The organism is Chryseobacterium endophyticum (assembly GCF_056333165.1).
The window spans coordinates 115,343-173,013 of the sequence record NZ_JBWGXE010000005.1 but is presented as its reverse complement, the minus strand read 5'-3'; the positions used below and the strand labels follow the sequence as shown (position 1 = coordinate 173,013).

The 57,671-nt window shown below is 39.0% G+C and carries 58 protein-coding genes and 1 tRNA gene (2 of these 59 running past the window's edge); 37 read left to right on the top strand and 22 right to left on the bottom strand.

All coding sequences use genetic code 11. The features are described from left to right. Positions 1–282, top strand: the 3' portion of a protein-coding gene (locus AC0N32_RS13110; RefSeq protein WP_476394307.1) for an XRE family transcriptional regulator. 123 nt of this gene lie to the left of the window's left edge; the window shows 282 of its 405 coding nt (coding positions 124–405); its start codon lies beyond the left edge, outside the window; it ends in the stop codon at positions 280–282. Positions 283–391: 109 nt separating this feature from the next. Here AC0N32_RS13110 and AC0N32_RS13105 read toward each other — a convergent pair. Further along, positions 392–465: transfer RNA gene (locus tag AC0N32_RS13105), tRNA-Ile, on the bottom strand. Between the two features lie 61 nt (positions 466–526). Further along, the gene (gene mce, locus AC0N32_RS13100) at positions 527–925 is read right to left on the bottom strand and encodes a methylmalonyl-CoA epimerase (RefSeq protein ID WP_476394306.1); all 399 of its coding nucleotides are present in this window, start codon (positions 923–925) and stop codon (positions 527–529) included. Between the two features lie 89 nt (positions 926–1,014). On the opposite strand from mce, the gene AC0N32_RS13095 reads away from it, so the two are divergent. The 8 genes from AC0N32_RS13095 (at position 1,015) to AC0N32_RS13060 (ending at position 9,240) form a co-directional block, all read left to right on the top strand. Beyond that, positions 1,015–1,374 carry a ribosome-binding factor A gene (locus AC0N32_RS13095; RefSeq protein ID WP_476394305.1) on the top strand — a complete coding sequence of 120 codons (360 nt, stop codon included), beginning with the start codon at positions 1,015–1,017 and terminating at the stop codon, positions 1,372–1,374. Positions 1,375–1,377: 3 nt separating this feature from the next. Further along, the gene (locus AC0N32_RS13090) at positions 1,378–2,583 is read left to right on the top strand and encodes an ABC transporter permease (protein ID WP_476394304.1); all 1,206 of its coding nucleotides are present in this window, start codon (positions 1,378–1,380) and stop codon (positions 2,581–2,583) included. Positions 2,584–2,633: 50 nt separating this feature from the next. After that, positions 2,634–4,427, top strand: a complete 1,794-nt coding sequence (locus AC0N32_RS13085) for an endonuclease (RefSeq protein ID WP_476394303.1) — start codon at positions 2,634–2,636, stop codon at positions 4,425–4,427. A 60-nt stretch (positions 4,428–4,487) separates the two neighbouring features. Beyond that, positions 4,488–5,225 (top strand): shikimate dehydrogenase family protein, encoded by a 738-nt coding sequence (locus AC0N32_RS13080; RefSeq protein ID WP_476394302.1) that lies wholly within the window; start codon positions 4,488–4,490, stop codon positions 5,223–5,225. 75 nt (positions 5,226–5,300) lie between these two features. Continuing rightward, the gene (locus tag AC0N32_RS13075) at positions 5,301–7,106 is read left to right on the top strand and encodes a DUF349 domain-containing protein (RefSeq protein WP_476394301.1); all 1,806 of its coding nucleotides are present in this window, start codon (positions 5,301–5,303) and stop codon (positions 7,104–7,106) included. A gap of 59 nt (positions 7,107–7,165) precedes the next feature. Next, positions 7,166–8,218 (top strand): bifunctional diaminohydroxyphosphoribosylaminopyrimidine deaminase/5-amino-6-(5-phosphoribosylamino)uracil reductase RibD, encoded by a 1,053-nt coding sequence (gene ribD / locus AC0N32_RS13070; RefSeq protein ID WP_476394300.1) that lies wholly within the window; start codon positions 7,166–7,168, stop codon positions 8,216–8,218. A gap of 79 nt (positions 8,219–8,297) precedes the next feature. Beyond that, the gene (locus tag AC0N32_RS13065; RefSeq protein ID WP_476394299.1) at positions 8,298–8,483 is read left to right on the top strand and encodes a bacteriocin-like protein; all 186 of its coding nucleotides are present in this window, start codon (positions 8,298–8,300) and stop codon (positions 8,481–8,483) included. 151 nt (positions 8,484–8,634) lie between these two features. Further along, on the top strand, positions 8,635–9,240 hold the full coding sequence (locus tag AC0N32_RS13060; RefSeq protein ID WP_476394298.1) for an IMPACT family protein: 606 nt from the start codon (positions 8,635–8,637) through the stop codon (positions 9,238–9,240). Here the strand turns inward: AC0N32_RS13060 and AC0N32_RS13055 are convergent. Next, the gene (locus AC0N32_RS13055; protein ID WP_476394297.1) at positions 9,237–9,947 is read right to left on the bottom strand and encodes a zinc metallopeptidase; all 711 of its coding nucleotides are present in this window, start codon (positions 9,945–9,947) and stop codon (positions 9,237–9,239) included. The genes AC0N32_RS13060 and AC0N32_RS13055 overlap by 4 nt on opposite strands. A gap of 104 nt (positions 9,948–10,051) precedes the next feature. Between AC0N32_RS13055 and AC0N32_RS13050 the strand changes: the two genes are divergently transcribed. From AC0N32_RS13050 to AC0N32_RS12965, 18 genes are all read left to right on the top strand, one after another. Then, positions 10,052–11,179, top strand: coding sequence for a GNAT family N-acetyltransferase (locus AC0N32_RS13050; protein WP_476394296.1), 1,128 nt, complete (start codon positions 10,052–10,054; stop codon positions 11,177–11,179). Between the two features lie 40 nt (positions 11,180–11,219). Next, positions 11,220–11,396, top strand: coding sequence for a hypothetical protein (locus tag AC0N32_RS13045; protein WP_476394295.1), 177 nt, complete (start codon positions 11,220–11,222; stop codon positions 11,394–11,396). A gap of 120 nt (positions 11,397–11,516) precedes the next feature. Then, positions 11,517–11,888: an NADH-quinone oxidoreductase subunit A gene (locus AC0N32_RS13040; protein WP_027380112.1), complete on the top strand. Its 372-nt coding sequence runs from the start codon at positions 11,517–11,519 to the stop codon at positions 11,886–11,888. Positions 11,889–11,994: 106 nt separating this feature from the next. Further along, positions 11,995–12,555 carry an NADH-quinone oxidoreductase subunit B gene (locus AC0N32_RS13035; protein WP_047397471.1) on the top strand — a complete coding sequence of 187 codons (561 nt, stop codon included), beginning with the start codon at positions 11,995–11,997 and terminating at the stop codon, positions 12,553–12,555. Positions 12,556–12,560: 5 nt separating this feature from the next. Continuing rightward, positions 12,561–13,055 (top strand): NADH-quinone oxidoreductase subunit C, encoded by a 495-nt coding sequence (locus AC0N32_RS13030; RefSeq protein ID WP_476394294.1) that lies wholly within the window; start codon positions 12,561–12,563, stop codon positions 13,053–13,055. Positions 13,056–13,130: 75 nt separating this feature from the next. Beyond that, on the top strand, positions 13,131–14,354 hold the full coding sequence (gene nuoD, locus AC0N32_RS13025) for an NADH dehydrogenase (quinone) subunit D (protein WP_476394293.1): 1,224 nt from the start codon (positions 13,131–13,133) through the stop codon (positions 14,352–14,354). Positions 14,355–14,457: 103 nt separating this feature from the next. Next, on the top strand, positions 14,458–14,967 hold the full coding sequence (locus AC0N32_RS13020; RefSeq protein ID WP_263601488.1) for an NADH-quinone oxidoreductase subunit NuoE family protein: 510 nt from the start codon (positions 14,458–14,460) through the stop codon (positions 14,965–14,967). A gap of 91 nt (positions 14,968–15,058) precedes the next feature. Continuing rightward, positions 15,059–16,417, top strand: coding sequence for an NADH-quinone oxidoreductase subunit NuoF (gene nuoF, locus AC0N32_RS13015; RefSeq protein WP_476394292.1), 1,359 nt, complete (start codon positions 15,059–15,061; stop codon positions 16,415–16,417). Between the two features lies 1 nt (position 16,418). After that, a complete protein-coding gene (locus tag AC0N32_RS13010; RefSeq protein WP_476394291.1) occupies positions 16,419–17,300 on the top strand; it encodes a hypothetical protein in 882 nt (293 codons plus the stop codon). A gap of 44 nt (positions 17,301–17,344) precedes the next feature. After that, positions 17,345–18,343: an NADH-quinone oxidoreductase subunit G gene (locus AC0N32_RS13005; RefSeq protein WP_476394290.1), complete on the top strand. Its 999-nt coding sequence runs from the start codon at positions 17,345–17,347 to the stop codon at positions 18,341–18,343. Positions 18,344–18,460: 117 nt separating this feature from the next. Next, entirely contained in the window at positions 18,461–19,525 is a 1,065-nt protein-coding gene (nuoH, locus tag AC0N32_RS13000) for an NADH-quinone oxidoreductase subunit NuoH (RefSeq protein WP_476394289.1), read from the top strand. Between the two features lie 135 nt (positions 19,526–19,660). Next, positions 19,661–20,218 carry a NuoI/complex I 23 kDa subunit family protein gene (locus tag AC0N32_RS12995; protein WP_029298761.1) on the top strand — a complete coding sequence of 186 codons (558 nt, stop codon included), beginning with the start codon at positions 19,661–19,663 and terminating at the stop codon, positions 20,216–20,218. Further along, a complete protein-coding gene (locus AC0N32_RS12990; RefSeq protein WP_476394288.1) occupies positions 20,218–20,715 on the top strand; it encodes an NADH-quinone oxidoreductase subunit J family protein in 498 nt (165 codons plus the stop codon). Before AC0N32_RS12995 ends, AC0N32_RS12990 begins: the two co-directional genes overlap by 1 nt. A 4-nt stretch (positions 20,716–20,719) precedes the next feature. Continuing rightward, positions 20,720–21,049, top strand: a complete 330-nt coding sequence (gene nuoK / locus AC0N32_RS12985) for an NADH-quinone oxidoreductase subunit NuoK (protein WP_027380123.1) — start codon at positions 20,720–20,722, stop codon at positions 21,047–21,049. A gap of 2 nt (positions 21,050–21,051) precedes the next feature. Next, complete coding sequence (nuoL, locus tag AC0N32_RS12980; RefSeq protein WP_476394287.1) at positions 21,052–22,965, top strand: NADH-quinone oxidoreductase subunit L; 1,914 nt, start codon at positions 21,052–21,054, stop codon at positions 22,963–22,965. Continuing rightward, positions 22,965–24,458 carry a complex I subunit 4 family protein gene (locus AC0N32_RS12975; protein WP_476394286.1) on the top strand — a complete coding sequence of 498 codons (1,494 nt, stop codon included), beginning with the start codon at positions 22,965–22,967 and terminating at the stop codon, positions 24,456–24,458. Before nuoL ends, AC0N32_RS12975 begins: the two co-directional genes overlap by 1 nt. Before the next feature lie 108 nt (positions 24,459–24,566). Continuing rightward, entirely contained in the window at positions 24,567–25,952 is a 1,386-nt protein-coding gene (locus tag AC0N32_RS12970) for an NADH-quinone oxidoreductase subunit N (RefSeq protein ID WP_476394285.1), read from the top strand. Between the two features lie 139 nt (positions 25,953–26,091). Then, positions 26,092–28,329 (top strand): GAF domain-containing protein, encoded by a 2,238-nt coding sequence (locus AC0N32_RS12965; RefSeq protein WP_476394284.1) that lies wholly within the window; start codon positions 26,092–26,094, stop codon positions 28,327–28,329. Between the two features lie 51 nt (positions 28,330–28,380). Here AC0N32_RS12965 and AC0N32_RS12960 read toward each other — a convergent pair whose 3' ends face one another. Then, entirely contained in the window at positions 28,381–29,553 is a 1,173-nt protein-coding gene (locus tag AC0N32_RS12960; RefSeq protein WP_476394283.1) for a Pycsar system effector family protein, read from the bottom strand. A 37-nt stretch (positions 29,554–29,590) separates the two neighbouring features. On the opposite strand from AC0N32_RS12960, the gene AC0N32_RS12955 reads away from it, so the two are divergent. Further along, positions 29,591–33,295 (top strand): metallophosphoesterase, encoded by a 3,705-nt coding sequence (locus tag AC0N32_RS12955; protein WP_476394282.1) that lies wholly within the window; start codon positions 29,591–29,593, stop codon positions 33,293–33,295. Positions 33,296–33,571: 276 nt separating this feature from the next. On the opposite strand, the gene AC0N32_RS12950 is transcribed toward AC0N32_RS12955, so the two are convergent. The 4 genes from AC0N32_RS12950 to AC0N32_RS12935 form a co-directional block, all read right to left on the bottom strand. Then, entirely contained in the window at positions 33,572–34,444 is an 873-nt protein-coding gene (locus AC0N32_RS12950; protein ID WP_476394281.1) for a hypothetical protein, read from the bottom strand. Positions 34,445–34,447: 3 nt separating this feature from the next. After that, positions 34,448–35,527 carry an FUSC family protein gene (locus tag AC0N32_RS12945; protein ID WP_476394280.1) on the bottom strand — a complete coding sequence of 360 codons (1,080 nt, stop codon included), beginning with the start codon at positions 35,525–35,527 and terminating at the stop codon, positions 34,448–34,450. A gap of 2 nt (positions 35,528–35,529) precedes the next feature. Then, positions 35,530–36,297: a nucleoside triphosphate pyrophosphohydrolase gene (gene mazG / locus AC0N32_RS12940; RefSeq protein WP_476394279.1), complete on the bottom strand. Its 768-nt coding sequence runs from the start codon at positions 36,295–36,297 to the stop codon at positions 35,530–35,532. A gap of 1,163 nt (positions 36,298–37,460) precedes the next feature. Continuing rightward, a complete protein-coding gene (locus AC0N32_RS12935) occupies positions 37,461–37,865 on the bottom strand; it encodes a hypothetical protein (RefSeq protein ID WP_476394278.1) in 405 nt (134 codons plus the stop codon). Between AC0N32_RS12935 and AC0N32_RS12930 the strand changes: the two genes are divergently transcribed. Continuing rightward, positions 37,842–38,183 carry a hypothetical protein gene (locus AC0N32_RS12930; RefSeq protein ID WP_476394277.1) on the top strand — a complete coding sequence of 114 codons (342 nt, stop codon included), beginning with the start codon at positions 37,842–37,844 and terminating at the stop codon, positions 38,181–38,183. The two genes, AC0N32_RS12935 and AC0N32_RS12930, sit on opposite strands and share 24 nt — an antisense overlap. Before the next feature lie 471 nt (positions 38,184–38,654). Further along, complete coding sequence (locus AC0N32_RS12925; protein ID WP_476394276.1) at positions 38,655–39,002, top strand: helix-turn-helix domain-containing protein; 348 nt, start codon at positions 38,655–38,657, stop codon at positions 39,000–39,002. Positions 39,003–39,071: 69 nt separating this feature from the next. Here the strand turns inward: AC0N32_RS12925 and AC0N32_RS12920 are convergent, their stop codons facing one another. From AC0N32_RS12920 to ruvX, 7 genes are all read right to left on the bottom strand, one after another. Beyond that, positions 39,072–41,387, bottom strand: coding sequence for an AAA family ATPase (locus AC0N32_RS12920; protein ID WP_476394275.1), 2,316 nt, complete (start codon positions 41,385–41,387; stop codon positions 39,072–39,074). After that, the gene (locus AC0N32_RS12915; RefSeq protein ID WP_476394274.1) at positions 41,374–42,093 is read right to left on the bottom strand and encodes a hypothetical protein; all 720 of its coding nucleotides are present in this window, start codon (positions 42,091–42,093) and stop codon (positions 41,374–41,376) included. Before AC0N32_RS12915 ends, AC0N32_RS12920 begins: the two co-directional genes overlap by 14 nt. After that, entirely contained in the window at positions 42,090–43,382 is a 1,293-nt protein-coding gene (locus AC0N32_RS12910) for an ABC-three component system protein (protein WP_476394273.1), read from the bottom strand. Before AC0N32_RS12910 ends, AC0N32_RS12915 begins: the two co-directional genes overlap by 4 nt. A 78-nt stretch (positions 43,383–43,460) precedes the next feature. Then, positions 43,461–43,718, bottom strand: coding sequence for a hypothetical protein (locus AC0N32_RS12905; protein ID WP_476394272.1), 258 nt, complete (start codon positions 43,716–43,718; stop codon positions 43,461–43,463). Positions 43,719–43,923: 205 nt separating this feature from the next. Then, on the bottom strand, positions 43,924–44,487 hold the full coding sequence (locus AC0N32_RS12900) for a DUF5606 family protein (RefSeq protein WP_374461225.1): 564 nt from the start codon (positions 44,485–44,487) through the stop codon (positions 43,924–43,926). Positions 44,488–44,582: 95 nt separating this feature from the next. Continuing rightward, complete coding sequence (def, locus tag AC0N32_RS12895; RefSeq protein ID WP_374461226.1) at positions 44,583–45,155, bottom strand: peptide deformylase; 573 nt, start codon at positions 45,153–45,155, stop codon at positions 44,583–44,585. Continuing rightward, positions 45,152–45,568, bottom strand: coding sequence for a Holliday junction resolvase RuvX (gene ruvX / locus AC0N32_RS12890; protein WP_476394271.1), 417 nt, complete (start codon positions 45,566–45,568; stop codon positions 45,152–45,154). Before ruvX ends, def begins: the two co-directional genes overlap by 4 nt. A 229-nt stretch (positions 45,569–45,797) precedes the next feature. On the opposite strand from ruvX, the gene AC0N32_RS12885 reads away from it, so the two are divergent. Further along, a complete protein-coding gene (locus AC0N32_RS12885; protein WP_476394270.1) occupies positions 45,798–46,277 on the top strand; it encodes a SixA phosphatase family protein in 480 nt (159 codons plus the stop codon). A gap of 289 nt (positions 46,278–46,566) precedes the next feature. Here the strand turns inward: AC0N32_RS12885 and AC0N32_RS12880 are convergent, their stop codons facing one another. Then, positions 46,567–48,111, bottom strand: a complete 1,545-nt coding sequence (locus AC0N32_RS12880) for a serine hydrolase (protein WP_476394269.1) — start codon at positions 48,109–48,111, stop codon at positions 46,567–46,569. Positions 48,112–48,199: 88 nt separating this feature from the next. On the opposite strand from AC0N32_RS12880, the gene AC0N32_RS12875 reads away from it, so the two are divergent. The 4 genes from AC0N32_RS12875 (at position 48,200) to AC0N32_RS12860 (ending at position 50,671) form a co-directional block, all read left to right on the top strand. After that, positions 48,200–48,697 carry a metallophosphoesterase family protein gene (locus tag AC0N32_RS12875; protein ID WP_476394268.1) on the top strand — a complete coding sequence of 166 codons (498 nt, stop codon included), beginning with the start codon at positions 48,200–48,202 and terminating at the stop codon, positions 48,695–48,697. A 92-nt stretch (positions 48,698–48,789) separates the two neighbouring features. Further along, positions 48,790–49,284, top strand: a complete 495-nt coding sequence (locus AC0N32_RS12870) for a Smr/MutS family protein (RefSeq protein ID WP_476394267.1) — start codon at positions 48,790–48,792, stop codon at positions 49,282–49,284. An 18-nt stretch (positions 49,285–49,302) separates the two neighbouring features. Continuing rightward, a complete protein-coding gene (locus AC0N32_RS12865) occupies positions 49,303–50,019 on the top strand; it encodes a DUF3822 family protein (RefSeq protein ID WP_476394266.1) in 717 nt (238 codons plus the stop codon). Positions 50,020–50,083: 64 nt separating this feature from the next. Beyond that, entirely contained in the window at positions 50,084–50,671 is a 588-nt protein-coding gene (locus AC0N32_RS12860; protein WP_476394265.1) for an RsmD family RNA methyltransferase, read from the top strand. On the opposite strand, the gene AC0N32_RS12855 is transcribed toward AC0N32_RS12860, so the two are convergent. Further along, positions 50,672–51,025, bottom strand: coding sequence for a winged helix-turn-helix transcriptional regulator (locus AC0N32_RS12855; RefSeq protein WP_476394264.1), 354 nt, complete (start codon positions 51,023–51,025; stop codon positions 50,672–50,674). It lies immediately after the preceding gene. A gap of 86 nt (positions 51,026–51,111) precedes the next feature. On the opposite strand from AC0N32_RS12855, the gene AC0N32_RS12850 reads away from it, so the two are divergent. Further along, positions 51,112–51,714 (top strand): nitroreductase family protein, encoded by a 603-nt coding sequence (locus AC0N32_RS12850; RefSeq protein ID WP_476394263.1) that lies wholly within the window; start codon positions 51,112–51,114, stop codon positions 51,712–51,714. 55 nt (positions 51,715–51,769) lie between these two features. Here AC0N32_RS12850 and murI read toward each other — a convergent pair whose 3' ends face one another. The 5 genes from murI to AC0N32_RS12825 all read right to left on the bottom strand — a co-directional run bounded on the left by murI (position 51,770) and on the right by AC0N32_RS12825 (position 57,087). After that, positions 51,770–52,600 (bottom strand): glutamate racemase, encoded by an 831-nt coding sequence (gene murI / locus AC0N32_RS12845; RefSeq protein WP_476394262.1) that lies wholly within the window; start codon positions 52,598–52,600, stop codon positions 51,770–51,772. Between the two features lie 65 nt (positions 52,601–52,665). Further along, positions 52,666–53,775 (bottom strand): radical SAM family heme chaperone HemW, encoded by a 1,110-nt coding sequence (hemW, locus tag AC0N32_RS12840; RefSeq protein ID WP_476394479.1) that lies wholly within the window; start codon positions 53,773–53,775, stop codon positions 52,666–52,668. A 65-nt stretch (positions 53,776–53,840) separates the two neighbouring features. After that, positions 53,841–54,791: a PorP/SprF family type IX secretion system membrane protein gene (locus tag AC0N32_RS12835; RefSeq protein WP_476394261.1), complete on the bottom strand. Its 951-nt coding sequence runs from the start codon at positions 54,789–54,791 to the stop codon at positions 53,841–53,843. A gap of 51 nt (positions 54,792–54,842) precedes the next feature. Further along, positions 54,843–55,916, bottom strand: a complete 1,074-nt coding sequence (locus tag AC0N32_RS12830) for an RluA family pseudouridine synthase (protein WP_476394260.1) — start codon at positions 55,914–55,916, stop codon at positions 54,843–54,845. Between the two features lie 70 nt (positions 55,917–55,986). After that, entirely contained in the window at positions 55,987–57,087 is a 1,101-nt protein-coding gene (locus AC0N32_RS12825; protein ID WP_476394259.1) for a PASTA domain-containing protein, read from the bottom strand. Positions 57,088–57,239: 152 nt separating this feature from the next. On the opposite strand from AC0N32_RS12825, the gene AC0N32_RS12820 reads away from it, so the two are divergent. Further along, positions 57,240–57,671, top strand: partial view of a D-alanine--D-alanine ligase gene (locus tag AC0N32_RS12820; RefSeq protein ID WP_476394258.1) — the 5' portion only. It continues 558 nt past the right edge of the window; the window shows 432 of its 990 coding nt (coding positions 1–432); the start codon lies at positions 57,240–57,242; the stop codon falls past the right edge of the window.

Below are 57,671 nucleotides of genomic sequence, written 5' to 3'. Positions count from 1 at the left end.
CAACAAAAAGAGGTTATCGAAGATCATCTTCTAAAAGCCATCTCAGACGTCCTGAAAATTCCCGTAGAAGCCTTCCAGAATTTTGATGAGGAACAGGCGATTAATATTATTTCGAATACCTTTAATGATGAAGCTTTCATTGGTAATTCCGGTGGCACCTACAACATCAATCCAATGATAGAAATCATCAAACTTCACGAGGAAAAGATTGCTTTGTATGAAAGGATGTTGAAGGAAAAGGAGGAGATGATGGATCGGTTGGAGAAGCTTGTGGGAAGGTGAATTTAGTAATTGCTTTATGATATGGCTCAACCTTAAGGGTTGAGTTTTTTTGTTTATATCAGTTATAAATATAAAAAAGCACCTACAAATCTGTAAGTGCTTTCTAACGTGGTCCCACCTGGGCTCGAACCAGGGACCACCTGATTATGAGTCAGGTGCTCTAACCAACTGAGCTATAGGACCGCAAAATTGGTTGAATTTTGTGACTGCAAAAATAGCAAAATTTCTGGCATTACAAAATTTTTTATGCCTTTTCTTGACAAAGTTCTACCAGTACCCCATTGGTAGATCTGGGATGAAGAAAGACAATCAATTTATTATCAGCACCTTCTTTGGGGTCTTCAGAAATAAATTCAAATCCTTCTTTTTTCAGTCTTTCGATTTCTTTTAAAATATTTTCCACGCCGAAAGCCAGATGGTGAATACCTTCCCCTTTTTTATCGATAAACTTTGAGATCGGGCTTTCTTCCGTGCTGGCTTCAAGAAGTTCGATTTTACTTTCGCCGGCAGCGTAAAAAGAAGTGGTAACCCCTTCCCTTTCTACAGATTCGTTTTTATAGGACTCCTGCCCCAAAAGCTTTGTGAAAATTTCGTCTGAAATGCCTAAGGATTTTACGGCAATACCGATATGTTCTAATTTCATAAATATTTTAAATAATTAAATTGTAAATTTGATAATGCTTCAATTTTCAAAGGACCAATTCAAACAAAAGTAGTAAATTTGCACAACTTATGGAGAGTAACAGACAACGAAAAGTAGCACAGATTATACAGGAAGATTTTGCAGAACTTTTCCGCAAACAGGCCGCAGAAAGCAAACAAAGCATTCTGGTATCGGTTTCGGATGTAAAAGTAACTGCAGATCTTGGGATCGCAAAAATCTATTTAAGCATATTTCCGCAGGAATTCCGTTCTGCCGTTATGAAGGAGATTGAGGAAAACAAAGCCCAGTACAGAAACTTTATCGGCCAGAAAATGGCGAAACAGGTCCGCGTGATCCCAAATCTCAACTTCTATCTGGACACCACTCTTGACGATGTTGAAAAACTAGACCGCGAACTCAGAGGCGAAGGCGACAATCCTATTCTGTAAGATTTGAAAAACATTGCATTTTATATAGCTTCGAGGTACCTTTTAGCAAAAAAAGGGAGTACTGCCGTTACGTTTATTACGTGGCTGGCAGTTGGAGCCATGACGGTAGCCGTCACTGCAATGTTTGTGATCATTTCCGTCTTCTCAGGACTGGAAGATCTTAATAAGGAACTGATTTCCAACCTTCATGCCGATCTTACGATTAAAAGTGATTCCGGGAAAACCCTCAAAGATTTTGACAGAGTCAATTCGATCCTGAAAAGTAATAAGGAAATCAGCCATTTTTCCAGAGTGATTGAAGAAAAAGTGTACATCAGCTACAACGGAAAAGGCGACATTGCCTATTTACGCGGCGTTGATTCTGCTTACATTAAAGTGAATCCGATTAATAAAGATATTTTCTACGGCTCCTATCCGGGTTTCAAATATTCCAATGAGGTTTTAATGGAAAACTCTTTAGACAACAGATTGTCTATCCCCGTCTCTTCAGATTCCGGATATGCCACGATTTTCATGCCCAAACCGGGAACCGGAATCATCAATAAGGAAGAAGATATTTATAACAAAAAAGACATTCTGGTCACCGGAATTTTCCCCGGCAAAGATCAACTGGACAATTATATTATTGCCCCGATAGAGCTTACGGAGGAATTATTAAACCTTCCAAAACATTCAGCTTATCAGATTGTCATCAAGCTGAAAAACCCGGATAATTCTAATACCGTAAAGCAGCAGCTTCTTTCTGTACTCGGAAAGAACATTGAGGTTAAAACCAAAGAAGAAGAAAATGCGGCATTCTGGAAAATGATCAATACAGAAAAATTATTTATTTATCTGATTTTTGCGCTGGTCATCTTCATTACCACTTTTAACCTGGCGGGCGCCATCATCATTCTGCAGCTTGATAAAAAGCAACAGGCAAAATCCTTAGTTTCTTTAGGACTTCCACTGAGCCACCTAAGACAAATTTATTTTTACACCGGAATTCTCATTGTCGTCTTGGGAATCATTTCAGGATTGATCCTTGGGACTGTGCTTTGCTATTTCCAGCTATACACAGAGTTCTTTAAAGCAAACGACATTTTACCTTTCCCTATAAAGATTGTCGGTAAAAATTACCTGATTGTCTCTCTTACCGCTGCTGTTTTTGGCTTCGGTATTTCATGGGCATTTTCTAAAATAGGAAAGGAGTACATTACCAAAACTTAATATTCTTACGTATATATTTTTTTTACTTTTACCGACCAAATTTAAAAAAAATGAAACGTATTTTATTCACTTTACTGATGAGCTTTGTCTTTACAAGTACATTCGCTCAAATTCCTACGGGGTATTACGACGGCACCACCGGTCTCTCCGGAGCAGCCCTGAAAACGAAACTTAAAGACATCATTTCAGCCGGACACGTAGATCATGGCTATGGCGGATTATGGATCGGCTACCAGACTACGGACCGCGATAATATCGCAGGAATTCCGGGGTATGAAAATGACGGAACCATTATGGATATGTATTCTGAAAACCCTACCGGGACAGATCCTTACAACTACATCTATGACACGAATCAATGCGGAACGTACGGGGTCGAAGGAGACTGCTACAACAGGGAACACATTGTTCCGCAAAGTCTTTTTAACAGTACGGCACCTATGGTTTCAGACATCCATTTCATCAGACCCACTGACGGAAAGGTAAACGGAATGAGATCAAACTACCCGTTCGGAATTGTAGGAAACTCTACGTTTACATCGCAGAACGGTTCAAAAGTAGGAAATTCCGTATCACCGGGATATTCAGGGATCGTTTTTGAACCTATCGATGCATTCAAAGGTGATATTGCAAGAATGATTTTTTACTTCATCACGAGATATGAATCGCAACTTTCATCATTTTCTACAGGTGATATCCTGGGAGGTTCTGCTTTTCCAGGGCTTCAAACCTGGGAGCTTAACCAATTGTTAGCGTGGAACGCGGCAGATCCTGTATCTGCAACTGAAATTGCCAGAAACAATGCTTCTTATACCTATCAGGGGAACAGGAATCCATACATCGATCACCCTGAATATGTGAATGAAATCTGGGGAACTCCGGTTTTGGATACCGAGGCTCCGACCGCACCTACCAACCTTGCAGCGAGCAATCCGACAGCCAATGCCATTTCATTGAGTTGGACCGCTTCCACCGACAACCTTGGCGTTGCCGCGTATGATGTATATAAAAATGGTGTTTTGAACACAACAGTGACAGGAACTACAGCGACCGTTTACGGATTAATGCCTTCCACAACCTATACATTTTATGTGATCGCTAAGGATACAAGCGGAAATTCTTCGACACAAAGCAACACGGTTACGGAAACCACCCTTTCCGGAGGCCAGACGGGAACCGTATGCGGAACAGAAGATTTCACCAACATTCCTGCGAGCGCAAACAACTATACGACCAGAACATGGACAAGCAACAGCATCACATGGAATGCAACCGATGCCAGAACAGATCAGACTATTAATGGGAAAGCCATTACCATCAGAGACGGATATTTATTAAGTTCAGCCATTTCCAGCGGAGTGCAGAGTCTTACGGTAACCACGCAGTTAAAATTCACCGGATCCAGCAATGCATTGATCGTTCAAGTAAATGGAACCCAGGTGGGGACAATCCCTTACAGCACAACAGTAGGAACATTCACCATTAATAACATCAATGTAACAGGAGATGCCGTCATTAAGATCATTAACCCTGTTTCTACCAACAGAGTAGCGATTGATGATTTGAGCTGGACGTGTGGCGGAGTGCTTGGAACCATTGAAAATTCAAAAAATAAATCCACGTTCTCTATTTACCCTAATCCGGTAAAAAACAATGAGCTGTTTGTAAAGGGGGAAAATCTTGGTAAAATTTCAAAAGCGCAGGTTTATGACTTTTCCGGGAAACTGATTCAAACGATTGAAAACCCTTTTAAAAATTCAAATAAAATCTCTCTGAAAGGATTGGCAAAAGGCACTTACTTCCTTGCAACAGATTCTTTCTCCGAAAAATTCATCGTAGATTAAATACTGAAAATATTTTTGATAAAGACCGGTTTTTTCCGGTCTTTTTTTTACTTTTATCGTATGGATTCCAATAAAAAATTAGGCCTGATCGGAAGAAATATATCGTATTCTTTCTCTAAAAAATTCTTTGAAGATAAATTTCAGAAACTCATGCTGAAAGGATATTCTTACACTATTTTTGATTTAAAAGAAATCAATGAAGTTGACGATCTGTTTTCTGTTCCTGATCTTTTAGGATTTAATGTAACGATTCCCTACAAAGAAAAAATAATCGATTATCTGGATGAGCTGAGCGATGAAGCCAGGATGATTGGTGCTGTAAACTGTGTCTTAATTGAAAACGGGAAAAAGACAGGTTATAATACCGATGCTTTCGGCTTTGAAAAAACCTTGCTTCTCCATAAAAAGCCTCATCAGAGTTCAGCAATTATTTTAGGAAATGGCGGGGCAGCCAAGGCTGTTAAGTATATTTTAGATAAAAACAATATTCCTAATATTACCGTTTCAAGAGCCACGGAAGTTAATTATGGCAACCTGAAGACGGAAGATGTTGAAGCTCATAAAATCATTATCCAGTGTACACCAGTCGGTACATTCCCGAATGTAGACGACTGCCTTGAATTTCCTTTTGAAGGCATCACCAAAGATCACCTGATTATTGATTTAATTTATAACCCGAACTACACCAGATTCATCATCAAAGCATCTGAAAAAGGCGCTAAAACAGTGAATGGATATTACATGCTCGAGCAGCAGGCAGAAAAAGCCTGGGAAATTTGGAATTATCAAAAAAAATAACATAAATTAGTACTATATTAGCTTTTTGCTATATATTTAGGGGATATTAATGCCACTCACAATAAACGATTTGCTATGATTACAGAAAACAATCTTTCTGAAAACGAGGAAAACAAAAACGTTAATCCTATACCTGTGGAGGAAACTGCAGAACATGCAGCACCTCAGGCTGAAAACGTTCAAAATGAAGAACATGAACATGAAGAAGAGCACGAAGAGGTAGACCTCTCTCTGGCGGATGCTTTGAAGGAAATGGAAAAAATCATCAACGCACCCAATGCCGGTGAAGATTTCAAAAGATTCAACCAGCTTAAGGAGAAAGCAAGTCATTACATCCATGATGAAGTGGAAGATAAAAAGCATGAATACACCGATGCCGGAAATGCCCCTGAAACCTTCAGCTACGAGCATCCTTCCCAGGCGAGATTTTCGGCTTTAGTCAACATCTTCAGAGAAAAGCATGACACTTATCAAAAAGGTCAGGAAGAAGAGCAGAAAAAGAATCTTGAGCATCGTCAGAATATTATTGAAAGGCTTAAAAATCTATATACGAATTCCGAACCGGGGACCAATCTTTTCAAATCGATAAGAGAAATTAAGGAAGACTGGTCTAACGCGGGACAGGTTGCAAAATCTGAATTTAAAATCCTGAATAACAATTATTTCCACCATCTGAACCAATTTTACCAGATGCTGGATCTCAATAAAGAATTTCTTGAGCAGGAATACAGCCACAACCTGGAAAAGAGACAGCACATCATCGAACGGGCCAAGCAGCTCGAGCATGAACCTGTCATCCAGAAAGCACTTAATGAACTTCAGTATCTTCATAAACTATGGAAAGAGGAGGCTGAACCCGTAGCAGAAGAATTCCGTGAAAAAACATGGGAAGAATTTAAAGAAATTTCCAATAAAATCCATGAAAGAAAATCTGAGCTTTCCGCAGCCATCGAAACAGAGCAAAACGAAAATCTAGAAAAGAAAAATCAGATTATCGCTGAAATAAAAAAACTTTCGGAACCGTCTGAAAATCCAAACCACAATTATTGGCAGAACGCCATTAAAAGAGTTGAAGAGCTCAGATCTGAATTCCTGAAAACCGGAAGCGTTCCGAGAAAGCTGTCTAATCAGAACTGGAATGATTTTAAAACGACCTTAAGAACATTCAACACGACCAAGAATTCTTATTATAAATCTTTAAAGGGTTCTCAACAGGCCAATCTGGAGGAAAAATTAAAGCTTATCCAGACCGCGAAAGACAACCAGGACAATGAAGAATGGGATATCGCGGTACCTCTGTTCAAAAAGCTGCAGGAAGACTGGAAGAAAATCGGGCATGTTCCGAAGAGCATGACGAATAAAATCTGGGATGAATTCCGTGATGCATGTAACGCATTTTTCAACAATTACAGAGAAAAAAGCAACGCTTCTACCGATAACTGGAAAGAAAATTACAAGAATAAAAAAGCCCTTCTCGATGATCTGAAGACCGTTACCAACGAAGAAGGAAGCATTGAAAAAATTGAATCCATAAAAACAGCATGGAATAATATCGGGAAAGTCCCAAGGGATAAAATTTCCATCAACACTGAATTCAACAAAACCTTAAGGGAAAAACTTAAATTAAACAAAATCAACGAGTTTGAACTTAAAGAAGAAGGTTTATCGGAAAATCAGCTGACTGACAAGGCCAGAAAAATGAAGAGCCAGATTTCCGATCTTGAAGCAGAAATCGTTAAATTGGAAAACAACCTTGCTTTCTTTAAAAATCCATCCAGAGAAAACCCTATGCTTAGGGAAACCTTTGATTCCATTGATGAGAAAAAAGCTCATTTAGAAAATTTAAAACAAAATCTCCACAACATTATTTCCGGAGAATAGTATAAATTAAAAATTAATAAAGCGGAGCAAAGGAATTTGACTTCGCTTTTTTATTTGTTATGAAAGACGAATTTTACATCAGAAGATGCATCGAGCTTGCCGGTAAAGCAATCGGGAAAACATATCCGAATCCGCTTGTGGGAAGCGTGATTGTATATCAGGATAAAATTATCGGTGAAGGATACCATCATAAAGCCGGTGAAAACCATGCGGAGATCAATGCTATCAATTCTGTTAAAGACAAATCCCTGATTTCGGAATCCACAATTTATGTCTCATTGGAACCTTGTGCGCATTATGGAAAAACACCTCCCTGCGCGCTGAAAATAAAAGAGTTGGGATTCCGGAAAGTAGTGATCGGTGCGATGGATTCTCATGATAAAGTAAACGGAAAGGGTAAAAAAATCATCCAGGATGCCGGAATCGAAGTGGTTTCAGGCATTTTAGAGCAGGAATGTTTAGATTTAAATAAGAGATTTTTTACGTTTCACCAGAAAAAAAGGCCTTACATCTTTCTGAAATGGGCACAGTCCGGTGATGGTTTTTTAGACCGGGATTTCAAGCCCTATTCCATTTCAAATACTCTGGTTAATCAGTTTGTACATCAACTGAGAGCTGATGAACACGCTATTCTCGTCGGAACACAAACCGCTTTAAATGACAATCCCGGGCTTACCGTGAGAAATGTAGAGGGCGAAAATCCCATAAGAGTTCTCATTGATTTTGAGCTTAAAGTTCCCGAAACGTTTAATATTTATAATCCGGAAGCAAAAACAATCGTTATAAATACCATTAAAGAAGAAGAAAACGAAAATATAAAATTCATTAGAATCAGCAAAGAAAATTTCCTTGCAGAGCTGATGAATGCCTTATACAGAGAACAGATTCAGTCGGTTATTATCGAAGGCGGAAGGTTTACCTTACAACAGTTTATTGATGCAGGACTTTGGGACGAAGCCATCGTGATCAAAAACGAAAATCTAAAACTTATCAGCGGTACGAAAGCTCCTGACTTTACAGATCAGAAGCCTTTAAAAACAGAAGAATTCAGAGATAATATGATTGAATTTTACAAAAACCAAAGAGATAATATTTTAACTATCAATACTTAACATCAAAATTTTCACAAAAATATCACCCTACTTTGAAATTAATTCCGTAACTTCATGATCAACTTAAAACCTAAACATCATGAAAAATTTAAGAAAACTTTCAACAAGAGAATTGAAATCAGTAAAGGGAGGTATTCCAGGCTGTTACTACGATGTTGTCCTCAATCAGATGGTTTGTCCATGCAATCCGCATCTTTATTACAACTGCAACGGTAAGTGCGTTCCACTGGATCAAGCATGTCCAACTCCAGGAATTGAATTATAATACTGAGGATTAACAATCTCTCATACAAAAAAGAAGAGGACTTTAATGGTTCTCTTTTTTTATGGCTCCTTTTTTAATTCTTTCCCTCAAAAAATTTTTACCTTTGATAAAATAATTCTAAAATTACAGACGAGATCATTTTTCCTTACACATGTTCAATTTTAAAACCATAGAATCTTCAGTCGAAAATACGTTATTAAAAGAAAAAGGAAGCAAGTTCATAGGCTTTGCCTTTCCGGTGAATAACGAAAATGAACTTAAAAATGCGCTGGAAAAAATACGCGGAGAACACCCGAAAGCAACACACCATTGCTACGCCTTCAGAATGGGTCTTAATGGAGAAAACTACCGCGCCAACGACGACGGAGAGCCTTCAGGAAGTGCCGGGCTGCCTATTTACAACCAATTACTGGCCCATGAAATCACCAATGTTCTCGTAATTTCTGTAAGATACTATGGCGGAACAAAGCTTGGCGTTTCAGGATTGGTGAAGGCTTATAAAGAATCGGCCAAAATCACACTCGAAGAAGCCAGTATTGTCACGAAAGAACTTGAAACACAGATTGAGATTCAGTTTAACTTCAATCAGCAGAATCTTATTTTCACACTGCTTTCAAAATACGATGCAAAAGTCATCAATTTTGATGCGGATGAGCAGTGCGTCGTCACCGCATCTTTAAAGCTGTCTCAAAAAGAAAACATCTCAGACAAATTATCTGAGATGCAACATATTAAATTTAATTTTAAAGATCATTAATTTCTTCTTCCTCCCATCAATAGCGAAAGCCAGTACAGGAGTTGGGCAAGCGAACCTAAAGCAGCCACCACGTAAGTCCGGGCGGCCCATTTCAGGCTATCTTTGACACCTACGTATTCTTCCGTTGTTACAGTACCGGTGTCTCTGAGCCATTTCATCGCTCTATTGCTGGCATCATACTCTACAGGAAGCGTGATAAAGGCAAATAAAGTGGTGAATGCAAACATCACAACCCCTATCGCCAGTACTAGTCTGTTGCCTGTAGGATTTTCAATAGATCGCGTGGCTACCATAATCATGACTCCTGCAATCACTACAAACTGCATCAGGTTTGAGCTTATCTGCACCACCGGTACCAATTTCGATCTTAGCTGCAGCATGGAATATCCTACTTTATGCTGTACGGCGTGTCCACATTCATGTGCTGCGACGGCCGCCGCAGCTGCATTTCTCTGCATATAAACAGATTCAGAAAGATTCACTGTTTTATTTTCAGGATTATAATGATCCGTGAGTTGTCCAGGAACCGAAATCACTTGTACATCATTAATACTGTTGTCTCTAAGCATTTTTTCCGCAATTTCTTTTCCGGAAAGCCCGTTTCGGAGGTGCACTTTGGAATAATATTCAAACTTCGATTTCAATTTCCATGAGACATACCAGCTCACAGCCATTGAAACAATAATAATCAGATAATACCCACTCATCTTAATAACTTTACAATATATTTTCACACAACAAGATGTAAAAACTGTGCCAAAGTATATCATTTAATTGGCTATATTTGCTTATTAATTCGCCTTTAAAAACTATGTCTAAAGTTTCAGTAATTGAAGTAAAAACCACGGATCAGCTTAAGCAATTCGTGAGATTTCCGATGGATTTGTACAAAGACAATCCGTATTACGTTCCGTCATTTATCAATGATGAAATGAATATCTGGAATCCGGCCGAAAATCCGGCCATGCAATACTCTGAAGCGAAACAGTTTTTAGCCTACAAAAACGATAAAATCGTGGGTCGAATTGCAGTCATGATCAACCACAAGGAAGAACGTGAACTGGGAATCAGGAAAGTACGTTTCGGATGGATTGATTTTATTGATGATCCTGAAGTCTCCAAAGCTTTAATCGATACCGTTATAAACCACGCCAGAGAAAAAGACATCAGCAAAATAGAAGGCCCGATGGGCTTTACCAATCTCGACAAAGCGGGAATGCTGACCATGGGATTCGACAAGCTCGCCACGATGATCGGTATTTACAATCACGAATACTACCCGAAACACCTTGAACAGTTAGGCTTAACAAAAGAAAAGGAATGGGTTGAATTTGAACTTCAATTCCCGGAAATACTACCTGATAAAATCCACAAATTCAACGAATTAATCTCTCAAAAATACAAACTTAAGGTTTTAAACTTCAAATCAAAAGAAGAGATCCTTGAATACGTGGATCCGATGTTCGACCTCCTTGATGAAACCTATAAGCATTTATCGACCTACACTCCTATTTCCGATGAACAGCGCAAAACATACAAAGAAAAATACTTTAAATTAATCGATAAAGATTATATCGTATGTGTCGCCGATGATGCAGACCAACTGGTAGCGTTTGCTATTACCATGCCTTCTTATTCTAAAGCTTTACAAAAATCAGGCGGAAAGCTTTTACCTTTTGGTTGGTGGCATTTCCTGAAAGCCGGAAAGAAAAATGACCGGGCCAATTTTTATTTAATAGGTATCCACCCTGATTATCAGCGGAGAGGTGTTACTTCAATTATTTTTAAGGAGATATGGAAGCTTTTCAGAAAAAAAGGCGTAAAATACCTGGAGACCAATCCTGAACTGGAAGAGAATAAAAGCGTTCAGCTTTTGTGGCAGGACTACAATCCGGTGAATCATAAAAGAAGACGCACCTATTCGCTCGACATCAAATAATTTCTTATCCCTAAAAAGTAGACTTATCACTTTTCAGCTTATGAAAATCCATCTTTTTGTTTTCGGAATTTTAATCGCAGGATTTATTATTTTTAATATTTTCCTGCAGTCAGGAGATGACAGAACCGATACCGCCATTAATATCATTTATGCCAGTGTATTATTCGGCTATATTTCATTTATGGCTTTTTCTCTTTTAAAAAAGATGAGAAAATAAACTAATTTTTATTCATTCTAAATTATAAGTTTTCTTCATTTTGAAGCGACTTTTAACCCGATAAATTTCATGCTTTCTTGTTTATTCGCTAAATTTGCAAATTGAGATAATAATGCAAAAATGAATTTACCTGAAAGTTATATTCCAATCCTTATACAGGCAGGTGTTGCGATAGGTTTCGTAGCCATTTCTTTGCTTGGAGCGCATTTTTTAGGTCCTAAACAGAAAAAAGGAAATTCTGTGAAAAACCAAAGCTGGGAGTGTGGAGTCCCGGTAGAAGGAAATGCAAGAACACCGTTTTCCATTAAATATTTTTTGACGGCGGTATTATTCGTATTATTCGATATTGAGATCGTATTTTTTTATCCGTATGCAGTCAACTTCAGAGAATTCGGAATGGAAGGCTTCCTTGCCGTTCTGACCTTTGTGGCGATCTTCTTCATGGCATTTTTCTATGTCTGGAAACGTGGCGCACTAGACTGGGATAAATAAAAAAGAATAAAAATTTTAAATTAAAAATTTTAGATGGTGATTTTTAATTAAAGTTAACATTAACATTAATTTGGAATCTAAAATTTAAAATCTAAAATCTACTAAAATGTCAGATAACAAACCAGTAATAAGAACAGATGCACCTGCTCCGGAAGGATTTGAAGGAGAAGGGTTTTTCGCAACGAAACTGAGCAGTGTAATCGGGATGGCCAGAAAATTTTCACTTTGGCCTTTGCCATTTGCAACCTCTTGTTGTGGTATCGAGTTTATGGCAACCCTGAATCCTACGTATGATGCGTCAAGATTTGGAATGGAAAGAAACTCTTTCTCTCCAAGACAGGCAGACATGCTGATGGTATGCGGAACCATATCCAAGAAGTTAGGACCAGTCCTAAAAGAAGTGTACACTCAGATGGCAGAGCCGAAATGGGTGGTTGCCGTGGGCGCCTGTGCTTCCAGCGGTGGTATTTTTGATACTTATTCTGTGTTACAGGGAATTGATAAAATTATTCCTGTGGACGTGTACGTTCCGGGATGTCCTCCGAGACCGGAGCAAATCATTGAAGGTGTGATGCAGGTACAGGCTTTGGCGGAAAGCGAAAGCATCAGAAGAAGAGACATGCCTGAATACCAGAAATTACTAGATTCTTACAACATAAGCAACTAACGGAAATGACGAACGAATTTGTATTAGAAGCAATCACAAGAGAATTTCCGGAATCCGTAATCGCCAGTTCAGAGCCTTATGGAATGCTTACGATTGAAGTGAAGAAAGAAGACCTGAAGAAGATGGTACACTATCTTAAAGATTCTTCTCTGGAAATCAATTTCCTCACAGACGTTTGCGGAATACATTACCCTGAATTTCCGGAAAAAGAAATCGGAGTCGTGTATCACCTGCACAACATGATGACGAATTTCAGATTACGTCTTAAAATCTTCATGTCCAGGGAAAACATAGAAGTGGATTCTTTAGTGGAATTGTATGCAGGAGCCAACTGGATGGAAAGAGAAACCTATGATTTCTTTGGAATTAAATTTAAAGGCCATCCGGATCTGAGACCTATTTTAAATATGGAAGATCTCGGATACCACCCGATGTTGAAAGAATATCGCCTTGAAGACGGAACAAGAACCGACAAAGACGATGCCATGTTCGGAAGATAAAATATAATGCAATAAGCAGTAAGCAGCAAGCAATAAGCTTAAAGCCTAAAGCCTATCGCCTAAAGCATTTAAATTATGAAAGATAACTCTTTATCTAATATACTAAATCAGTACGACAGCAAGGAACAGATTGACGGACAATTATACACCCTCAATTTAGGTCCTACCCACCCTGCAACGCACGGGATTTTCCAGAATATCTTAACGATGGACGGGGAAAGAATCCTTCACGCTGAGCAAACTGTCGGGTACATTCACAGAGCATTTGAGAAAATCTCCGAAAGAAGAAATTATGCTCAGATCACAACCCTTACCGACCGTATGAACTATTGTTCTGCGCCGATTAATAACTTAGGCTGGCACATGACCGTTGAAAAACTGATCGGTGTGGAAGTTCCGAAGCGTGTAGATTATATGCGTGTTATTTTAATGGAATTAGCCAGAATCGGGGATCACCTGATCTGCAACGGAGTAACCGGGATGGACTCCGGAGCGATTACAGGACTTACCTATATGTTCATCGAAAGAGAACGTATTTACGATATGTACGAACAGATCTGCGGCGCAAGAATGACGACCAATATGGGAAGAATCGGAGGTTTTGAAAGAGATTTCACCCCAAAATTCCATGAGCTGATCAAGGATTTTCTTAAAACCTTCCCGCCAAGATTCAAAGAATTCTGTACTTTATTGGAAAGAAACAGGATCTTTATGGACCGAACGATTGGAGCAGGAGGAATTTCAGCAGAAAGAGCATTAAGCTATGGTTTTACAGGTCCGAACTTAAGAGCAACCGGCGTAGATTATGACGTAAGAGTGGCACAACCTTATTCTTCTTACCAGGATTTCGACTTCATCATCCCTGTGGGAACTTCAGGAGATACTTACGACCGTTTCATGGTTCGTCAGCAGGAAATCTGGGAATCGATCAAGATCATCAAACAAGCATACGAAAATCTTCCTGAAGGACCGTTCCATGCGGATGTTCCGGACTTCTACCTTCCTGAAAAGGCAGATGTTTACCAGAAAATGGAAGCATTGATATACCATTTCAAAATTGTAATGGGGGAAACCGACGTGCCGAAAGGTGAAGTATACCACGCGGTAGAAGGAGGAAACGGAGAATTAGGTTTCTACTTAGTAAGTGATGGAGGAAGAAGCCCTTACCGACTGCACTTCAGAAGACCATGCTTCATCTATTATCAGGCCTATCCTGAGATGATTACAGGTTCTGTAATCTCCGATGCGATTGTAACGATGTGTAGCATGAACATTATTGCGGGAGAATTAGACGCATAAAAAAGAAGAAGTCAGACATCAGATTTTAGATGTAAGACTTTTTCATTATATATAAATTTAAAATCTGATGTCTGAAATCTGGCATCTGAAATCTTAGATAAAAATGAGCGAAACAATAGCTTTTAAACCGGAAAGTTTAGCACAGGTGCACAAAATGATCGCGAGATACCCTGAAGGAAGACAAAAATCTGCACTGATCCCTGTACTTCATTTGGCACAGAAGGAATTCGGCGGATGGTTAGACGTTCCTGTCATGGATTATGTCGCAGAATTATTGAGCATCAAACCGATCGAGGTATACGAAGTGGCAACTTTCTATACCATGTTCAATATGAAACCAGTGGGGAAATATGTTCTGGAAGTCTGCAGAACAGGTCCTTGTATGGTCTCGGGAAGCGAAAAGATCCTTAACCATATCAGAACAAAACTGAACATTAAAGACGGAGAAACTACGGAAGACGGAATGTTCACCCTAAAGCCGGCAGAATGTTTAGGAGCCTGCGGATATGCTCCGATGATGCAGCTGGGAAAATTCTTTCATGAAAATTTAACAATAGAAAAAGTTGACGAAATCCTTGATCTTTGCAGAGAAGGACAGGTTGATTTAGGCTAATACCAATTTAAAATCTCAGGTTTTAAATTAATTTTAAATTTTAATAATTAAATGCAAGAAGCCAAAAGCCAATTGCAATAAGCATACAACAATGAGTAAAAAACTTTTACTTAAAGACGCACATATAGAAGGGATTCGCTACTTTGAAACCTATCGTAAACAGGGAGGTTACACGGCAGCTGAAAAGGCCCTGAAAATGACTCCGGACGAAATTTTGGAAGAAGTAAAAGCTTCCGGACTTCGCGGACGTGGTGGAGCAGGATTCCCAACCGGAATGAAATGGAGCTTCCTGGCAAAACCGGAAGGCATTCCAAGGCACCTGGTGGTCAATGCCGACGAATCTGAGCCGGGAACTTTCAAAGACAGATATTTAATGGAATTCCTTCCGCATTTACTGATCGAAGGAATGCTCATTTCATCGTACTGCTTAGGTTCAAATGTTTCTTATATCTACATCCGTGGAGAATATTCATGGATTCCTGATATTCTGGAAGAAGCCATTGAAGAAGCGAAAGCAGCAGGATTTTTAGGTAAAAATATTTTAGGAACAGGTTTCGATCTGGAAATTTATGTTCAGAGAGGTGCCGGAGCTTATATCTGCGGTGAAGAAACGGCATTGCTCGAATCTCTTGAAGGGAAAAGAGGAAACCCTAGATTAAAACCGCCTTTCCCTGCTGTAAAAGGACTTTGGGAAAGACCAACGGTAGTAAACAACGTTGAATCGATCGCGGCTATTGTTCCGATCATCGATATTACCGGAGCAGAATACGCAAAAATCGGGGTTGGAAGATCTACCGGTACGAAATTGATTTCAGCCTGTGGAAACATCAACAAACCGGGAGTTTATGAAATCGATATGACGATTACCGTTGAAGAATTCATTTACTCAGACGAATACTGTGGCGGAATTAAAGACGGAAAAAGACTGAAAGCCTGTATTCCGGGTGGAAGTTCCGTTCCGATCGTTCCTGCTAACTTATTATTGAAAACCGTAAACGGAGAACCAAGATACATGAACTACGAATCTTTGGCAGACGGTGGTTTTGCTACCGGAACCATGATGGGTTCAGGAGGATTCATCGTGCTGGATGAAGACCAGTGCGTTGTAGAACATACCATGACTTTAGCCAGATTCTATAATCACGAAAGTTGTGGACAATGTACGCCTTGCCGTGAAGGGACAGGATGGATGTACAAGATTTTAAAGAAAATCGAGAAAGGAGAAGGAAAAATGGAAGACATTGATCTTCTTTGGGACATCCAGAGAAAGATTGAAGGAAATACAATTTGTCCATTGGGTGACGCAGCAGCCTGGCCGGTTGCAGCAGCGATCCGTCATTTCAGAGATGAATTTGAATGGCATGTTAAAAACCCTGAATTGTGTCTGACACAAAATTACGGATTGGCACATTATGCAGATCCAATCCCTGCAGTTGAAAACAATGCTTAAGATGAAACAGATATTAGCAGTCGGCATTTTGATGTCGGGTCTTGCTTTTGGACAAGTCAAAAACGATACCATAGAAAAAGAATACAAGCTGGAAGCAACTCCTTATAAAGCTGAAAAAAAGGAAAAACCTTTACCATTAAGCAAGAAAGGACAGGTCTTTGTTTTTTACGGTTGGAACAGAGGAGCATACAGCAATTCTGATATTCATTTCAGTGGAAATGGCTATGATTTTCAGTTGAATAATGTATCTGCAAGGGATAAACCTACGAAATTCGGAATCGTTTATTTTGATCCGAGCTGGTTTACCGTAACACAGTACAATTTCAGACTGGGTTATTTTATTAAAGATAATTTGGCCCTGGTATTAGGGATTGATCACATGAAATATGTAATGAAGCAAGACCAGACGGTTGATTTCAGAGGAAATATTTCAGATCCTAAATATGCCGCCATGGTACAGAATGGGCAGGTAAATCTGTCGGATGGAGAGTTTCTTACTTTTGAGCATACGGACGGACTTAACTATGAAAATTTAGGTCTGGAAAAATATAAGAATCTCATCCATAAGAAAAATATTGACCTGGTATGGTCTTATGGAGCAGGATTAGGCTTCATGTTTCCGAAAAGTAACGTAAAACTTTTTGGCAATGACAGGAGTGACCGCTTTCATGTAGCAGGAATGGGGACCGATCTGAGATCAAGCCTTAACATGGTGTTCTGGAAAAACTGGATCATCAGAGCCGAAGCCAAAGCGGGATACATCAATATGTGGGATATTAAAACCACCCTCAACAACAAACCCGATAAGGCCCGCCAGGATTTTGTTTTCGGAGAAGTATTGGCCGGCATCGGATATACATTTAATACGAAGAAGTATAATTAAAATATAGCTAAAGCTTTCACAGCATAAGCGAAAAAGCATAGAATATGAGCGAAGAGGTTAAAAAATTCAAAATAACTATAGACGGACAGACTACCGAAGTTTTGCCAGGAACTTCTATTTTAGAAGCCGCAAGACAGATCGGTGGAAAATCTGTACCTCCTGCAATGTGCTACTACAGCAAATTGGAAACCAGTGGAGGAAGATGCAGAACCTGCCTGGTAGAAGTTTCTAAAGGGTCTGAAGCAGATCCCCGTCCTATGCCAAAACTGGTAGCCAGCTGCAGAACCAATGTGATGGATGGCATGGAAGTAAAAAACCTTACCTCCGAAAAAGCACAGGAAGGCAGAAAAGCTGTTACCGAGTTCCTATTGGTCAATCACCCGCTGGACTGCCCTATCTGCGACCAGGCCGGTGAATGTCACCTTCAGGATTTAGGATATGAGCATGGGGTGGAGAACACAAGAACTGAATTTGAAAGGAATACTTACGAAGCTGATGACCTTGGTCCTCACATCAAACTAAATATGAACCGCTGCATTCTTTGTGCAAGATGCGTACTGGCTGCCAATCAACTCACAGGAGAAAGGGAGCATGGTATTTTGTTCAGAGGAGATCACGCTGAAATTTCCACGTATTTGAATAAAGCTTTGGATAATGATTTCATCGGAAACGTTATTGACGTTTGCCCGGTAGGAGCATTAACCGACAGAACCGCACGTTTTGCCAGCAGGGTATGGTTTACCAAACCTATGAATGCTTCATGCAACTGCGATAAATGTTCAGGAAAAGCTGCAGTATGGATGAAAGGCGATGAAATCGTAAGGGTGACTGCCCGAAAAGATCAGTGGGGAGAAGTGGAAGAATTCATCTGCGATACCTGCCGTTTCGAAAGAAAAAACCTGAGCGACTGGAATATCGAAGGACCTAGGCATATCGACAGACATTCAGTGATTTCATTGAACCACTATGAAAAGCCTAAAGATGAACTGAGAGTTTTAGACAATCCGATGGCTAAAGAAATCAGTGAAAAAGACGAAAAATAATTTGAAAATTTGATAATGAGTTAATTTGAAAATGAAATCTCTGGTGTTGCGAAGACTACTTCCCTCCTCCAGCTTCCATATTCAAGCCTCTGATATCTAACATCTATAAAAATAAAAATGGATTTACTTACATTTAAACTTATACTTGTACTGGCACTTTTCCTGCTTTCATTAACGATTGCCGCCTACTCTACCTGGGCAGAAAGAAAAGTTGCTGCCATTATGCAGGACAGAATCGGACCCAACAGATCCGGGCCTTTCGGATTGCTGCAGCCTCTTGCTGACGGTGGAAAGTTCTTCTTTAAAGAAGATTTTACCCCGCAAAATGCAGAAAAATTCCTTTTTGTATTGGGGCCTGCCTTAGTAATGTTTATTTCGTTGATCACAGGAGCGGTTATTCCTTGGGGTAAAAGTTTAAATATTGCGGGAACGTCTTACGATCTTCAGGTAGCCAATATTGACGTTGGGGTACTTTTCATCATCGGAATGGCTTCCATAGGCGTTTATGGAATCATGATCGGAGGGTGGGCTTCCAACAACAAATATTCATTGTTAGGTGCTATCCGTGCGTCTTCCCAGATGATCTCTTACGAATTGGCGATGGGATTGGCTCTGCTTTCTATCATTATGATGACGGGAAGTTTAGATTTAAAAGAAATTACCGCAAACCAGACGAACGGAAAACTGTGGGGCGTTATTCCTTGGGTTTCCGGGTTCAACTGGAATATTTTCTACCAGCCGGTTGCTTTCCTTGTTTTCATCGTAGCAGCTTTGGCCGAAACCAACAGACACCCTTTCGATTTACCTGAATGTGAATCTGAACTGGTAACCGGATATTCTACGGAGTATTCTTCCATGAAATTGGGACTGTATATGTTCGGGGAATATGTGAACATGTTTATCTCCAATGCTTTCATGGTCGTTCTTTTCTTCGGAGGGTACAACTATCCGGGAATTGAATGGGTAACTCAGAACTGGGGCGAAAATACTGCTGGTATCCTGAGTATTGTAGCGTTTTTAGCTAAAACCGTGATCGGAATTTTGATCTTTATGTGGATCAGATGGACTCTTCCGAGATTCAGATATGATCAATTGATGCACTTGGGTTGGAAAACATTAATTCCAATGGCATTGGTAAACTTGCTGGTTACAGGTGCTGTAATTTTAGCATTTGGAAATTAATTAATTTAAAATTTGAGAATGAGCTAATTTGAACATTGAATGCAACAATTATTTTTAGCTCAATAACTATAAAATTAAGATAACAGACAAGATTTGTCTAAAATCTGATGTCTAACATCTAACATCTATAATTAAATGAAACTTACGAACAGATCAAAAGTTGTTTCTAACAAGGAAATGACCCTTGCTGAAAAAATCTATCTTCCTGCGATTTTCACAGGGATGGGGATTACCTTTAAGCATGCTGTAAGAACCGTATTGAAAGGTGCTCCTGCAGTATATTCCTATCCGGAAGTACAGAAGCCAAGGGCAGATATCTGGAGAGGCCAGCACGTTTTGAAGAGAGACGAGGAAGGCAGAGAAAGATGTACCGCTTGCGGACTTTGTGCAGTAGCGTGTCCTGCAGAAGCAATCACCATGACTGCAGCTGAACGAACAAAGGAGGAAAAGCACCTTTACAGAGAAGAAAAATATGCTTCAGTATATGAAATCAATATGCTGAGATGTATTTTCTGCGGAATGTGCGAAGAGGCTTGTCCGAAGTCTGCAATCTATCTTACCGACCGTCTGGTAGATGTAGAAACCAACAGAGGGTCTTTCATTTACGGAAAAGATAAATTAGTTGAAAAAATAAACGAAAGGATTGATATCACTGAAAGACAATCCGAGAAACAAAAAAATGCGGTAAAATAATGGATCAGTTTTTATTTTTCTTGGTGGCGTTTTTAGCAGTGGCAAGTGCTGTGTATTTCGTGTTTGCGAGAAATCCTCTTTATGCTATTCTGTCATTAATTGTTACGATGTTTTCTATTGCGGGGATGTACATTCTTCTGAATGCACAATTCCTTGCGATTATCCAGATCATTGTCTATGCAGGAGCCATCATGGTATTATTCCTGTATATCCTCATGATGCTGAACCTTAATAAGCAAGACGAAAGTAAGAAGAACAATACTTTAAAATTTGTTGGTGTTTTTACGGCGGGTCTTTTATTGATTGGTGTTTTAGGCGTGTTCAGAGGCGTTCAGCAGAACCAGATTGTCGTTGATAATGCAGACGGTAGCATCGGACTTACTAAAAATCTGGGAAGACTTTTGTTTAATGAATATGTTTTACCGTTTGAGCTTGCATCCATCCTTATTTTGGCAGGTATCGTAGGTGCGGTATTAATCGGTAAAAAAGATTTATAAAATTATGGGAGAAGTAAATACATTTATACAAAGCATCCCTCTGAATTACTTCATCATTCTTTCATCAGTATTATTCTGTCTGGGAGTATTGGGAGTATTGCTGAGAAAAAATGCAATTGTTATTTTAGGTTGTGTAGAGCTTATGCTGAATTCTGTAAACCTTTTATTGGCTGCATTTTCAGCATACAAAGGTAACGGCGACGGACAACTTCTGGTTTTCTTCATTATGGTGGTGGCTGCTGCGGAAGTAGCGGTAGGTTTGGCAATTATTGCTATGCTCTATAGAAATACCCGTTCTGTTGATGTAAGTATATTTAATAAATTAAGAGGATAAGAATGGAAAATTTAGTGTATGCAATAATACTTTTACCACTTTTAGGTTTTCTTATAAATGGTCTGTTCGGAAAAAATCTTCCAAAAATTGTTGTCGGTAGCCTGGCTACAGCAATGGTTTTTGCATCTTTCTGCATTGCAGTAAGTATTTTCATGAATTTTGATTCCGAAAGCCAGCCTGTCATTGTAAAAGCTTTTGAATGGTTTAGAGTAAATGGAATTCAGATCAATTTCGGGTTCCAGATCGATCAGCTCTCATTAATGATGGTCATGATCATCACAGGGATCGGATCTTTAATTCACCTCTACTCTATCGGATATATGAGTCATGATAAAGGTTTCTATAAGTTTTTTACTTATCTGAACCTGTTTATCTTCTCGATGTTACTATTGGTAATGGGAAGTAACTACCTGATCCTTTTCATCGGATGGGAAGGCGTAGGATTGTGTTCTTATTTACTAATCGGTTTCTGGTATACCAACGAAGAATATGGTAAAGCGGCAAGAAAAGCTTTCATTATGAACAGAATCGGTGACCTTGCATTATTGATCGGTATCTTTATGCTGGCTTCTCAAACGAATGCTGTGGATTACCTTACCATCAGAGAAAATGCCGGAAAATTTGAATTGGACGGAAGCGTGATTATCTTTATCACAGCAAGTTTATTTATCGGGGCTACCGGTAAATCTGCACAGGTTCCGTTATATACCTGGTTACCTGATGCGATGGCCGGGCCAACTCCGGTTTCTGCATTGATTCACGCAGCAACGATGGTAACGGCGGGTATCTATTTAGTGGTAAGATCCAATTTCTTATTCACTTTAGCCCCAACGGTTCAGGGAGGAATTTTATTCATCGGGTTCCTGACAGCCGCATTGGCAGGGTTCTATGCCCTACGTCAGAACGACATCAAAAAAGTATTGGCCTACTCTACCGTTTCACAGCTTGGATTTATGTTCATCGCTTTAGGTTTAGGAGCTTATACAACGGCCATGTTCCACGTAATGACACACGCTTTCTTCAAAGCATTATTGTTCTTAGGAGCGGGTTCTGTAATCCATGCGATGAGCAATGAGCAGGATATGCGTTTCATGGGAGGGTTAAAAAAATACATTCCTCTCACCCATGCTACCTTCCTGATCGGAACATTAGCCATCTCAGGATTCCCTTTATTATCGGGGATGATCTCTAAAGATGAAATTTTAGTAGCGGCTTTCGCTAAAAATCCAATTTACTGGGTATTCTTATTCATATTAGCGGCCATTACAGCAACTTATATGTTCAGACTGTATTATCTTACTTTCCACGGCGAGTTCAGAGGGACGGAAGAACAAAAACACCACTTACACGAAAGTCCGACCAATATGACCTTACCATTGATCGTACTGGCTATACTTTCTGTGGTCGGAGGTTTAATAAATCTTCCTCACTTCATCGGTCATGGTCATTATGCAAAATTAATGGAATGGCTGAAGCCTGTGCTTACTGAGGAAAGCTATAATCAGATGGAGGCTACACTTTCAGGAGTTCCGTTTGGTACCGAAATGATACTTTTAGGCGCAACAGTTTTAATGTTCTTCAGTGTATGGTTCCTTGTTAAAAATACTTACGTTAACAAGAAAAAACAGGCTCTTCCTGAAGAGCAGTACACCGGATGGGAAAAGCTGTCTGCCAGAAAATTATATATTGACGAACTTTACAATGCATTAATTGTAAAAACTGTTGAAGGATTAGGACGCGGAGGAAAGATGTTTGATAAAGGTATTCTTGATCGTTTTGTAGACTTCGTAGGTGAAGGTGCTGAGGACAGCGGAAAAGCTATGAAGCGCATCCAGAACGGAAATGTTGAGAATTACATTCTGATTATGTCTTTAGCGGTAGGAATTATACTGATTGTTAACTTTATATTACAATAATGTCTGGTTTATTATTAACATTATTACTATTACCTCTTGTAGGTTCGGGATTAGTTTTTGCATGGAAAAATAAATCCAGCAAGTATTTGGCACTGGGGATTTCGTTGATTCAGATGCTTGTAACATTCTACATTGCGGCGGATTTCAATTTTAATCCAACGGTAGACAGCGTATTACAGCACGAGATCAATTATCCTTGGTCACAATTTATCAAAAGTACACTTCATTTCGGGATCGACGGAATGAGCCTGCTTCTTTTGTTGCTGACCAATATCTTAACGCCTGTTATTATTTTATCTTCTTTTAATGAAAATGTAAGCTACAGAAATTCTTTCTACGGACTGATCCTGATGATGCAGTTCGGACTTATAGGGGTTTTCACATCGCTTGACGGATTATTATTCTACATTTTCTGGGAAGTAACTTTGATTCCGATCTGGTTCATTGCAGGACTTTGGGGCCAGGAAAATAAGAGATTTGAATTCACAACAAAATTCTTCGTATATACTTTCGTAGGATCACTATTCATGCTGGCAGGTTTGATTTATGTTTATAATCATTCCGCATCTTTTGCCCTGACAGATCTTTATAATGCTCAATTAAACGAAACCCAGCAGACGGTGGTATTCTGGTTTATTTTCTTTGCTTTTGCAGTGAAATTGCCGGTATTTCCTTTCCATACCTGGCAGCCGGATACGTACACTTATTCGCCTACACAAGGGTCAATGCTTTTGTCGGGGATTATGCTTAAAATGGCCATCTACGGAGTTATGCGTTATCTGTTGCCGATCACGCCGCTTCCGATTGCAGGAATTTCAGGGCAGATCGTCATCATTCTGGCCATCGTAGGAATTGTTCACGGGGCTTTGATTGCGATCATTCAGACCGATATGAAAAGAATTATTGCGTATTCTTCTTTCTCTCACGTTGGTTTAATGGTGGCCGGTATTTTTGCTTCTGCGGTAATCACTTTAAGAGGGAATTTAAATATTGAAGGAGCTGAAGGAGCTTTGGTACAGACATTCGCCCACGGGATCAACGTGGCAGGGCTGTTTTACTGCTGTGACATTTTATACAAAAGATTCAAATCAAGGGATATCAGACAAATGGGAGGCCTTGCAAAGGTTGCTCCGAAGTTTGCCGTATTGTTTTTGATCATCATACTAGGTTCAATGGGCGTTCCATTGACGAACGGATTTATCGGGGAATTTATCCTGTTAAAATCCGTATATGATTTCAACGGGTTGGCAGCCGTGATCGCAGGTCTTACCGTAATTCTTGCGGCTGTTTATCTATTGAGATTCTACGGAAAAGCAATGTTCGGACAGGGAGACGAAGCTGTTCTGAGTACCGCAAAAGATCTCTCTACCGTAGAGTTTTCTGTGTTGGCGAGTTTAGCGGTTTTTGTGATTGTATTTGGTATTTTCCCACAACCGATCATCGAAATGGTGAACAGTTCGTTGAAGTTTATCTACACGGCGATGGCCAGTTAAAATTAAAAGATTTAAAAATTAAAAAATAAGAGATCAGGGAAGATAAAAAGTAAAGTACGAAGCTCTATTTCAAACCTTACTTTAACCTTCAAATCTCAAATCTATATTATGAGTGTTTTAATTATTGTTTTCCTAACGGCAGTTGTTGCGTTATTTTCAGGAGTTTTTGAACAAGGGAAATTCGCAAGATATATTGGGATTTTGGGATTGATCATCGCATTATGGGTAAGCTTTATGCCGGAATGTACATTCTTTGCGCAGTACCGTCATATGTATGACTATACTCAAAATACGGCATTATTCACTAAAATATCAATCGTAACCACATTGTTATTGTTCTTTCTGGGAGGTTTTGCATTCAGCAATCACAGAAGCCACCAGTCGGAGCTGTATGCTTTGATGCTTTTTGCCCTTTGTGGTGGAATTATCCTTTTCGGATACCAGAATATGGTAACCCTGTTCCTTGGGGTTGAGATCCTTTCCATTCCTTTATACGTAATGGCTGGGGCCAATAAAACTGATTTAAGATCCAATGAAGCTTCTATCAAATATTTCCTGATGGGTGCCTTCGCAACAGGTTTTCTGTTGTTTGGGATTGCCTTTATCTACGGAAGTGTAGGAAGTTTTGATTTATATAAGATCCAGAATTTCGGCGTTCTGAACCCGAAAGACGGGATGTTTATTTTGGGAGTTTTATTAATACTTTGTGCGTTGGCATTTAAAGTAGCATTAGCACCTTTCCACATGTGGAGTCCTGATGTTTATTATGGAGCACCCTCATTGATTACGGCTTTCATGGCAAGTGTGGTGAAGATCTCCGGATTTTATGCACTGTTTAGATTAATGACCATCGGGTTTGGTGCTGTGACCGAAGAATGGATCAATGTTTTCGGGGTATTCCTGATTATTACTTTATTATTGGCAAACGTCATGGGACTTGCCCAGACCAATGCCAAAAGAATGCTGGCCTACTCTTCAGTTTCCCACGCAGGTTACATTGGCCTGGTATTTTTTGGGATGACCAGCCTTTCCACTTATAATTTAGCCTTTTATCTCTTTGCCTACGCTTTGGCAACAGTAGGGGTTTTCATGTGCTTAATTTATGTTGAAAAACTGAAAAGAGAAACGTCTTTCGGAGCTTTCAGAGGCTTAGCAAAAACAGAACCTTTATTGGCTACGGTAGCTTCCATTTCCATGCTTTCCATGGCGGGGATTCCGTTGACAGCCGGTTTTATGGGGAAATTTGCATTGTTCTCCCAGGCGATGAATTCGAACCATGGTGTTTTCCTTGTGCTGGTAGCCGTTTTAGGTTCCGCCCTTTCCATCGCATATTATTTAAGATTAATCATTTCAATGTTCTTTTTTAAAGAAAGTACATTCAAATCTTCAGAGAAAGTGACCTTAACCTATAATATTGTTGCGGTATTCGTTATCGCTTCCATCATTGTTCTGGGTGTTTTCCCTGATCTGTTCGCAAGACAGTTCGGACTGTAAAAAATCACTTAAAAATAACAGACCACAACCGCTAAGTTGTGGTTTTTTTATACCTTTACTTTAAATTTCAGTTTTGGCCAATCTTTACAAAAAAGACGCTCCATTTCAGGTTTATATTTCTTTCAAAAAATATTTGGATGTGCTTGAACATATCCGGTACAATGACCGTTTGGACTACCGGGTGAACTATGCCAAATCCCTGATCGATAAAACCAAAAACTTTAAAGAACTGAGAGACGGGTTTCAGGATATTTCACTGCTTGAAAAACATGATGAGCTGATCAAGTTACTGCTTGCCGATCTTTTTCCTACGGGACTTACTCATAATGAAATAAAAGCAGCCAGCATTCCGCTTTCCAATATTACATTCAACTATACCGAAAGATTTAAAAATATCCTCAAAGATGCCGGGAAAGATTTTGAAATAGAGCTTCGGAATATTGATGACGACGAGTTTTATGTGTTCTGCTGCTGCCTGATTATGCAGGCCTATTACAAAAGAGACATCAAAAGTTCACTCCCTTTTTATTATGACATCCCGAACAGACAGGGAATCATGAAGCATTACAAAATTACGGTCAATTCCGATTTCACGGAAGTGTATCCTATCAAAGGCACTAAAATACCTTCTGAAGAAGTCGTGGATATGCTGCTCGAAAATCTCGATGATTTTAAGATGTGGAAAAAATATTTCCCTTCAGAATCATGGATATTAAAAGGTTTTACAATCATTTCACTGGTCGATTGTACCTCTGAAGTTGCCTTATCCGACCTGAAATCGAGCATGATCAGTATCGACCCCGAAAATCTTTCCCCTGACGAAAACCTCATCGAAATTTTTAAATCTTATTTTGATGTGGCCGATCTTAACTTCGGATTGATGCTTTTTAATAAGAAAGACCAAAGGCTTGAAAAACTTCCGATCTATGAAAACGTTTTTACCAATCATATTCTCGACTTCTGGATCAATACTTTTGATGAAGAAACGAGAAAGAATACGTTTATCAATTTAAACCACAATTCAAAACCGATCGTGGTTTCAAACATTTCCAATCTGGATCACGACATAAAAGATCTCCCATCCTTCAGGATTTTAAGCGAAAATAAAATCAACAGCTTCATGGTAATTCCGATCATGAAAGAAAACGAACTGATTGCCATCATGGAATTTACTTCTACTATTGTCAACAGCTTCAACGGCCTTAAACTGAAAAAGCTCGAATTTTTTTCAGACATGATCTTATTTTCCCTCAACAGGTTCAGCTTTGAGAAAAACTACCAGATAGAAGCCATCATTCAACGCGAATACACCTCTATACACGACAGCGTGGTATGGAAATTCAGGAATGAAGCGGAGAAATATTTCAATGCCTCCCTGAATAAAAAAATATACACTTTACGGCAAATCACCTTCAAAAACCTTACGCCTCTCTTCGGGTTCTCGGATATCCGTTCTTCATCTGAAAAACGGTACAACCTGATGCTTGAAGATCTTAATCAGCAGATTGAATGCCTGCACGGGATTTTCTCAATGCTCACAGACTCCGATACCGAAAAGTATCATCTGGCGATTGATATTTTTGAGAATGAATTAAACAATGAGATAAAAGCAGACAGCGAACAGCGTTTTCAGCGTTTACTGAGAGATGAAATCCATCCTTTCTTACAGGCCAAACTGGAAATCAAAACATCCAGTGAGGTTAAAGCAAAAATAAAAGATTACTTCAGCCAGGTCTTTACACAGAATGATTTATTTTATGCAAATCGTAAAAATTTGGATGATTCGATTACCCTTGTCAACAGGAAGCTGGCCGACGTCCTTGATGAAAGCCAGGTAAAAGCCCAGCAGATTTTCCCACATTATTATGAAAGATTTAAATCTGATGGAATTGAGCATAATCTGTACATCGGGAAAAATATTGCTCCGGAACTCAATTATCATTCGAAAGTCGTTCATAAGCTCAGATACTGGCAGCTGAAAACCATCTGCAATATGGAACGTGAATTCCGGAATTTCAAAAAAGATCTGCCGATTGCCATGGATATTGCTTCCCTGATTTTTGTCTACAATGAAAAGATCGATATACGCTTCCGAATGGATGAAAAACGTTTTGACGTGGACGGTGCCTTCAATTCCTATTATGAGATCATTAAAAAAAGGCTTGATAAAGCGCACGTAAAAGATTCTGCCGAACGAATTACCTGCCCGGGGAAAATAACGATTGTCTATTTCGGCATGGAAAACCAGCGCGAGTATCTGGATTATATCAGTAAATTACAGAAAAAAGAGATTCTCCGTAATGATGTTGAGTTTCTCCGTGTGGAAGATCTGCAGGGAATTACCGGCCTTCTTGCCCTAAGGGTATCTATAGCCTAAAAATAAAGCTCATCCGGACTGAATGAGCTTTTATCTTAAAGAAATATTTTTTTAAAGGGTCAGAAAAGCATACCCGAAAGACAATACCGAAATGACGATTCCAGCCATGAAAATCTGGTAAGTGATCGACAAAAGCCTGTATTTCCGGTCCAGAACTTTCCCCAGATAGTATAAGTCTTTTACCATAGAATCATAAATATAATCGCGGTCTTTTATCAGGATGTTCATTGCGTCCTGGTAATCCTCAAAGACCATACGGTTGAAATTTCCGAAAAATAGCAGATTTACCTTTCTGTCGGCAACGTCTTTTGCGGTAAACCTCGCTTTGGTAACATTAGGTTTCGTGGAAAGAATGGCAAAAATAATCGTTAAAACGGCCGATAAAAGCAGGATAAAACTAGGAATGATAAGATGTGAATTTTTAGGAGTATCCAGCTTTGGAACCAGCACCGAAAGGCAGACTGAAATGATAATCGCATTTACAGACAGCAGAATATTGGCTTTGCTGTCGGCGATATCGCTTAACCGCGTATGATTGCTGAGGGTCACTCTGAATAAAGTATCGACACTGCGATCGGATTTGGGTTCTTTATCTTTGGATTTTTTACTTTCGGACGTTTCTTTTTTATCCTCTTCCTTTTCAAGTTTTTTCTCAATTTTCCTGATATTCTTATCTTTCAGGGGTTGCCAGTTTTGCTTCGCGTAGTCGGTATAGAAACGGTGTTTGTGCTTCAGCATGTCAAGGTTCCCGGAATTCCATTCATCATTTGAAAAGCATCTTACATTGGTAAGCTCCCACTCTTTACGTAAAGCATCGGAAATATCATTGTAGTCGTGGCTTGCAAAATGGCTGCAGTCAGCGTCCTTTACAATTTTTTCCAGAAGATTCTGCGGCTCGTAGGTGATCTTTGTGGCCAGGATCAGCTTTGCAATATCATTAATATCATTTTTGGGATAATTTTCCTGCTGCAAAAAACCTTTCATGATTTCTACCCCTTTCTCTTCATGGTCTTTGGCACATTCTATGTATCCTGTATCGTGAAACCACAGAGCAAGCAAAACCTTTTCCTGATCTTTTTCGGAGACCGGCGTATTTTTTAAGATTTCCTCAGCTTTATTTACCGTAAAGGTTGTATGAATAAAATTATGATAAGAATATACCGAAGATAGCTTATCTTTGAATAAGGTTTCAACATAATCTTTGGCTTTTTGTAAAATGTCCATCACGAAATTTTGTTAATGTAAATTTATGAATTTATACTTGAAAACTCATCTAAAAAATACTTCTCTTGCTCTTAGATTCGTATTGTCCGCCGGAGTTCTTTATTCCTGCGCAACATATAACGTAAAAAAGGGTAAAAACTTATCTGAAGTCAGCAATTCTGATATCAAACCGGAAACTGATTTTAAAATTTTCCTGGTAGGAGATGCAGGAAATGCAGATGAGCTTCAGTCTCAAAATACGTTACGCTTGTTGAAAAGCCAGCTGGAAACCGCCGGCAGCAATTCGATGCTAATTTTTTTAGGAGATAATATTTATCCGAAAGGAATGCCCGATCCCTCCGATAAAAATTATGAGCAGGCAAAGAAAAAGCTCGAAGATCAGCTTTCGATTGTAAAAAACTTTAAAGGCAGAACACTGGTTATTCCAGGAAACCATGACTGGTACAACGGTTTGGACGGAATGAAAGCACAGGAAGATTTTGTAAAGAATTATTTTAATGATAAAAAAGCTTTTCTTCCCAAAAATACCTGCCCGATCGACGATATCAATTTAACAAAAGACATAAAACTCATTGTCATCGATTCGGAATGGGCACTTTTAAACTGGGACAAACATCCCGGAATCAATAAAAACTGTGACATTAAAACCCGTGAAGATTTTTTCGAGGAATTTAAAGACCTCATTACTAAAAATCAGGACAAGCAGATCATTGTAGCGCTCCATCATCCTGTGATCAGCAGCGGGACGCATGCCGGGTACAGTTCGGCAAAATCCCATCTTTTTCCCCTGAAAAGTAAAATTCCCGCTCCGGGGGTTGCGAGTCTTATCAATGTGGTAAGAAGCTCGTCGGGCGCCAACCCGGAAGACATCAACAATCAGCATTATGCGGATCTGGCCAACAGGCTAAAAAGCATCGTCCAGGAGAAAGAAAACATTATTTTTGTTTCGGGGCACGATCACAATCTGCAGTACCACGAAGCAAGAAATATCCGGCAGATCGTCAGCGGCGCCGGTTCAAAGGTAGATCCCGCATCGATCGGCGAAAAAACAGACTTTTCGTACGGAGGAAGCGGATTTGCCGTGTTAAATATGAGAAAGGACAAAAGTGCCGATGTGGAATATTTTTCGACAAGAGACAACGCTCTGGAAAAACTTTCGCATATACAAGTAACCGAAAAGCCTGCGGATTTTGTCAATAATTATCCCGATTCTTTTCCTTCTACCATCACTTCTACTATTTATCCTAAAAAATTAACCGAAAAAAGAAAATTTTACAGATGGCTTTGGGGTGAGCATTACCGGAAATATTACGGCATGCCCATTGAAGCCCCGACAGCAAATATTTCAACACTGGATGGCGGATATATCCCTTTCAGAGAAGGAGGAGGAAACCAGTCAAACAGCCTGAGGTTAAAAGCAAAAGACGGACAGGAATTTGTGATGCGAGGCATTAAAAAAAGCGCTGTCCGGTTCCTTAATAATATGGCTTTTAAGAAAAGTACTTTCGGCAATGAACTGAACAATACCTTTCCGGAAAAATTTCTGCTTGATTTTTATACAACCAACCATCCTTTCACACCTTTTGCCATCGGAAATATGTCGGACAAGCTGAATCTTTACCACAGCAACCCGAGATTATATTATATTCCGAAACAAAAAGCGCTGGGAGAATACAATATGCATTACGGCGATGAAATGTATATGATCGAAGAGCGGTTTTCTTCAGATCCTAAGACCCTCGCCTCACTGGATAATGCAACAGATATTGTTTCAACGGATGATGTACTTAAGAATTTTAATCAGAATTATAAATATTCGGTAGACCAGGAAACGTATATCAGGGCCAGGCTTTTTGATATGCTGATCGGCGACTGGGACCGGCATTCCGACCAGTGGAAATGGGCAGAATATAAGGATGGTGATAAGGTCGTTTACAAGCCGATTCCTCGTGACAGAGATCAGGCATTCAGTAAATATGACGGCAATGCCTTCAAAATTATCATGAATATCCCTGCGATCCGCCACATGAAAACATTTAAAGATGATATCCGAAGCGTAAAATGGCTCGCCATGGAACCTTATCCGCTCGATCTTATTTTCCTGAAAGGAGCCACTGAAGAACAATGGCTAGCCCAGGCCAAATATATCCAGGAACATCTTACGGACGAAGACATCGACAATGCCTTCAACAATCTGCCGAAAGAAGTGCAGGACGCTACCATCGCCGATATCCAGAGAAAACTCAAAGCAAGAAAAACGAAACTTGAAACCTACGCTTCGCAGTATTACGATGTGCTTCAGAAGAAAGTTCCGCTGGCCGGTACGGTAAACCCGGACAAATTTGTCATTACGAAAAACGGGAATTCCGTTAATGTAAAACAATATAAATTAGATAAAAAACAGGAAAATCCTGAGCTGGTTTTTGAAAAAACATACGAAGATTCCAAAACAAAGGAGCTCTGGATTTACGGGCTGGAAGATGATGACATCTATGAAGTTTCCGGTGATGGAAAACCAAAGATGAACATTCGTCTGATAGGAGGATACAATCATGATACTTATAATGTAGCCGATGGCAGAAAGGTAAAGATCTATGATTTTAAGTCACAGAAAAACACCTACAATACCCACGGAGCCACCAAAGATATTTCCGATGACTACGACATTAATACCTACAATTACAAACATCCGAAATACAACTTCTTTGCTGGTTATCCGAATGCCAATTTTAATCCGGATGATGGTGTCATCCTAGGCGTAGTGGCCAACTACACGGTCAATAATTTCATCCGCGCACCTTTTACCCAGAAACACAGCCTGCGGGCCAATGTATACACGGCAACGGGAGGCTTTAACCTGGGATACAAAGGAATCTTCAAAAAAGCCGTCGGAAGCTGGGATGCCGGCATCGATGCCAATTATACGACGCCGTTTTTTGCCAGGACATTCTTCGGCCTGGGGAATGAAAGCGTGTACGATAAAGAAAATGTTGACAGGGATTATAACCGCGTACGTATTTCTCAGTTTCAATTTGCGCCATCGCTGTCCACAACGAGCTGGTATAACCTTAAACATCAGTTTCAGCTGACCTTTGACCATGCGAAAGTACAGAGGAATGACAACCGTTTCGTAGCCGTTTCTCCGGATGTGAATCCCGAAGTTTTTAACGGTCAGCAGTTTGCGGGAGCCAATTATACCTTCAGTTTTAAAAACCTGGACAACAGCGCTTTCCCTACTCTGGGAATGGAACTTGCTCTGAAAGCAGGCTGGAAAGCCAATATCTCCGAGTTTGACCAGAATTTCGCAACATTTCAGGGTACCTTGAACGTATTTCACCGGATTGATAAGCGGGGGCGGTTTGTATTGGCCAACTCCACCAATGCCATGCTCATCAACAACAACAATTTTGAATTTTACCAGGCTGCCGCAATAGGCGGAAATAATGCCATGCGTGCTTACAGGAACGAAAGATTTGCCGGGAAATCTTATGTTGTCAACAATGCCGAAATACGATGGGATTTCGGAAGGGTTAAAAACAATATTGCTCCCGCCAATATGGGAATTCTTGTCGGATATGACCTTGGAAGAGTGTGGATGGACCGTGAATCGTCCGACAAATGGCATCAGGGTGTAGGGGCAGGATTCTGGCTGAATATCCTTGAAATGTTTTCGGCAAGACTTGATTATTTCACGGGTGAAGACGGGGGTAGAATTTCTGGTGGTGTGGGACTTGCGTTCTGATTTATGGGCAGTAGACAATAGGCAGTAGGCAGTAGGCAAATTTATATCTATACAAAGGTTCTCACAAACAAAATATGAATGATTAATTTCAACGCAAAGGTCTTGTATTAATCCTGTATATTTTAAGTAAGCCAAGCATTAATCAGCAGGCTGATTGATGAAGCGTCTGTTTAAGCTTCGCGAAGCTAATTTATTTTCCTTTACCTTCTGAAATCAACGGTATGAAAAATTCATCTTCGTTGAAAAATTTCCGCAGTTAACATCAACGGTTGGATTTTATTTCAAATTAAACCGATACACGTTTCCTCCGGTTTTTTTATCCTTTTCATCGGCGATCAGCAATGTTTTGTCACCTACAAAAGTAATGGCTTCTTTTTGGGAATTATGGTCTAAAGATATTTTCTGAATCCTGGCTGAATTAAAATCATTTTCCGTAAAACCTGTGAGAATCTGAACATTCTTATGGTTCAGCAAAACAATTTTATTTTCCGTACTGTTGATCGCTGCTGAAGTAATGGCTGCATCGCTGTATCCTCCCTGAAGCTTTAATTTACCTATTAATTTCGCTTCAAAATCGCCGGCTTTATTAGGCACTTTAAAAACGAGGAAAGTTCCGTCAAAACCTTTGCTTCTGTTTTTGGTGAAGAGGTAAAAATTTCCTTTCATCGCTACAAAAGCTTCGCAGTCGTAAAGCCAGTTGGATTTCTTAGGCGGAAATTCGGTTTGTCCCTCGTAATGAAACGTTGTCGTTTGGGTAACGTTGGTCGTCTTTTGAGCAGCGTCTTTTAAATCAACTTTTAAAATGGATAAATTGCGCCGGTCGTTATCATTATTTCCAAAATCGCCGATGTACATATTTCCCTGAGTATCGGCCGTTATATCTTCCCAGTCGTGGTTTTCAGCATTTGTTACCAGCACGTCGGCAATTGGGTTTCCCTGCCTGTCAAGACCATAAATAACGTTCTTGTTTCCCTGGTCTTCGATCGCCCAGATCGTTTCCTTATCTTTGGACAAAGCGATTCCGGAGACTTCCTTAAGTTTTTTAGGCAAAGCAAATTCTACTTCCAGGCCGGCTGTTTTGGGTGAATCCTGAGCCTTGGGATTGCAGTTCAGCATAAGAAATGAAGATAAAACAAGAACTCGTAGCATAATTTATTTTTTTAATTTTTTAAACTGAAAATAGGAAAACCTGATATTCTTCTCTAAATTATTAATCATCTGCTGATGATGAAGAAAAAATCCCGCGGCCAGACCAATCAGACTTCCTATAATTGTGTCGATTAATCTTGCATGCATCAAATCTTCAACATTGTGGTGAACCAGACTGCCGGTTTCTGCCAGAAGAATGGTAAGAGGGGTGATGAATGCCACTGCAAAGCCGTAATTTCTTACAATCAACAACTCAATAATGAATTGCAGGATGGTAATAATCACGATCATGACAATCTTTTCCGGGTTAAACAAAAGGATTATCCACGCAAAGCCAATTCCGATAAAAGTTCCCAGGATGCGGTGCATATTCCTTTGGCGTACATGCTCGAAATTCCGTCCCTGGACAATGGCTACTGCTGCAATAGAGATCCAATAGGTATTGTTAAATTGTAAAAGATGTCCGATGATCAGGGTTAACGCCATAAAAAAGCCAATGACCGTGCTTTCTACAAATTTGGTATATCGTCTTTTACTGAACGTTCTTCTCGGAAAAGTAATCACTTCGCTCTTCTCAATGAAAACCGAATACAAAAACGCGAATGAACACGACAGAATAGCCCCCATTGCCACAAGGCCCACCCTGGTAGGAATCATTTCCAGATCAAACTTATAGGTGCTTGCCATCGCCGCTACCATGATAAAGAAAAAATTTCCGGGCGGCGGAATTTTGTAGTAAGAAGAGATAAAATGTGCCAGAAAAGCAATAATGCCCAATGACAATGCCGCAGCATACGCATTAAATCCGAAAAAAGAACTTACCGAAAACGAAAAAACAATTCCGAACGCACAAACTGCCAGGTGAATCATTCGCTGATTGATCGGCGCAGAAGTGAAATATAAGATCGTTAATGCTCCCAAGCTGGAAAGCGCTCCATAATTAGGTTTCCCTGAAAAATAACCGATAAACAGGCAGCTGCCAATACAAAGGGCTGCAAGAAAAGGAAAATGCCATTTGCGCTCTGTTTTTTTAAACTCCAACAGATACTGAAATCGGTGATGGATGGGATTCTGCACCTTCATTTTTATTGGAGTTGTTTGGCTTTTTCCCACAAAACATCCATTTCCTCCAGTGACATTTCTGCTAATTTTAAATTTTGTTCAGCAGCTAAATGTTCCATTTTCTGGAATCTTGAGATAAATTTTAAGTTGGTTCTTTCAAGCGCAGAATCCGGGTTGATCCCTGAAATTCTTGCATAATTGATCAGGGAAAAAAATACATCTCCCAATTCCTGTTCCTTCTTCTCAGGATCGGTTTCCTCGTGAAATTCCCGGATTTCTTCATCTACTTTTTTCCATGCATCTTCCGCATCGTGAAATTCAAACCCGATTCCCTTTACCTTATCCTGAATACGATAAGCTTTTACCATGCTCGGAAGACTTTTCGGAACGCCGCCAAGAATGGACTTGTTGCCTTCTTTCAGTTTCAGCTTTTCCCAGTTTTGCTTGACTTCTTCTTCGTCTTTTACTTCGGTATCTCCATAGATATGGGGATGACGGAAGATCAGTTTTTCGTTTAAGGAATTGATGACATCCGCAATGTCGAAACTTTCTTTTTCGGAACCTATTTTGGCATAAAAAACCAGATGCAGCAATACATCGCCGAGTTCTTTTTTAATTTCCTGTAAATCATTCTGAAGGATCGCATCTGACAGCTCGTACGTTTCTTCCAGTGTTAAATGCCGAAGGGATTCCAGCGTTTGTTTCTGATCCCACGGGCATTTTTCGCGCAGGTCGTCCATAATATCCAGTAATCTTCCGAAAGCTTCCAGCTTTTCCTGTTTCGTATTCATAGTTTGGGAATTCAAAGTAGTACAAATTTACGGGAAATATTCTGTTTGGTTCTTTTGTGGTTAAAATTTTAACCGCAGATGGGCACTGATTTTCACGCATGGAGGCATCGCTTCTGAAACCGGAACACAAAGTTCGCAAAGAAGATGTTCCTGCATGCTGTTGAAAGGTTCACAGAGGCGTTCTACTTATAAGAGACCACTAAGTCCGGCTTCACGACAATTAGTTAAGCTATTGGACGGTTCTTTCTGAAGGCAATGTTATATAAAAATGATCTGCAAAAACTTGCCACAACGTTTATCATTCCCGAAGGGAATCTCAACATCGTATTAGAGATTGGAACGATTCGGGTCTGGATTCCTACGGAATGACAAATATCACGCATTAATTTAGGGATCGCTTTTGCAACACAATTGATCTGCAAAAACCCACTACACCGTTTGTCATTCCCGCAGGGAATCTCCACATCGTATGAGAGATTCGCATGGAACGATTCGCGTCTGGAATCCTAGTGAATGACAAATCTCACGCATTAATTTACGGGATCGCTTTTGCACCACAATTGATCTGCAAAAACTCACCACAACGTTTGTCATTCCCGAAAGGAATCTCCACATAGTATTAGAGATTCGTATGGAAAAAATTCGCATCCAGATTTCCTGCGGAAAGACAAATATCACGCATTAATTTAGGGATCGCTTTTGCAACACAATTAATCTGCAAAAACCCACCACAACATTTGTCATTCCCAAAGGGAATCTCAACATCGTAGGAGAGATTCGCATGGAAAAATTCGCGTCTGGATTCCTAGTGAATGACAAATATCACGCATTAATTTAGGGATCGCTTTTGCAACACAATTGATCTGCAAAAACTCACCACAACGTTTGTCATTCCCGCAGGGAATCTCAACATAGTATTAGAGATTCGCATGGAAAAATTCGCGTGTGGATTCGTAGTGAATGACAAATATCACGCATTAATTTAGGGATCGCTTTTGCAACACAATTGATCTGCAAAAACCCACCACAACGTTTGTCATTCCCGAAGGGAATCTCCACATCGTATGAGAGATTCGCATGGAAAAATTCGCGTCCAGATTCCTACGGAATGACAAATATCACGCATTAATTTAGGGATCGCTTTTGCGGTAAAATCTAAACAATCACTTTCCGGCTGTGGCACTCTCCACGATCAACCATGCGGCATCCAGCATTTTCATGAGCTGGAGGTACGGAATGATGATGCTCTTTCCCTCGTCGCACCGGGAATTTCCCAGCGAGAAATACACCATCGCCGACAGAAACCCATCGAATTCTTCCAGGCTGCAGGCCTTGAAAGCGTTCTGAAACACCCGCACCGGATCCCGGTATTCTTCCTCCGAAAGGGAGCCCGTCATTGTTTTGGGAAAGTTGGAATCTGAAGAAATCTTAAACTTTCCATTCTTTGCTTTCCCCCCGATCAGACGGGCGGCCCGGGCCAGCGAACGCAGCGACAGGTACAAATGGAAAACTTCGGCGGGATCTTTCGTGATCCGGACATTCTTTTGTACCGAACACTGCATCATCATGCTGAGGGTTTCCTTTACTTCCGCCAGGCTGTTGAACTGGAAGAAGGTTTCCAGCAAACCCACCGCGGAATGTTTCCGGGTGCCGGACCAGAACCGGGCTTCAAAGTCTGTCTTTTTCTTTTTCATGATTCTGTTTTTTTAGGATTATGGACGGCCATCGTTCAGAGAATAGCTTTCCCGAGGGATGCCGGAATTTTATTTTCGTGTCAATCTTCGTTGTCAGGGAATACCGGAGACGGCCTGCCTGGTGGCAGACCATTACCGGATGTAAAGAATAACAAAACAATTATGCACAGGAAGACCCTGTTCATTTCTTAAATTCCTTTCGGGATGAAAATAATTTGGAAAATTGACAGAAAGCCAGTACTTTTAAGGGACGAGTTTAGCGTACTTCGGCATTCTTTTGCGCTTAAAGGAATTTCGGAGTTCGGCGGTTTTTGATTGCGGCTATGCCCCGCCTTCCTGCACTTGCGGGCAGTTTCGGTATAGCGTGTTATCGGTGATGCGGCGGGAACCGGTTATTCCGGAGGGCCCATGAGCGGAAGGGTTGAAAATTTATTTTTCATCATTTGTTTTTTATGAAAGCTCTCCTAAAGCCACCGTAAAAATCACGCCCTGCCGTCCGAAAAGTGAGGAACTTTTCGGCAACCATTTCCATTACGGAAATCGTCACGTCGACTCGGATGCGTCTTTTTAATGGTCTTTGGAGACTGTTGTTAAGTTGCTGATACAAATATAAGAATAATTTTTAATACACCAATATATAGGTGTAATATTTTTTTTGAAAATATGACCAAAACTTTCGTGTTTGAAACGACTCAATTCGATTATGACCTTATTAATCATGTCAAAAAGTTAAGAATTGAAAAAGGATTGTCTCAGGAAAAATTAAGCTTAGAAATGGGCTTAGCGAGAAGTTTTGTTGGTAATGTTGAAAATATAAAAGAAAATCATAAATATTCCACCCGCCACATTTCTTTGCTAGCCAAAGCTTTCGGCTACAAAAATATTTCTGAAATGATGGACTTCCCTACTCCGCAATATGACCGAATTAAAGTCACCGTGAAGCAGGTTTATAATGAGAGTGGAACGAAGGTGATGGAAAGTGAGGTGTTGGGGATTGAGGGGATTGAATAGAAAAAACTTCTGAGTTTTCAGGAGTTTTTGTTGATCTATCCGCAAAATATAATAGCAATAATTTTAAGATTACATTTTATTTCGCATATTTATGTTCCTATTACTTAAACCGAATTTCTCAAATTTGTACCTAATAAATCTGGAATACCTATCTTCGTGGGTAGATAAGACAATTTGTTGGTTTGAGAAATTATATTTTAAAAGCTCTACCAATGAATGAGCATTAATTTCATCCAATGTTTGTAACGGATCATCAATAAAAATTATTCCAAGTTTTGATTGATTAAAGACTTTGTTTAATACTAGCATTAATGAAATAACTGTTGCTGAAAGCTGACCAGAACTTAAAGTAAAAGCAACTTCCTGATCTTTATAACAAGGAGTTATATACAACTGCTTTTGTCTCTCCATGTCAAACTCAATATTTAGACCTGAACCTAAACTGTGATTCTGCAATATTTTACCTGTGTATATATGAAAAGGTATTTTAATTTTTTCTACTATTCTATTAGTATATTCTTTAATTTGTGTTTCTACTTTCTTTGACAAATTATTTATTTTAGCAAAGGCAGACTCTAATTTTCTTAATTTTTCTTGTCTTAAAGTGATATTATGGCTGATAGAATTATAAAAATCCCATTGGATATATTTACGTTTATTTTCTATTAGATTTGCTGAAATAGATCTCAATTCTTGTAAGTCGCCTTCAAAATAAAAGTCAAAATCATTTTTAATAGTAGTCTGATCTAAACTACTATCAATTAATGGACGATGATCATTAATCAGTTGTATTGTTTTTTCTTTTATATTTGTTAAATCATCTATAGAACGATGATTAATCCAATTTAAAATTCCATTTTGAGCACTTTCATTGAATAGAAGTAAAAATTCTTTAAATTGATTCTCTCTAGTACGATAATCTAATATTTGAGAATAAAAATCAGCTTCAATCAGCTTACTCCTTTCTTCCAATAAATTTTGATTTTCAGAAAGTAAAGAAGACTTTATAGTATTTAAAATTGTTTCATTGAATTGCTTTTTTATCCTTTCATATTCTGCATTACTGTCTAAGTAAGATTTAAAAATTTTTGACTCGGTTTCTTCTATGTGTTTGATTAATTCTTCATATGATCCCCAGTCATATCCGCAAGTAGGACATTCACTATCTTCAATTTTTATAATAGTTCTATGTTTTGAATTTATTTCTAATAATTCTTCACGCTTTTCTTTCAATTCGGATAAAACCCTATTGTCAACAGATAGATTTTCTTCCATTGACAAAATTGTATTAAGTGAAGTTCTATAAGAAGCTAGATATTCATTTAAAACATCTTTTTGAAAAATAAAGTCTGTTGTATTCTTATCGTTAAGTCTCTTATAGTCTAATTTTTCAATCAGCTCAAGAATACTGGAGTTCCTTTGAAAAGTCCGATTTATTGCTATTGTTCTGTCATATTCTGCTTGTATTATTTCAAAATTAGTAACTCCCCAATAGTATTTTATAAATATATCAATAGAATTTGTATTAAGGAAAGAACTAATTTTTTGGTTATTAATAACATTCTCAATGGACTCTTTGTGAAGAATCAAATAATTTAGCTTATCTAACTCTGTAAGATACTGTTGATGGATGTCAGAATCTGTATTTTTTATTTCTTCTTTATCCCAATCTAAGCCTTTAGCAGTTATAAGCCTACTGAAGACAACGTCAGAAGCGCTTTCTGAGATTGTATCTAAATTGTTTTTTTGGAATTGTTCTATCTCATTTCTGTAGATAGTCATTTTATTTTCAATCTGAGACCTGAAACTTTTGAGTTTAGATAAAAGCAGTCGTTCTTCTTCTCCACCTAATAATGATTCTAAAGTATTATACCTGTCTTTAGGATTTTCTTTTAAAAAATAGGTATTTTCATCTTGTTCTACATAATTCAATAAATTAAACAATGAGTAAATATCCTTAAAGTCAAGCAATTGCTCTAAATCATTATATTCAGTTTCTGCATCATTAACATAAAATATTGAAGAAGAAAAAATCTGCCCAATATTATTACCTCTTGAAAAATAATCATTTGCTGCAGGAAATTCTCTCTTAATTTCCAGTTGATTTCCTTCATTATCCTTTAGAACGATAGAAATTTCTATTTTAGAATTATTTACTTTATGGATAGGACTATCTTTAAACGCATAGTTTTTATTTAAAAAAGGCGTTCTGACCTTTCTAGGGGTCTCGGCAAACAATATCTCAATGGCTTCAAAACAAGTGGTTTTTCCATAACCATTTGGTCCATCATAAACAATTAAATTATTACCATCAAAATTAAATTCTGATTCGGTAATACATTTAAAATTTTTAATATACAGACTTGATATTTTATACTTGTTCATCATCAGCTATTTGAAATTGTGAAATAAAAGTTTCAATATCTACACTATCAGAATAGTTATCATTAATGTTTTGTAGCAAAGTTTTCTCGTTCTCTGTCAAATCCGTTTCTAAAAGTTCTGCAATGGTAGTCAGTCCAAAACTATCACTATGATAATTTAAAAAAGGAAGTTTAATAAAAAGATTCATTAACAATTGATACCAACTTTCATCTTTGTTGTTAATGATTTCAGAGTTCTCTAATGCTATTTTGTTTAATTTTTCATTTAAATTATCCGATGTTATACCCCCTAATTTCTTATTTAATAATTCAAAATCTGAGTTGAGATACGGTAAAATATACTTTTTAGCAATTTTATAATCTTCCTCTATTTTATGTATTTGCTTTAAAATGTCTTCATTTTCTAATGTTTCTAATTGTACTGCAACAATGCAGGAAAGATTAAAGTCAATGAATCTATTTCTAAAAACATCTATGTTAGAATATTCTTTGACGCTATCTAAATAGGCATTTATCCCTAAATCAATATCATTGCTGTTTTCCTCCAGCTCAAGTTGACGTAATAAATTTTGATATTCTGAAGATATTATGATATAAAAATCGTCCTTATCCTCAAAATATAATACCGTAGGGTTTAGTTTTCCATCATTTAATTCTAAAGACTTTAGATGATTATTTTCTGCAATATTTTCAATTAAATTTTTCATGAATTGAGATCAGTTATAGTTTCAGATAGCTTTTTTAATCCAAAATTTTTAATAGGATCTGTAATATTTATAGAGGGGGCTGAAAAAGTATCAGGAACATCAGTAATATTCCTTCTAAGATCCGCTACAATGCTTTTATCTAACGTCACATGATCTGTAACTATATAATCAGCATCTGTTAAATTATTTTCCTGAATATTTTTAAAATAGCCTTGTAGCTTTATTTTATCAGGATTAGTTGGAGGATCACTAATATTGTGGCTTATAAGGGATAACTGATATTTTTCCTTATTATGATTATAAATAAGGTTTTCATAATCAGGTGCTTGAATAATTCCCTCTATTGCTTTTGTAATAATATTATTTATAGAGTCCGTATTCATATAAGAAATCGAATTTACTCGTATGTCATCATCACCTAAGGTAACATGGGCGTTAATTCGTTCTTTTACAAGTTTCTTTATGTCATCAAAATCCAGGCGGTCAATACCTTCGTAGCATTCCGTTACTTTTTTACATAATTCAACTTCATTTGGGTTACTCATGTCATAATCAGGAATATGTTCAGATAATTTCTTTAGAAATATTCGTACAGCTGAAAACCAAAAAATATCTTCAGTGTAAGTTAAAGCCGAACTAAGAATCCAGTTTTTAATTTCTGTCAATGGTATAGAGCGAGCGACTTTGGTTCTGTGCCGTAACTTGATTAGGTTGACAATATTATTAAGAAAATAATTTCTTTTTAGTGTAATATCACTCTGATGTGGGTTAGGTTCAGGGAGTAAGCTTTCTATTGCAGTATCAATTTTTGAAGTAATATTTTCAAGAGTATAGACTCCTTGAATAATAGAAAATTTACTAAAATCAATGGTTTTGTATCTGTTGTCAAAAGAAGATAAATCCGATTCATAATCTGAAATTACTTTATCGGTAATTAATGAACAATTAATAGGTTTTACTCTTTTATTAATACTAAATAATGATTGTTTTTTTCTACCGTCATTAGGGTCTTTCAATAAAGTTATAAAATAGTAATACTTGTCAATTAATTCCTTTATGACACCCTTATATTTACTTAATTTGTCGGCATCTTGACTTAAATATGCCTTTACTTGAAACACTTCTAAAATATCAGTCTTTAAAGAAAAATCTTCATCTTGTTCTAATCTCAAACAAAAATCATCAGGAATCGTGTCGCCTAAACTTATAATAGTTTCAATTGCTTTGCATAAAGCAACTTCTCCTTGAAATATATATCCAGACCAACTAGGGGTAGCATCTGTACTCATCAGTTATTTATAAATTATTCATAAAACACAATTATAATTTATTCCTCAAAATAGTAGTTACGGTTTTCCGTAAAATAATTAATTTATCAGATTATCTTCAATGAATTCAAATACTTCGTAAGTTATTCTCCTAACCTCGATATATTCTTCTGTTCCTATATTCGCAAAGGAAAGTTCTTCACATTTTCTATGAAAGTTCTTTAACTCTTTTTTTTGCTTCGAATCTTTAACTAATGGGATTACATTTTGTAATACTACAGATAATTTATTATGTAAGTGATTACTCATTAAATCATCTGCAGTCTTTAATTGAGAATAATATTCTTTAATTGTCATGGATAGAGTTTTAACAAATCTAAAAAAAAATTATGAAGAATTATTAAATAATTACGTCATATAAAATCACTTATTAATATGAATAATTTTTATTAATATTATACTTAGCATAATAGTAAAGTAATTTTCATAGTCAGTTAAGAATTAGTTATAAAAAAACCTCATCAAATCTGATGAGGTTTATATTGTAAAGTAAGATAATTAATTATCCCTGTTTTCTGTGCGTGCTTTTCGGAGCGGCTTTGGCTGCAGAAGTCGCTTTTACTTTTGGAGCGGCTGGCTTTTCAGCTTTTGGGGCTGCTTTTTTAGGCGCTTCTTTTTCTACGTTTACTTCTTCGGTTGCCGGTTCACCATCCAATGTTTCAGGTTCTGCTTTTACGAAGCTTTCCGGCGTGATGTATCCTGCTTTGTGAAGGATGTTGTACCATTGTGCCAGTTTTTTGATATCGGAAGCGTACACTCTTTCGGTATCGTAGTTCGGAAGAGAAGCGGTCATGAATTCTTTCAGCTCAGCTTCAGTGGCTTTGTGGTGGATGGCTTCTTTGTAATCGTAGTTTTTCGCAATATTTTCAAACACTTCGAACAAAGGAACTTCCTTATCAAAGGTAAACATGGCGATGTTATCCAGCAAACTTACCTGGCTGGAATTCCCGATGCTCACTTTCTTCTTGGTCGTAACATCTTCAATGATAAAACCGTTTCTTAATTGAGAAACTAATTTGTAAAGTCCTGGTTTTCCAGAGATTGAAATTATTTTTTCTAACAGCATAATTTTATTTTTTATCAATTCTGCAATCGCTTCCGGCACCTCGGCAAGCTCCGTGCTTGGGCTTTTGCGTTATATTTCTTCTTTTTATTATTTACTTATTTGGGGAATCTCATTTTATAACTGATGCTTACGTCACCCTGGGTAATTTTGGTCAGTTTTCCTTTCACGAGCTTCTTTTTCAGGGCACTCAAATGGTCGGTGAACAGAATTCCTTCGATGTGGTCGTACTCATGCTGGATTACGCGGGCTCTAATATCGGAAAAAGTTTCGGTATGTTTTACGAAATTTTCGTCATAGTATTCAATGACGATGGTTCCTTTCCGCTTCACGTCTTCCCTTACATCCGGAATCGAAAGGCATCCTTCATTGAATTTCCATTCTTCACCGGATTCTTCAAGAATTTGCGCATTGATGAACACTTTCTTAAATTCTGCCAGCTCATCCTTGATGTCTTCATAATCTTCATCTTCCGCCAGCGGGCTTACGTCGATCACGAAAAGGCGGATGTCCAAGCCGATCTGCGGGGCCGCCAGACCGATTCCATTGGCGCTGTACATGGTCTCGAACATGTTTTCTATCAGTTCCTGAAGGTCGGGATAATCCTGGTCTATATCCTTTGCTACTTTTCTTAAAACCGGGTCCCCAAAAGCTCTTATCGGTAAAATCATCTTGTTCTTTGTTCTAAAAAATTCTGCAATATGATGGTTGCACTTACTTTATCTATTAATCCTTTCTCCTGCCGCTGCTTTTTACTTTTCCCGCTTTGGGAAATAAAAAAGGAGGCCATTTTGGAGGTAAATCTCTCATCGAAGCGGTTGACTTTCACGGTCGGAAATTCATTTTTAAAAATTTCGATAAATTTCAGAATATCCGTTTCCACTTCGGAGACATTTCCTTTCAGGTCTACGGGAAGTCCTATCACGACCTCATCTACTTTGTTTTCACTGAAATATTTCTTCAGAAAATCAGTCAGAACAGGAGTCGAAACCGTATCCAGACCACTCGCAATGATCCGCATATCGTCGGTTGCAGCGATGCCGCACCGAGCTTTTCCGTAGTCTATTGCAAGGATTTGTCCCATAGGTTTGCAAATTTAGTAAATTTTAATGATTTTATTCCAAATGCGGTTTTTTATTACGCCCTGCATTGTCAATAGCGGTTTTCGTCTGTTTTACCGCCATGCCTCAAGATAGGGAATACTTGTTTATATGGGGATTGAATAAGGAAATTTCATGCATTTGCACGGTTTTTTTACAAATCATGTTTTATTACGCTAATTTTTTTATAAATTTAATTTTCAAAACAAAATTATGAAGAAACTCATCCTCGTACGACATGCAAAAAGCGACTGGCCGGAAGAAACCGACGACTTCAACAGACCCTTGGCAGACAAGGGGTTGGAAGAAGCGATGCATATGTCTAAATTTATGAAAGACAACAATGTGAGCATCGATTATTTTGTTTCGAGCCCCGCGGTCCGTGCATTGAATACGTGCAGGATCTTCAACCAGTCTTATCAAATCGATCTTACGACGGATGAGAAGCTTTACAATCCTTTGGAAAGCAATTTTGAATCGGTAATCTATAACCTGGACGACAGCCATGAGTCGGTAGCGTTTTTCTCCCACAACAACGGGATCTCCAATTTTGCCAACTCGATTTCCGAAGACATCTTCCACTTCCCGACCTGCGGCGTGGCAGGCTTCGAGATCGACTGCAACTCGTGGTCTGAATTCGACGGGGCCAAAAAAAGGCTGCTGTTTTTTTATGATCCGGGAAAGATAAAATGAAAAGATCCAATGGCTTCGAGAGCCTCAGCCACCGGATATTTTCATCTTACCATGTAAAAAATCAAAGATTTTTAAAAACTTTTGTGTTCTAAAATATGCGCAACACTTTATCCTATAATCTAATATGACTTATGTGTTAAAAGCTTTTGTTACTTTTGTGGTTACATAAAAAGTTCAAAAAACTTACCCCGTAATTTTCGGCTAAAGCCATTTTTCTCCCTTCAAAAACAAAAAGACGGGCTAAAGCCCGTCCCTATTGATAACCATCTTCTAAATGATTTGTTGTAAATTATTTTCTTCTCAAATCCAGATCATCGAAATCAAAGCTGAAATCCGTAACATCGGAAATCGGTTTTAACCTGGCAGACCGGGCTTTTCCGGTTTCGTCATAATCAAAGATGATATAGGCATCGGCATCGTAGCTGCGGTCGTCCCATTTGATGATAAAAGAATTGTTGGAATACGGCAGCAGCTCTCCTTTTAATCTCGGTGAGTTTTTGCACGAGATCCGGTACGTATTTCCCTGCTGGGCAATTTCTACATCCCCAAACCATTTATCGGTATAAATTCCGGCAAACTGCTCCGCTTTCGGCTGAAGGTTTTTATCTTTCCTGAATGCTTCGGATTGTGCGAACGCATCTTTCTTCTGCTTATCGAACATTTCTTCCGTTTTTTTCATCCGGTCACCATAGGTTTTCAGCCAGTTGCGGTCTGCGATCCCGAGATACGAATCTTTTACGGTATTGGTAACGGTATTAAAAGCCGCTCCCGACTGCTGGTTGGTTAAAACCACAATGCCCAGTTTCATATCCGGAATCAGGGTAAATTGTGTAACCGTCCCGATTAATCCGCCGGTGTGTTGAATCTGTTTGTGACCCTTCACATCACTTAAGAACCAGCCCATTCCGTAGCCGTAGAAGCTTGTATCGTATGGGTTCTTTGCTGCTACCGGGCTTGGGATCTGCAAGCTCAAGAGCTGCTGCACGTTTTTATCGGAAACCAGTTTTTTACCGTCTTTGGTCGTAAAATTATTCAGCAGGAATGCTGCCCAGGTCGTCATGTCTTTGATGTTGCTCATAATTCCGCCGGCAGCATTGGCAGTTTCATTCCAGTCGTGGGGAACGGCGATGGCTTTTCCGTCTACCGGAGCGTGGGCATCGATTTTGTTGGCTACGGCTTTTGCCCGGTTGTAGCTTCCGAAACTTGAAGTCATTCCTACAGGTTTCATAATTCTCTGTTCGATAAAATCTGCCCAGTTTAACCCGGAAATTCGGTGGATCACTTCACCCGCTACGATAAACATGATATTGTTGTAATCAAGGGTTGTACGGAAAGGGTTTTCCGGCTTTAAATATCTCACGTTGTAAACAATGTCATTAACGGTTAAGCTTCCGCCTTCCGGGAAGAACATCAGGTCTCCCTGCCCAAGGCCGAGTCCCGCCCTATGGGTCACCAGATCTTTAATGGTAACATTCTGGGAAACGTAAGGATCGTACATCTGGAATTCCGGGATGTATCGGGAAACTTTATCATCCCAGTTCAGCTTTCCTTCATCTGCCAGGATAGCCAGCGCGGTACAGGTAAACCCTTTTGAATTGGATGCGATACCAACAAGGGTATTGTCGTCCATCGGCTGCTTCGTCGTTAAAGACCGTACGCCGAATCCTTTCGAGTAGATCACTTTTCCGTCTTTGATGACGCCGACCGACATTCCCGGAACATCGAATGTTTTTAAGGTGTTCTGAATTAATTCATCCAGCTTTTTCTCCTCCACCTGCGCCTGGGCCATCCCCACCGTCAACAGAAGAAGGAAAAAAGAAAGTTTCTGCTTCATTTTTTTAATTTTTTCAAATTTAATTAAATATTGGATGATGCTGATATAAAAAGTAAATCTTCATAACTTTGCAGGATAAATCATTTTCATGACCAAAATCCTGCTTCTTTCCGATTCCCATTCCTATATCGACGACCGTATTGTAGAATATGCCGGAGAGGCCGATGAAATATGGCACGGCGGTGATTTCGGGAGCATGGAGGTGATTGAGCAGCTTGAAAAAATCAAACCACTGAAAGGCGTGTACGGAAATATCGACAATGCGAAGATCCGTTCGGAATTTCCGGAAGTAAACCGTTTTACCTGTGAAGACGTTGAAGTTCTGATGATCCACATTGGCGGCTATCCCGGGAAATATACGCCGCTGTCCAGACAGGAAATTGCGGAAAAGGCACCGAAATTGTTTATTTCAGGGCATTCCCATATTCTGAAGGTGATGTTTGACCAGAAAAATAATTTGCTGCATCTCAATCCCGGAGCCTGTGGCAAACAGGGATGGCATAAAATGAGAACGATGATGCGTTTTGTCATTGACGGAGCGGAAATCAAGGATCTGGAAGTGATTGAATTGGGACCTAAATTTTAAACACGGATCACTAATATTTCACGAATATCACTAATTTAATTTGTGGAAATTTGTGAAATTATTTGTGCCTTTTGTGGTTTACAAAAACAGTTATGAAAATAGGCGATAAAGTTTCGGTGGTAGACGAGGATTTGAGTGGAGTAATCACTTCGGTCAACGGAGATATTGTTGTTTTTAAAGATGAATACGGGTTTACTTACCAATATCCGAAAACTAAACTGGTTCCGAAAAATTCGGATCTATATGAAAATATTAAAGTTGTAAAAAAAGCAGAACCTAAAAAAAATATTTCTAAAAAGCATCAGAAAAATGCATTGGTCCTGGATCTCCATTTTCATCACCTGGTAAAAAATCCCAATGATTATGATAGTTTTGAAAGGTTATTCATTCAGAAGGAAAGATTGATCGAAACGTTGAATTTCTGCAGGAAAAATCATCTTAAAAGATTAGAGATCGTACATGGAATTGGTGACGGAATCCTTCAGCGAATGGTTTGGGATGTCCTGGAAAGCCAGACCGGGCTCGATTTTTACAACAAGGAAATACTTCATCATCAATCGGGTGCGGTAATGGTAGAATTTCACTAAATTTGCAGGAATCAAATTATGAATATACTTAATTTACTTTTTACCAAGGACGGACTCATCTACCAGATTGCCAGAAACAAGAGCATTGTGGAAGAGAAGTCGTATTTTACGGATGAAGATTCCCCCGAGCATTTTATCCGGGATACGCTGGACCAGGTCCTGCTGAAACAGCGGTTTGATGAGATCCATGTGATCTCGGCGCTGAATCATTTTACCCTGATGCCGGAAGGTTTCTCCGAGCACGAAGCCGGATTCGACCTGATTGCCTTCAATGCACCGGTAGATAAGGAAAAAGAGGAGCTGATGCTTTCCATCAACGAAAAATTCAGAATCCAGTTCTATTATACTTTTCCGAAGGAATTCTATAAAAAAATCAAAGAGCTGGCGGTACCGGTACAGTTCAATTTCTCCGGCGAAAAGTTTTTAAACAGTATTCATTATAAAAACAACAAGGAAATCCACATTAACCTGTATCATAACCAATGTGAGTTTTTCGCCATCGACAACAAAAAAATTATCTTATACAACAACCTGGATGTAAATTCGGAGGTCGACTTCCTTTATTTCGTGATGTTCACACTCAGTAAAATCGGTTTCGGGATCAATGAAACCCACTTTTTTGCTTATGGGGAGACCACTGAGAACGAAACTTTCATTTCGGAACTTCAGAAATTCGTTAAGCACCTGAAAATCGTATTTGATAATATCCCCACTAAAAATTTTATATTAAATTAGGTTCTGATGACCTGATGGCAGAAAGTATCTGCTGGCTCCGTCAACACCCTATAATCCAACCACTATGTACAGAATCATTTCAGGCAAATGGAAAGCCAAGAAAATAGCCGCCCCGAAAAATTTTGATGTAAGGCCGACCACGGATTTTGCCAAGGAAGCGCTGTTCAGCATTCTGGAAAATACCTATGATATGCAGTCGGTTTCCGTATTGGACTTGTTTGCGGGAATCGGCTCCATCAGTTTTGAATTTGCCTCCAGAGGCTGCCAGGATGTGACTTCCGTGGAAATGAACCCGAAACATACGTCTTTCCTAAATACCACTGCTTCGGAGCTGGGATTCAGCCTGCAGGTGAATGTTCAGAGAGGCGATGTTTTTGACTGGCTTAAAAAATTCAGGAATAAAAAATCTTTTGAAATTGTATTTTCCGACGCTCCTTTTGAAATGGAAGAGAAAAAATACCAGGAAATCATTTCTTTGGTTTTAAACAATAAATACCTGAAAGAAAACGGCGTTCTGATCGTCGAGCACCAGAGCCGGATGAAGTTTGATCACCCAAACTTATTCGACACCAGAAAGTACGGAAATGTAAGTTTCAGTTTTTTCAGACCGAATAAAGAAGAAGATACAACGGCTTCAGCAACCGAAGAATAATCAGGACGTTTTCCTGATTATTTTTTTTGAGTTTTCCGCAGCTTCAATTCCCCATTTTGTGATCGCCTGGATCACCGGAAAAAGGGTTTTTCCAAAATCCGTTAAAGTATATTCTACCATTAATGGCGGCTTTTGGGTATAAACTTTTCGCTCGATGATGCCATCTTCTTCCAGCTGTTTCAACTGCAGGCTTAAGGTTCTTTCCGTAATGGTGGGAATCAGCTTTCTGATTTCATTATAACGTTTCGGGCCATCCGTAAGATGAACCAGGATTACCGCTTTCCATTTTCCACCGATGAATCTCATGGTGACGCTCGTACAGCAAGGATAAGTTTTATCGTCTATCGTATACATTTTTTATACTATCATTTTTTACCGTTATTGCAAATGTATAAAACTTACAATAGTTTTGCAACTATAAAAAATATAGTTAAAAAATTATGAGCTTTTTAGAAAAAATGAGATCGAGATATACGGTAAAAAAGTATAATCCGAAAGGAACCCTCAGTGAAGAAACCGTTCAGCAGCTGAAAGATATTTTACAGCTGAGTCCATCCTCCATCAACAGCCAGCCCTGGAATTTTGTATTTGTGAATGAATCTTCGGAAAACCGGGAAAAACTGGCCGATGCTTCTTACTGGAACAAAGAAAAAATCGACAACAGCAACCTGCTGATCATTTTCCAGGTGCTTAAAAAGCCGGAAGATTTTGAAAAGCAGATCGAAGCGTACCTGCCGGAAGGATCCATCAATTATTACAAAAATTTTGTAAAATCCAAAGGAGAAGTGTTCATCAAATCCTGGATGGCGCATCAGGTGTACCTTTCGCTGGGCGTCCTGCTGTCGGCCTGTGCTGAAATGGGGCTGGATTCCACACCCATGGAAGGCATTGAGAATGACAAATATGATAAGATCATCAACAACGAGAAATACGAAACCCTTTTTGCCGTAACCGTGGGAACAAGATCGGAAGAAGATACGAACCAGCCGGTACATACGCCAAAGAAAAGGCTGGAAAGCAAGGATGTAATTATAGAAATCTGATTTAATTCAAATCATTATAAAATAAAAGCTGTCTCTTCACGGGACAGCTTTGCTTTTATAGGACTTTCAGTTCGAGATCGATGGTTTTTCCGAAGAATTTCTTTGAGATTTTTTCAAAGTTTTTCGTAAGGTCCGAAAGATAGAAATGATAGCTTGGCTTAGGATTCTGATCATTCAGCAGATTATATTTATCTAAAATAATTTTCAAATGGTTAGCCACAATATTAGGAGAATCGATCACGCGGACCCGGTTTCCGTAGTATTGCTTGATCTCATCAATTAATAAAGGATAATGCGTACAACCCAGGATCAGGGTTTCTATATTTTTCAGTTTGCTGTTGCTGAGGTAATTGTAAATGATGGCGTGGGTGATCGGATGGTTTTTAAAACCTTCTTCAATGGCCGGAACCAGCAAAGGCGTTGCCAGTTCATCCACTTTGATCCATTTGTTATGCTTCCGGATGCTTTTCTTGTACAATCCCGAATTCACGGTAGCTTTCGTCGCAATCACACCGACGTTATTATGAATTTCGTAGGATACCTTTTCCGCCACAGGATTGATCACATCGATAACGGGCACTTTTCCCGCCACCGACTGCATCACTTCGTTCAACGCATTGGCCGTCGCCGTATTACAGGCAATAACAATCGCTTTACAGTTCTGCTCCAGCAGGAAATTGGTAATTTTTGTAGAATATTCGATGATGGCCTCTCTCGACTTCTCACCATACGGAAGGTGTTTGGTGTCTCCGAAATAAATAAGGTCTTCATGAGGAAGCAACCTTTTGATTTCTTTAGCGACCGTTAATCCACCCACCCCGCTATCGAAAATCCCGATAGGCTGCTTGGGTGAAAGATGCGAGTAATCCTGTTTTTTAGTTTTCAAAATTGAGATGAAATTTTATGCAAAAATAGGGAATTTTGTCACATAAAATATTACTTGAAATTCATTTAAACAATAAACAGATCCGAAGCAATACCATCGGCCATAAACCAGTTTTTTTCAGGAATTTTCAAATGTCCGTTTTCGATAATCAAAATTTCTTCTTCCAGTTTTGATTTGATCTCACTTTCGAAATGTTCTAAGATCCTACCGTTGAATTTTTCTTTTAAACGATGTAAATCAACACCCCAAACCGTCCGTAGGCCAATCATGATCATTTCATTGAACTGGTCTTCAGTCGAAAGAATTTCTTCTTCTTTTGCCAGAACATGAGCGTTCAGTTTTTTAATGTACTGCTGATTATTCGCAACATTCCAGCTTCTGATCTCAGTTCCGTTGTACGAGTGTGCTGAAGGGCCTATGCCAAGATATTCTTTGTATTTCCAATACGAAGAATTGTGTCTTGAATAAAAGCCCGGCTTCGCAAAATTGGAAACTTCATAGTGGTCAAATCCGTTATCCTTAAGGAAATCCGACAGGTAATAAAATTCTCTGTTCTGCTCTTCTTCTTTCGGGCTTTTTATTCTACCTTTTGAAATCCAGTTTTCCAGAGCGGTTTTGGGTTCAACCGTCAGTGCATATGAAGAAATGTGAGGCACTTCTAAGGCTATTGATTTATTTAAATTCTCTTTCCAAATCTCCAAGTCGGATGTAGGTGAGCCGTAAATCAAATCAATGCTTAAATTTTCAAAACCGAAATCCTGTGCTCTTTTAATGGAATCTTCCGCTTCGTTGGCAGTATGTGCCCGGTTCATCAGTTTCAGATCGGCTTCAAAGAAACTCTGGGTTCCGATGGAAAGGCGGTTGACCGGCGAATCTGACAATCCTTTTAAAAACTCTTTATTCAGATCATCCGGATTGGCTTCTAAGGTTATTTCAATATCTTTTTCAAAGCTGAAATGCCTCAGCACCTCATCGATCAACGATTTTATCTCATCCGGGGAAAGGATCGACGGTGTTCCACCGCCGAAATACAAGGAAGATAAACTTTTGTTCTGCAGTTCATTTTTTCTGAGAACGATTTCCTTTTTCATCGCAGCCAGCATGTCATCTTTAAAATTCAAAGATGTTGAAAAATGAAAGTTGCAATAGCTGCATTTCTGCTTGCAAAAAGGGATGTGGATATAAATCATAAAAAAAGCCCTGAAAAATTCAGAGCTCAAATTTATTTAAATTAAATCAATTAATATCTATAACCTCTGTGGTTAATGAAGTTATCGAAGTTATATCCTACCCCGAGCATGAAGCTGTTTCCTCCATATTCCTGGATATCAGACAATCCGATGTTGTAGGTAGCTCCTACCATAAACTTGTTGAATCTTACTTTCACTACAGGAGCAATCTGTAACTGCTGACTGTCGAATCTGTTTTGAACAGATCTGTAGTTTACCCCGAAAGAGAAAGAGTTGATATCATTGAAGAAGGTTGCCATAAGGTTCCCGTCGATTGTTCTTGTAGAGTTAGTATTCAGGTTGATCAATACGGATGGTGTTACGTACATATTATCAGCAAAATGCCAGTCCCATCCTAAGTTTAAGAAGAATTTGATAGGAGAAGGCTCACGTCCGTTTACGATGGCTTCGTCATTGGTAATGGCGATATCATTCACGGAAACCGAAGCAAAGATGTTTCTGTAGGTAGCCGCAGCCCCGAAGTTGGCATAAGCCATGAAAATATTGCTTTCACTTCCCTGTAATAGAGGATCTGAAGCATCCTGCGTATTAATCTTTGAATAATCAAAATTCATGTTGTACAAGCTGATGCTCGTTCCGAAAGAGAACTGGTCTTTTCTGTCTCCTTCGCTGCTAAGAGGAATAAAATATGAAGCACCCGCTGTAATACCACCCGCAGAAATAGGCCCATTGCTGTCTCTGAACACAGACAGACCCGCACCTACTCTATCAAAGATGTTCGCGTTGATCCCCACCGACTGTACGTTGGGAGACTCACTGAACTTCGAAAATTGCTGCTGATAGTTAAGATTAAGCTGCACATAGTCGGTCTTTCCGTATTGTGCCGGGTTGAACAGAAAATCACCATCTAAAAGGTATTGTTGATAGTATGGTAATGTTTCTTGTGCTTTGTATGCATTTGACAAAAGAGCTAAACATACGATAGCATATAGTTTTCTCATAACAAATCTTGATTTCAATTCAACAAATATAAAAAAATTCTCAATATATTTTTAGTTTTCTAAATAATTTCTCCATTTTTTTACAGCATCCGCCATATCTTTCGGCATTGGGCTTTCAAAATACAATTCTTTCTTTGTGGTCGGATGAATGAATCCTAAAGTATGGGCATGGAGCGCATGTCTCGGCAGAATTTCAAATACATTTTTTATAAACTGCTTATACTTAGGAAGATTCACTCCGCGCAGTGGGGTATGCCCTTCGTACCTTTCATCATTAAATAAAGTATGACCGATGTGTTTGAAGTGGGCTCTGATCTGGTGGGTTCTTCCTGTTTCAAGCTTACACTCGACCCAGGTCATATATCTGAATCTTTCCAGAACTTTGTAGTGGGTCACTGCATGTTTCCCCTGGCTGCCGTCTTCATAGGTGTGCATCTGCATCCTGTTTTTCGGGTGGCGCCCGATATGGCCTCTTATGGTCCCTTCATCGTCCTGTACATTTCCCCAGACAAAAGCCCAGTACAGTCTCTTTGTTTTCCTGTCGAAAAACTGTTTGGCCAGAAAGCTTAATGCATATTCATTTTTTGCGATCACCAGAAGTCCGGAGGTATCCTTATCAATCCTGTGAACGAGCCCTACCCTGTCGAGATCGGATTTTGCTCCGTTTTGCTCAAAATGATAGGCCAGCGCGTTGACCAGCGTTCCGTCCCAGTTTCCGAATCCCGGATGTACGACCATCCCCGGATCTTTATCGACGACAATCAGGTCATCATCTTCGTATACAATGTTGATAGGGATATTCTGCGGGATGATCACATTCTCTCTTGGCGGATGTGCCAGCAGTACGGAAATCTGGTCTCCCGGCTTTACACGGTAATTTTGCTTGACAGGCGTTCCGTTAACGACTACGTTTCCCGCTCTGCAGGTCTGCGAAATTTTATTTCTTGAAGAATTCTGACGGAAAATCAACAGAAACTTATCGATCCTCAAAGGTTCCTGACTTTTGTCTACGGTAATGTTGAGATGTTCATAAAGCCCTTTGTTTTCCTCATCAATATCGATATTTTCGATACTGTCGCGGTCTAACAATTCATCATCCAAAAAATCTTCGTTATCTTCTGCCATTGTTTTATTTTTTTATACAAAAGGCTTCAACATAATAAAGTTGAAGCCTGTATTTTTATGTGAATTAATATTATTCTACGACTACTTTCTTAGCCTTTGGCTTTTCTGCCGGTTTTTGCGTCGAAGCAGCCGGTTTGGTATTGGAGACTGTATTTCCGCTGCCGGTATTGGAAGTTGTACTTCTTGGCTTCGAACTTTCATTAGAGGAACCGGTTGTTTTACCCGTCGATCTCTGAGTTTCTATTTTCGGTGTTTCTGAAGAAGGCTTAGGGCTTTCTCTCCTAGGAGCAGGAGGAACCTGAGGTTCTTCGTAGGCAGGCTCATGGTAGGCAGGAACTTCCTGATACTGTACCGGAGGCAGTCCCGTATCAACTTTCATCCTGTAAATAGAATTCAGTTCTTCGATTTTTGCCCGCAATTCTGCAGGAGTTCTCTTACTTGCCCAAAGATCCATCTGCATTCCCTGATCCCTTACATCTCCTGCGGCAGGATCCTGGTAATAAATGATATCGGATTCATCTTTACTTCCATCCTCATGTTCTACCAGCCCCACTTCAAACATGCTTCTTGCGATTACAGCTCTGGCCTCTTTCACGGTAAGCCCTACAACATTAGGAATGGAGATATTTCTCATCGGCCCTGAACCGATAACGACATCTACGACAGAAAATCTCGGAAGCTTTGTCTTCGGTTTTACGGCTGTTCCTTTAAACATAATTCTTAGGACAGCATCTTTCTGAATGCTTGGTTCATAAATGGTATCGCCCACTTTTAGTCCTACCTGTTCCAATCTCTGGAAAGCAAGACCCGAATATTTATTAATGACATCAGGAACCTCTACCCGGGCCCATGTTCTCGGATTTACTTTAATTTGAATGGCTCTTCCATCCTTCACTCTTGAGCCTGGCGAAGGATACACCTGCAATACCTGGAAAGGCCTGTACTTAGGGTCATATTTAAAGCTATCTACTTCATAGTCCAAACCTGCATCATCCAATATTTTGATTGCTTCCTGTACTGATTTATTGACAATATTGGGAACGGGAATTTCCTGACCGTGATTGGTATGGTATTCCAGCCAGCGGAATGTAAGCCAGACCAGCCCTACAAAAACACCGATGGCAACAACTAAGTTCAGTAAAACTTTCCAATTGAAAAGTGATTTAAGCATACTTAATATTACTATAATTAGACAGCAAATATAACTAATATTTTAGAATGTACTTTTATTTTCCTATTTCATTTTCCTTTTCAAAATTTCAGGATTTACAAAATTGCATTGTATAAAATCATTAAATTTGCCCCAATTGATACTTTACAAATATGAGCAAAAAAAGTGTTGCCGTAGTGATGGGGGGCTATTCTGACGAATATGTTGTATCATTAAAGAGCGGACAATTAATCTACGATTCTCTGGATAGAAATCTTTACGATGTATATAAAGTGGTTATTCTGAAAGATGAGTGGTATTTTTTAGATGAAAACAATCAGAAATTCCCGATCAGTAAGGGTGATTTTTCGGTCATCACAGACCGCGATACAACCTTGAGATTCGATGTCTGCTTCAATATCATTCACGGAACACCGGGTGAAAACGGAATTCTTCAGGCATATTGGGATGCCATCGGACAAAAATACACGGGATGTGATTTTTACCAGAGTGCGCTTACCTTCAATAAAAAAGACACTTTGGCTGTACTCTCAAAATATGGGATTCCTTCCGCAAAAAGTGTTTATTTGAGAAAAGGAGAAAAT

Bases quoted from the DNA above. Each gene is read 5' to 3' on its own strand.
- AC0N32_RS12935 (WP_476394278.1), bottom strand. From the start codon at position 37,865: ATGATGATGCAGTGTTCGGTACAAAAGAATGTCCGGATCACGAAAGAT.
- AC0N32_RS12900 (WP_374461225.1), bottom strand. From the start codon at position 44,487: ATGCTGTTAGAAAAAATAATTTCAATCTCTGGAAAACCAGGACTTTAC.
- AC0N32_RS12920 (WP_476394275.1), bottom strand. From the start codon at position 41,387: ATGAACAAGTATAAAATATCAAGTCTGTATATTAAAAATTTTAAATGT.
- AC0N32_RS13020 (WP_263601488.1), top strand. From the start codon at position 14,458: ATGAGCGAAACAATAGCTTTTAAACCGGAAAGTTTAGCACAGGTGCAC.
- AC0N32_RS13060 (WP_476394298.1), top strand. From the start codon at position 8,635: ATGTTCAATTTTAAAACCATAGAATCTTCAGTCGAAAATACGTTATTA.
- AC0N32_RS12915 (WP_476394274.1), bottom strand. From the start codon at position 42,093: ATGAAAAATTTAATTGAAAATATTGCAGAAAATAATCATCTAAAGTCT.
- AC0N32_RS13075 (WP_476394301.1), top strand. From the start codon at position 5,301: ATGATTACAGAAAACAATCTTTCTGAAAACGAGGAAAACAAAAACGTT.
- AC0N32_RS12960 (WP_476394283.1), bottom strand. From the start codon at position 29,553: ATGGACATTTTACAAAAAGCCAAAGATTATGTTGAAACCTTATTCAAA.
- nuoH (WP_476394289.1), top strand. From the start codon at position 18,461: ATGGATTTACTTACATTTAAACTTATACTTGTACTGGCACTTTTCCTG.
- AC0N32_RS12825 (WP_476394259.1), bottom strand. From the start codon at position 57,087: ATGCTTAAATCACTTTTCAATTGGAAAGTTTTACTGAACTTAGTTGTT.
- nuoK (WP_027380123.1), top strand. From the start codon at position 20,720: ATGGGAGAAGTAAATACATTTATACAAAGCATCCCTCTGAATTACTTC.
- mazG (WP_476394279.1), bottom strand. From the start codon at position 36,297: ATGAATACGAAACAGGAAAAGCTGGAAGCTTTCGGAAGATTACTGGAT.
- AC0N32_RS12910 (WP_476394273.1), bottom strand. From the start codon at position 43,382: ATGAGTACAGATGCTACCCCTAGTTGGTCTGGATATATATTTCAAGGA.
- AC0N32_RS12925 (WP_476394276.1), top strand. From the start codon at position 38,655: ATGACCAAAACTTTCGTGTTTGAAACGACTCAATTCGATTATGACCTT.
- AC0N32_RS13080 (WP_476394302.1), top strand. From the start codon at position 4,488: ATGGATTCCAATAAAAAATTAGGCCTGATCGGAAGAAATATATCGTAT.
- ruvX (WP_476394271.1), bottom strand. From the start codon at position 45,568: ATGGGACAAATCCTTGCAATAGACTACGGAAAAGCTCGGTGCGGCATC.
- def (WP_374461226.1), bottom strand. From the start codon at position 45,155: ATGATTTTACCGATAAGAGCTTTTGGGGACCCGGTTTTAAGAAAAGTA.
- AC0N32_RS13010 (WP_476394291.1), top strand. From the start codon at position 16,419: ATGAAACAGATATTAGCAGTCGGCATTTTGATGTCGGGTCTTGCTTTT.
- AC0N32_RS12950 (WP_476394281.1), bottom strand. From the start codon at position 34,444: ATGCTACGAGTTCTTGTTTTATCTTCATTTCTTATGCTGAACTGCAAT.
- nuoD (WP_476394293.1), top strand. From the start codon at position 13,131: ATGAAAGATAACTCTTTATCTAATATACTAAATCAGTACGACAGCAAG.
- AC0N32_RS13065 (WP_476394299.1), top strand. From the start codon at position 8,298: ATGAAAAATTTAAGAAAACTTTCAACAAGAGAATTGAAATCAGTAAAG.
- AC0N32_RS13055 (WP_476394297.1), bottom strand. From the start codon at position 9,947: ATGAGTGGGTATTATCTGATTATTATTGTTTCAATGGCTGTGAGCTGG.
- AC0N32_RS13040 (WP_027380112.1), top strand. From the start codon at position 11,517: ATGAATTTACCTGAAAGTTATATTCCAATCCTTATACAGGCAGGTGTT.
- mce (WP_476394306.1), bottom strand. From the start codon at position 925: ATGAAATTAGAACATATCGGTATTGCCGTAAAATCCTTAGGCATTTCA.
- AC0N32_RS13095 (WP_476394305.1), top strand. From the start codon at position 1,015: ATGGAGAGTAACAGACAACGAAAAGTAGCACAGATTATACAGGAAGAT.
- AC0N32_RS12905 (WP_476394272.1), bottom strand. From the start codon at position 43,718: ATGACAATTAAAGAATATTATTCTCAATTAAAGACTGCAGATGATTTA.
- AC0N32_RS12870 (WP_476394267.1), top strand. From the start codon at position 48,790: ATGAAAATAGGCGATAAAGTTTCGGTGGTAGACGAGGATTTGAGTGGA.
- nuoF (WP_476394292.1), top strand. From the start codon at position 15,059: ATGAGTAAAAAACTTTTACTTAAAGACGCACATATAGAAGGGATTCGC.
- AC0N32_RS13030 (WP_476394294.1), top strand. From the start codon at position 12,561: ATGACGAACGAATTTGTATTAGAAGCAATCACAAGAGAATTTCCGGAA.
- AC0N32_RS12835 (WP_476394261.1), bottom strand. From the start codon at position 54,791: ATGAGAAAACTATATGCTATCGTATGTTTAGCTCTTTTGTCAAATGCA.
- AC0N32_RS13050 (WP_476394296.1), top strand. From the start codon at position 10,052: ATGTCTAAAGTTTCAGTAATTGAAGTAAAAACCACGGATCAGCTTAAG.
- AC0N32_RS12885 (WP_476394270.1), top strand. From the start codon at position 45,798: ATGAAGAAACTCATCCTCGTACGACATGCAAAAAGCGACTGGCCGGAA.
- AC0N32_RS12860 (WP_476394265.1), top strand. From the start codon at position 50,084: ATGTACAGAATCATTTCAGGCAAATGGAAAGCCAAGAAAATAGCCGCC.
- AC0N32_RS12855 (WP_476394264.1), bottom strand. From the start codon at position 51,025: ATGTATACGATAGACGATAAAACTTATCCTTGCTGTACGAGCGTCACC.
- AC0N32_RS12990 (WP_476394288.1), top strand. From the start codon at position 20,218: ATGGATCAGTTTTTATTTTTCTTGGTGGCGTTTTTAGCAGTGGCAAGT.
- AC0N32_RS12970 (WP_476394285.1), top strand. From the start codon at position 24,567: ATGAGTGTTTTAATTATTGTTTTCCTAACGGCAGTTGTTGCGTTATTT.
- AC0N32_RS13035 (WP_047397471.1), top strand. From the start codon at position 11,995: ATGTCAGATAACAAACCAGTAATAAGAACAGATGCACCTGCTCCGGAA.
- AC0N32_RS12850 (WP_476394263.1), top strand. From the start codon at position 51,112: ATGAGCTTTTTAGAAAAAATGAGATCGAGATATACGGTAAAAAAGTAT.
- AC0N32_RS13005 (WP_476394290.1), top strand. From the start codon at position 17,345: ATGAGCGAAGAGGTTAAAAAATTCAAAATAACTATAGACGGACAGACT.
- AC0N32_RS12880 (WP_476394269.1), bottom strand. From the start codon at position 48,111: ATGAAGCAGAAACTTTCTTTTTTCCTTCTTCTGTTGACGGTGGGGATG.
- AC0N32_RS12975 (WP_476394286.1), top strand. From the start codon at position 22,965: ATGTCTGGTTTATTATTAACATTATTACTATTACCTCTTGTAGGTTCG.
- AC0N32_RS12945 (WP_476394280.1), bottom strand. From the start codon at position 35,527: ATGAAGGTGCAGAATCCCATCCATCACCGATTTCAGTATCTGTTGGAG.
- AC0N32_RS12865 (WP_476394266.1), top strand. From the start codon at position 49,303: ATGAATATACTTAATTTACTTTTTACCAAGGACGGACTCATCTACCAG.
- AC0N32_RS12830 (WP_476394260.1), bottom strand. From the start codon at position 55,916: ATGGCAGAAGATAACGAAGATTTTTTGGATGATGAATTGTTAGACCGC.
- nuoL (WP_476394287.1), top strand. From the start codon at position 21,052: ATGGAAAATTTAGTGTATGCAATAATACTTTTACCACTTTTAGGTTTT.
- AC0N32_RS12995 (WP_029298761.1), top strand. From the start codon at position 19,661: ATGAAACTTACGAACAGATCAAAAGTTGTTTCTAACAAGGAAATGACC.
- AC0N32_RS12875 (WP_476394268.1), top strand. From the start codon at position 48,200: ATGACCAAAATCCTGCTTCTTTCCGATTCCCATTCCTATATCGACGAC.
- AC0N32_RS13085 (WP_476394303.1), top strand. From the start codon at position 2,634: ATGAAACGTATTTTATTCACTTTACTGATGAGCTTTGTCTTTACAAGT.
- ribD (WP_476394300.1), top strand. From the start codon at position 7,166: ATGAAAGACGAATTTTACATCAGAAGATGCATCGAGCTTGCCGGTAAA.
- AC0N32_RS13045 (WP_476394295.1), top strand. From the start codon at position 11,220: ATGAAAATCCATCTTTTTGTTTTCGGAATTTTAATCGCAGGATTTATT.